The organism is Pseudomonas fluorescens (genome assembly GCF_902497625.1).
Classification (GTDB): Bacteria; Pseudomonadota; Gammaproteobacteria; order Pseudomonadales; family Pseudomonadaceae; genus Aquipseudomonas; species Aquipseudomonas fluorescens_BQ.
Genome location: NZ_CABVGX010000005.1, coordinates 114,601 through 166,778, shown reverse-complemented (window position 1 = coordinate 166,778; position 52,178 = coordinate 114,601). Strand labels below are relative to the sequence as shown.

The window sequence follows — 52,178 nt, the reverse complement described above, 5'->3', positions numbered from 1 at the left end:
GGCCAGCGCCGTGCGTGCACCTTGGCAGCGCTCGCGCAAAAGCTGCTGTTCGCCTTCCCACTCGGCACAGAATCGCTGCGGGTCACTGTCGAAATCCAGTCGACGACGGATGATCCGGCCGCGCTCGGCCGGTGCCGTGTGGCCGCCGAGTGCAACGTTGAGGCCGAAACGGTCGAGCAACTGTGGACGCAATTCGCCCTCTTCCGGGTTCATGGTGCCGATCAGTACGAACTTCGCCGAATGGCGATGGGAAATGCCGTCACGCTCGATGACGTTGGTGCCACTGGCAGCGACGTCGAGCAGCAGATCGACGAGGTGATCCGGCAGCAGATTGACTTCATCGACATAGAGCACGCCGCCGTCGGCCTTGGCCAGAACACCGGGGGAAAACTGCGCGCGGCCTTCGCTGAGGGCTGCGTCGAGGTCAAGGGTGCCGACCAGCCGCTCTTCGGTCGCGCCGAGGGGCAAGGTGACAAACTGGCCGCTGGCGAGCAAGTCGGCGAGGCCTCTGGCCAGGGTTGATTTGGCCATGCCGCGTGGACCTTCAATCAGCACGCCACCGATTTTTGGATCGATGGCGGTGAGGCAAAGGGCGAGCTTCAGGTCGTCAGCGCCGACCACGGCAGAGAGCGGGAAATGCGGGTTGTCAGTCATCTTTGGTTCTCAGTCATGGTCGGTGATCTTAAAGACAACGTCGCCTCTGTGGGAGCGGGCTTGCTCGCGAAAGCGGCGTGTCAGTCGACATCATCGGTGAATGTCAAACCGTATTCGCGAGCAAGCCCGCTCCCACAGGGGCAGGCATCAGCTGTCTTCTTCAATATCCAAAAGCAAATTCTCCAGCGCTTGCTGGTATTCGCCTGGCTCTTTCCACATCCCGCGTTGCTGCGCCTCCAGCATCCGCTCGGTCATGTCGCGCAGGGCGTGGGGATTGTGTTCACGCACGAACTCGCGAGTCGACGGATCCAGCAGGTAGGCATCCGCCAGCAACGCATACTGATGATCGTCAATCAACTGCGTGGTCGCGTCGAAGGCGAACAGATTGTCGACGGTCGCTGCCAGTTCGAATGCGCCTTTATAGCCGTGACGTTTCACCCCGTCGATCCACTTCGGATTGGCCGCCCGCGAGCGAATCACTCGGTTCAGCTCTTCTTTCAGCGTGCGGATTTTCGGCAGATCCGGCTGGCTGTGATCACCGTGGTAACTGGCGGCTGCCTCACCGCTGAGGCTTTCTACCGCTGCGAGCATGCCGCCCTGAAACTGGTAGTAGTCGTTCGAATCGAGCAAGTCATGCTCCCGGTTGTCCTGGTTCTGCAGCACTGCTTGCACCTGGCTCAGGCGCTGAGCGAACTGTTCGCGCGCGGCAGTGCCTTCGTCTGCACCGCCATAGGCATAACCGCCCCAGTTCAGGTACACCTCGGCGAGGTCCTCGCGGCTTTGCCACAGACGACCGTCGATGGCACCCTGCACTCCCGCGCCGTAGGCGCCGGGTTTGGTCCCAAAAATACGCCAGCCCGCCTGACGTCTCGCAGCCTCTTCATCCAATCCCGACTGCAGCAACGCTGCACGCTCGGCGCGGACTTTGGCGGCCAACGGGTTTAGGTCATCCGGTTCATCCAGCCCGGCGACCGCTTGCACAGCCGCATCGAACAACCGAATCAGATTGGCAAAGGCATCGCGGAAGAATCCGGACACGCGCAGGGTCACGTCGACCCGAGGCCGGTCAAGCAGGCTCAACGGCAGGATTTCAAAATCGTCGACCCGCTGACTGCCCGTCGCCCACACCGGCCGCACGCCCATCAGCGCCATGGCTTGGGCAATGTCGTCACCACCGGTGCGCATGGTGGCCGTGCCCCACACCGACAAACCAAGCTGACGCAGGTGATCGCCGTGGTCCTGCAGGTGCCGTTCGAGGATCAGGTTGGCGGACTGAAAACCGATGCGCCACGCGGTGGTGGTCGGCAGATTGCGCACGTCCACCGAATAGAAATTGCGCCCGGTCGGCAGCACGTCCAGGCGCCCGCGACTCGGCGCACCGCTCGGCCCGGCCGGGACAAAATGGCCGCTGAGGGCGTCAAGCAGACCGCGCATTTCAGCAGGGCCGCAGGCGTCGAGGCGAGGTGCGACTGCATCGCGGAGGTGGTCGAGGATGGCTACTACCTCAACCCACCTCGGTTTCTGTAGGAGTGAGCCTGCTCGCGATGGCGGTGGGTCAGTCATAACCATTTCGGCTGTCATACCGCTATCGCGAGCAGGCTCACTCCTACAGGGGGCGGGGTTGGCTTCAGGCTGAATCAGGGTATGCACTATGAGTTGAGCGGCGAACAGTTCCAGTCGCTCGCGGGTATCTCCGGCGGTGCGCCAGGCTTCATCAGTAAGCGACTGAAGCTCGACAGGACGCGGTCCGGTCCACGGCTCGGCCAACCCACAATCCAGCGGATCAAACCCCAGCTCAAACGCCTTGGCCAGCGCGCGCAATAAACTCGACTGCGCGCCACGCCCGTCGCCACGGGGAATTCGCAGCAACGCCAGCAACGTATCAATGCGCAGACGCCCACTCGGTGACTCGCCGAAAATGTGCAAGCCATCGCGGATTTGCGACTCTTTTAAATCGCATAAATAAGTATCCAGACGCGGCAGCCAGATCGCCGCATCGGCATTACTGTCGAGCTTCTCGTCCAGTTGCAGTTCGCGATCGATGTGCGTGTCGCGCACCAGTTGCAGAATGTCGCGCTGCAACTCGCGGGCACGGCGCGGATCGAGCAGTTGCGCCTCGTAATATTCGTCTGCCAACAGTTCGAGGTTGCGCAGCGGACCGTAGGATTCGGCGCGGGTCAGCGGCGGCATCAGGTGATCGATGATCACCGCTTGCGTACGACGCTTGGCCTGCGCACCCTCGCCCGGATCGTTGACGATAAATGGATAAATGTTCGGCATCGGCCCTAGCAACGCGTCCGGCCAGCAGTTTTCGGAAAGCCCGACGCCTTTGCCCGGCAGCCATTCGAGGTTGCCGTGCTTGCCGACGTGGATCACCGCGTGGGCGCCATAGGTGTTTCGCAGCCAGAAATAGAACGCCAGATAACCGTGCGGCGGCACCAGGTCAGGGTCGTGATACACCGCGCTCGGATCGACTTGATAACCCCGCGCCGGCTGGATCCCGACGAAGCTCAGACCAAAGCGCAAACCGGCAATCATCATTCGTCCGCCACGGCACATCGGATCGTTGTCCGGCGGGCCCCAGCGTTCCAGCACGGCTTGGCGATTGACCTGCGGCAAGGCGTCGAACATCTGCTGGTAGTCATCCAGCGCAAGGCTTTGGTGACAGGGACGCTGATCAAGGGTGTCGAGGTCGTTGCTGACGCCGCCAAGCAATTGCTGGATCAACGCGGTGCCGCTGTCCGGCAGCTCTGCCGGCAGCGGATAACCTTGCTGATGCAACGCCCGCAGGATATTCAGCGCCGCCGCCGGGGTGTCAAGACCGACGCCATTGCCGATGCGCCCGTCGCGAGTCGGGTAATTGGCAAGGATCAAGGCGATGCGTTTTTCAGCGTTGGGCACACGCGCCAGATCAACCCAGCGCCGCGCCAGTTCGGCGACAAAATCCATGCGTTCTGGCTGGGCCCGATAGCACACCACGTCCGACTGACTGCGTTCGCTGCGCCACGCCAGATCCTTGAAACTGATCGGGCGGCTGATGATGCGCCCGTCCAGCTCCGGCAGCGCAATGTGCATCGCCAGGTCACGGGGGCCAAGACCCTGCTCGCTGGCGCGCCAACCGGGTTCGTTATCCTGCGCACAGATGGCCTGAATCACCGGAATGTTGCGCCGGAACGGGCGCAAGTGCGGCGCTTCAGGGCTGGATTGGGCAAAACCGGTGGTATTGAGAATGACACTCGCGTCGACCTCGTCGAGCCAGTCCTCGACCATCGTCAGGCAACCAGGCTCTTTCAGACTGGCGACAGCGATCGGCAGCGGATTCAGGCCGGCCGCTTGCAGGCGCTGACAAAAGACATCGATGAACGCCGTGTTGGCGGCCTGCAAGTGCGAACGATAGAACAGCACCGCCGCCACCGCTTGACCAGGTCTCCATGCGGCTTGCCAGTCACTCAGCTGCGCGGGGCTTTTGTGCGGATGGTAGATCGCGGTGCGCGGCAGGGTTTGCGGCTCGGCCCAGGCGTAATCGCGATCGAGCCAACGGCTCGCCAGGCAATGAAAGAAGTCCAGAGCATTGTTCATTCCACCCTGACGCAGAAACTGCCAGAGGCGATCGCGATCTTGCGCGCTCACGGTGCTGAGGTCGCTGAGTTCCGGGTCCGGGCGGTCATCACCCGGCACCAGAATCAGCTGCACGCCGCGCGCAGCCAGCCCGACCAGGCGCTCGACGCCATAGCGCCAGTAACCGAGGCCGCCGTGCAGGGAAATCAGAATGACCTTGGCGTGGCGCAATACATCGTCGACGTACAAATCCACCGACGCATGATTCTGCACCTGCATCGGATTGGCCAGGCGCACGCTCGGGTAATCATCGGGCAATTGCTGCGCCGCTTCCGCTAGCAACGCGAGGCTGGAATCACCGCTGCACAGGATCACCAGTTCGGCGGGCGTCTGGCCAAGGTCGGCAATGTTGTCGTCCGAGACGAAGCCGCCGGGCTGGGTCCTGAGCAAGTGCATGGCTTAAGCGCTGAGCGCGGCGCGCAGGTGCGCTTCAAGCAACGCAGCGTCGAGCTCCTGACCGATCAGCACCAGACGCGTGGTGCGCGCTTCATCGGTGCCCCACTTGCGGTCGAAATGCTTGTCGAACCGCGTGCCCACGCCCTGGATCAGCAGGCGCATCGGTTTGTCCGGAATCGCCGCGAAGCCTTTCACGCGCAGGATGCCGTGCTTGACCACCAGTTGCGTCAACGCATCCAGCAGCAGGCTTTCGTCAGCTTGCGGCAGTTCTATCGAGATGGAATCGAAGGCGTCATGGTCGTGATCGTCTTCACCTTCATGGTGATGATCGTGATGGCTGTGGCGGCTATCGATGTGTTCTTCGGAACCGGCGCCGAGGCCAATCAGCACGTCCAGTGGCACGCGGCCACTGCTGGCTTCAATGACTTTGACGGCGGGCGGCAGTTCTTCGGCGACCTCCAGGCGAACGCGGGCCAGGTCTTCGGCGCTGATCAGATCGGCCTTGTTGAGGATCACCAGGTCGGCGCTGGCCAGTTGATCAGCGAACAACTCATGCAGGGGCGATTCGTGGTCCAGGTTCGGATCGAGTTTGCGTTGGGCATCGACCTGGTCCGGGAAGGCAGCGAAAGTGCCGGCGGCGACGGCCGGGCTGTCGACCACGGTGATCACCGCGTCAACCGTGCAGGCGCTGCGGATTTCCGGCCACTGGAAGGCTTGCACCAAGGGCTTGGGCAGGGCCAGGCCCGAGGTTTCGATGAGGATGTGGTCGAGGTCGCCGCGGCGGGCGACCAGCTCACGCATGACCGGGAAGAACTCTTCCTGAACCGTGCAGCACAGGCAGCCATTAGCCAGTTCATAGACGCGGCCGCTGGCTTCTTCTTCGGTGCATCCGATCGAACACTGCTTGAGGATTTCGCCATCGATGCCCAGCTCGCCAAACTCGTTGACGATCACCGCGATGCGGCGGCCTTGAGCGTTGTCGAGCATGTGCCGCAGCAAAGTGGTTTTGCCCGACCCGAGGAAACCGGTGACGATGGTGACGGGAAGTTTGGCCAGTGTTTTCATCGGATGCCCTATCGCAAGGTGGCGGGCATACGGGACGACAATCGCTGCGACAGACGCGCGCGGAAGAGTTCGCCACCGGATCACCCCGCCCGGTTGTAGTGAGAATCTGTGTCGAGGCAGGTCTCCTGGCTGACGGTGTGCCGGCCGTTGGGCCAGGCATTCGCTGCGCCTTCCCGCGGATCCGTTGGACAGGATCTGCAGTGGCGTGGCAGCAAACAGCACCGTTCACAGTTGCGGGGGCAGCCGCGGCATTGACCGCGTTCCCTTCTTAGCTTCGGCAAATGCCGAAGAACCTCGAAGGCGCAAGGCTACGCATCGCGTGGGAGCGGGTCAATGTCCGCGAGTCGTCGCCGACGATTGTGGTCAGGGGACTTGCTTTTATTAAAGGGCTTGCCTGTGATGAGGATTTTCCTGTGGCGAGGGGGCTTGCCCCCGTTCGGCGGCGAAGCCGTCGTCAGACCTGCTTGCGCGGTATGTCTGGAAGAATGATGGGGTCGCTTCGCAACCCAACGGGGCAAGCCCCCTCGCCACAGGCAAATCTCCTTACCACAGGCAAGCCCCCTCGGCACAAAGATGAGAACCCATGCTAATTGACGCCAAACCCCCGCCCATGCTCTCCTACACGCTTCGTTACGGGTGCCCTTCACAGGGTGAAACGGGAAACCGGTGAATCATGTGCTTTACTCCAAGCCATGTCAGTCCGGTGCTGCCCCCGCAACGGTAAGCGAGCGAAGCGTCAGATCCACTGTGCCCGTTAATCGGCATGGGAAGGAGACGCTTGCAGGTTTCGGCTGACGCCAAACCCCTCACGAGCCCGGAGACCGGCCCGCAACACACAGCGATCGTTTCGTTCGCTGAATGACAAACCCGCGGTGGGCGGGCGCTGTTCGAGCCTCTGCGCGTCTGAATCGCAGGGTTTTTCATGCGCTCAATTCACCCGCTGACAGACCAGAGGGAAGCGCCATGTCGACCATCAGCAGCACCGGCAGCACTGCCGATAAAAGCACCACCACCCTGACCCAGCGCCTGACGGCGGCCGTTTGCGCATCAATCCTTGGGATGTCGCTGGTCTTTTTTGCCGGTTTCTCGCACATCGAAGCGGTGCACAATGCCGCCCACGATACTCGACACAGCGCCGCCTTCCCGTGCCATTGAGACCCGCCGAAATGATCAAGCGTATTGCGCAAACCGCAGGGTTTTCCGGGCTACTCGCGGCTCTGTTGCTGACACTGCTGCAAAGTTTCTGGGTATCGCCGCTGATTACCCAGGCGGAAACCTACGAAAAATCCGAACCGGCTGCCGTGGAAATGCACGAACATGCTGCCGGTGCTGCTGCACACAGCCACGATGGCGAAGCGTGGGAGCCGGAAGATGGCTGGCAGCGCGTCTTGGCGACCACCGGTGGCAACCTGGTCGTCGCTGTCGGCTTCGCGTTGATGCTGACGGGTCTCTATACCCTGCGAGCACCGACCAGGACGGCTCAGGGTCTGCTCTGGGGTCTGGCCGGCTATGCGACCTTCGTACTCGCCCCAACGCTGGGCCTGCCACCCGAGTTGCCAGGCACAGCGGCCGCCGATCTGGCCCAACGACAGATCTGGTGGATTGGCACGGCGGCGTCTACCGCTGTCGGGATTGCGCTGATCGTGTTCAGCCGTCATTGGCTGATGAAGGTCCTGGGTGTAGCGATTCTGGCGGTACCCCATGTGATCGGCGCGCCACAACCGGATGTGCATTCGATGCTGGCGCCGGAATCCCTGGAGTCGCAGTTCAAAATCGCTTCGCAGCTAACCAATGTCGCGTTCTGGCTGGCCCTCGGCCTGATCAGCGCCTGGTTGTTCCGCCGCAAAAACGCCGACCAATACGACGTATGACGAGCACCGGCGCATCGCCGACCCTGGTGGTCGGCCTGGGCTGCCAGCGCGGCTGCCCCGTCAGCACATTGCGCGCGTTGCTCGATCAGGCGCTCCAGGCGCATCAGATTCAGTTGCACCAGATCAAGGCCTTGGCCAGCATTGATCTTAAACGCGAAGAGGCCGGCCTGATCGAACTGGCCAAGCAACTGGCGTTACCGCTGCTGTATTTCAGCAGTGAACAGTTGGCCGGCTATCAACCGCAGCTCAGCCACCGTTCCGATATCGCATTTGAACGCACCGGCTGCTACGGCGTGGCCGAAAGCGCGGCACTGGCACTGGCCGAACACTTAGCCCAGGCGCCCGCGAAATTGCTGATTGCACGGCAGAAATATGCGCAGGCTACCCTCGCACTGGCCTGCGCCGCCTGAATTTCCGGATAATCCACTCTTCGATCATGAGCAATCTTCATCTGAAGACATGCCCTGCCCTACTTCACAGGAACCGACGATGACCGTCTACTTCATTGGCGCAGGTCCCGGCGACCCGGAATTGATCACCGTCAAAGGCCAGCGGCTGATCCGTCACTGCCCCGTCATCATCTACGCCGGCTCATTGGTACCGGCTGCGGTGCTGGAGGGCCATCAAGCAGAACAGGTGGTTAACAGCGCTGAACTGCACCTGGAGCAGATCATCGAGCTGATCAGGAATGCCCACGCTCAGGGCCATGACGTGGCCCGGGTGCATTCCGGTGATCCTGGTCTTTACGGTGCGATAGGCGAGCAGATTCGCTATTTGCGTGAACTCGGCATCCCTTTCGAGATAGTCCCCGGCGTGACTGCTACCGCTGCGTGCGCCGCGCTACTGGGCGCGGAGCTGACCCTGCCGGACGTTTCCCAGAGCGTGATTCTGACACGGTACGCGGACACGACGGCGATGCCGGCCGGGGAAGAACTGGGCAGTCTCGCCCAGCACGGGGCGACGATGGCGATCCATCTGGGGGTTAATCATCTTGATAAGATTTTGCTGGAATTGCTGCCACATTACGGCGCGGACTGCCCCATCGCAGTGATCCACCGGGCGACCTGGCCGGATCAGGATTGGGTAGTGGGCACGCTGGCGGATATTGCCCGGAAGGTCGCAGCCAAAGGGTTTCGCCGCACAGCGTTGATTCTGGTGGGCCGGGTATTGGGCAGTGATCAGTTCAGCGAGTCGTCCCTTTACCGGGCCGGGCATGCGCATCTATATCGCCCATGAGCCAGCCACACTATTGCGCTCAGGAGATTATCTGTGGTGCAGAAATCTATCTGTGGTGAAGGCATCTATCTCTGGTGCAGAGATCTATCTGTGGTGCAGGCATCCATCTGTGGTGCAGGCATCCATCTCTGGTGCAGAGATCTATCTGTGGTAAAGGCATCCATCTGTGGTGCAGGGATCTATCTGTGGTGAGGGGGCTTGCCCCCGTTCGGCGGCGAAGCCGTCGCAAAACCTGCTTGCGGGCTACGCCTGAAGCAATGATGGGGCCGCTTCGCAGCCCAACGGGGGCAAGCCCCCTCGCCACTGAATAGCCATGTGCCACACGCTAACCTTTTCACTAAATAGAAGCCCTTTCACTCTGACCAAGCCTGCTCCCCCTATACAAGCCCTTCACCATCAACCATAAAAAAACGGCGCTCACGGGGCGCCGTTTTTTATGTTTGCAGCGAACACCTTACTCAGTAGTAGGCGTTTTCTTTCTGCGTGTGGTCTGTCACGTCACGCACACCCTTCAACTCCGGGATGCGCTCGAGCAAGGTGCGCTCGATGCCTTCGCGAAGGGTCACGTCAGCCTGACCGCAGCCCTGGCAGCCGCCGCCGAATTTCAGCACGGCGATGCCGTCGTCAACCACATCAATCAGGCTGACCTGACCGCCGTGGCTGGCCAGCCCCGGATTGATCTCGGTTTGCAGGTAGTAGTTGATGCGCTCGTTGACCGGGCTGTCAGCGTTGACCATCGGCACTTTAGCGTTAGGCGCCTTGATGGTCAGCTGGCCACCCATGCGGTCGGTGGCATAGTCGACAACCGCGTCGTCCAGGAAAGTTTCGCTGAACGAATCGATATAAGCAGTGAAGCTTTTCAGCCCCAGCGCCGTGTCTTCGGGTTTTTCTTCGCCCGGCTTGCAATAAGCAATGCAGGTTTCGGCGTACTGGGTGCCAGGCTGGGTAATGAAGACGCGGATGCCGATGCCCGGGGTGTTCTGCTTGGAGAGCAGATCAGCCAGGTAATCGTGGGCGGCGTCAGTGATGGTAATAGCGGTCATGGAAACTCCTCGCAGGCTTGGGCGCAGTTTACGCCAATCAGCGCGCCGGACAAAGTCCTAGTATTTTTGTCGGGAAAGCGCCAGCTTGCCTTCCCCGGAGGATTTGTCGTCAATTCTGGCTTTAAGCCACCGGTAACTGCTTTTTTCCACCCAGATATAGCTTGCCCACGACCCCAGACCAATCGTCGCGACGCACACGGCGAACATCGCATACGGATTCAGGCCGTAACGCTGTGCGATAAACCCGCCGGCGGACAGCACCAGCACGTGCATCAGGTACACCGAGTAGGAACAATCGCCGAGCAGCTTGAACAAGCGGCTGTGTTCAAAAAATCTCTCCAGCGACATGCAGGCCATGACCAGCACCGCGCTTGGCAATCCCCAGGAGACCAATCGCGGCTCTGGCGGCAGATGATAAATCGCCACCAGCGCGCCGGTCACGCCCAGCAAGGGCAGCCATAAACCGGATTTGATCCAGCCACGCCGGTAAATCATGCCGATGGCGATGCCCAGCAGGAACTCATAAACGATGTCTGAGCGGTAGAACTGGCTGATCCAGCCATACCCGGTCCACGCCTGACACACGGCAAACAGCAGCGCCGCCACTATCAACAGACGCACTTGCAGGCGAAACAACAATGCCCAGGCGAACAGCACGTAGAACAGGATTTCGTAGTTGAGGGTCCAGCCGACATTGAGTGTCGGGTAAATCCCATAGCCGCCAGGGTTGGCGGTAGGAATGAACAACAGCGATTGCAGGAAATGCGACCAGTCGAGGGTCTGGTCAGGCACCATCGGTTGCGCGAATACCACCAGCAAAGCCATCAGCGCCGTGTACAGCCAATACGCCGGCACGATGCGGAACAGGCGGTACAGCAGAAAACGGCCGGGCGGCAGTGCCTTGCCTTCCGTCGAGAGGAATATCACCAGACCGCTGATGACGAAGAAAATATCCACACCCACTGCGCCCTTGTCGATAAAAAGCTGACCGATCGGACCACGAGCCTTGAAGTCGAAAAAAATCTGCATGAAATGGTGGCAGACCACCGTCCAGGCCGCGAGGGCGCGCAATGCCTGTACTGAAATCAACATGGTTGTGTTCCCGTTTACAAAACTCAAGCAATCCCATTCTGTAGGAGCCCGCTGGCTGGCGATGCGTGTCAATCAACACCGCGTGGCTGACCCACCATCACCAACCAGCCGGCTCCTGCACAAGATTGGGGTATCCATGAGAGTGGGACACCGAGACACTGTCAAAGGTCGATTCAAAGATTCTGGTAGCGATTCATGTCCAGCACGCCCTCTTCTACCGGGTCGGTCTCGTGCAAGTACCGGCTCATGTCGTGGAAGTAATACCAGAATTGCGGATGACTGCGACGCACGCCCCAGCGGTCGACGATTTTCTCAAACTGACTGGTGTCCATAGCGTTTTCCAACGCCTTCACGAACGCTGGCACCTGCTCGGCGGGAACGTTGAACATGAAGTTGGGATAGCTGGTGAGCACCCCGGGGAAAATGGTCACTGTGTCCAGCCCTGGCTGATAGCGCAGAGATTCACCCAGCAGAAACGCCACGTTGCTGTGAGCCCGATTGCGCAGCAGGCTGTACACCTCACGCGTGCCGCTTTGCGTTTCGATGCGCAACAGCGTCGCTTCGGGGAGCTGATCGATTACCTTCAGACCCGCCGCCGGGCGTGAGGTCAGGCGACTCAGAGCCTGTTCGGCACTTTGCAGTGCCGGATCGATGTTCGGCCGTGAGCAATAGGCGCCGCTGCAGCGGTTGATCGGGTCCGGCTTGGCGTTGAGCTCGCCGTAGCGGCCAAGCAACTGCATGGCAAAATCGCGCTTAGGGTTTTTGTCGTCGAGTTTCAACGCGGTCGGCTTATCGTCGTCGATGGCTTCGTAGTCCAGCCACATCTTGAATTTACCGCCGTTCTGGTACCAGTCATCCAGATAATCCTCACGCGAGTCGGCGGGCATCAGGCGCAGAAAGTTCTGCTCGGCGCCATTGCGGATCAAATCGAAATACAGCCGGGTTTGCGCCTGATGCGAGACATTGCCGAACACGTCGAAATTGACCGCCAGTTGATAATACGTGCGCTCCAACAACGGATAATCGAACAGCCACATTGTCTGCGGGACATCACCGATCAATCCCTTGGTCACCGAAGCACTGTCGTAATGGCGAAAGATCGACAGCAGCGCATTGTCGTTGCCGGCCCACAACGTCGACCAGCCGGGTGCCGGTAGATCGGCGTAGCTGTCGCGGCGCAAGACTTCGTACTCATTACGCTTGTCGCGGTAGGCGTGCCACAGACTCAGCACGCTGCCGACATCGTCGTTCTGCCCCGGCATCGCCAGCAAGGACGTGACCTGGCCCCGGTAATTGGGGTCGGTGATGTACAAGTCATGTTCCGGCGCCTGAAACAGGGCCCAGAAGTGATCGCGGATCACATCCGTAGCGATCTCGCCCCGGCACACTGGACCGCGAATGAAGGTGCGCACGAAATACTCGGCATTATCGAGCATGAACTGGTAACGCGCGCTGGCCGGGATTGCCTCGAACGTGCTGAACGGATTGGCCCGGGTTTGCGGCCCGTAGCCGGGCAAAGCGTTGACCTGCCAGTTACCGCTGTAAAACAGGCTTTTGACCCGCGCCATCTTCGCTGCACTCAGCGGATAAGTGATGTGGGTCTTGTGCACAATCACGCCCTGCACCGGCCACAAGCGATAGTAGACCTGCGTGCCGGGATCGTCATTCGGACGGCGGGTGGTGATCAGATCGATCGGCTGACCGGTCGGGGTGCGAGATCGCACCCATTGAAAATAATGCCCGGGCTCACCGTCCTGAAAATAGTGGTGGGCCAGAAACCAGTGTTCGAACAGCCAGCGACCGACCAGGCTTTGCCGCGCGCCCGACGCATTCAGCAGGTTCTCCCACTGCAACACTTGCAACGCCTCACGGGCGGACGGTACCAGGCCTTGCTCATCGATCGGCGCGCCGGACGCCAGCCAGCGCTGCAACGTCAAGTATTGCTGATCGGTCAAACCGGTCACGGCCAACGGCATGCCTTCTCTTGGATGTGCAGTGGCGTAACCGTCGAACTCGCCCGGCATGGCGCACTGATTGTTGCGGCTGAGACCGAGCCTGATGCCTTCCGGCAATTTGGCGTTGGGTTGCAGCGGCGTTTTGTGACCCAGCTCCAACATGCGTGCCATCAGCGCAGCCTGACTGCCTTGGGCATCGAGCACCGAATAAAAGCCTTTTTGCTGCCACGCGCGTTTGCCGAAGGCGTCGTAAAACAAGCGGCTCGGGGGTGCTGCGCGGCTGCGCTCGCCATCGTATACCGGATTTTTTGTTGCACCGCGCGCGACCCCTTCGCCACTTCCCAGATTCAGCTGGCAAGCGGAGTCATAGCAGGCATGGCAGGCGACGCACTTTTGCGTAAATATCGGCTGGATGTCACGGGTGTAGGAAATGTCAGGGGAAACCGCTGGATCCTGCGCGCCGGCGCTCCAGCTGATAACCAGCAATAAAATGCTGATAACGCGCAATGCCATGTCCCGGAACCTGGTTTAAGGAAAGGAGGCAAGTCTAACGATTTTGGCGCCCGCCTCAACATGAGCGATATTCATGCAAAAACCGAACATGCTCTAAAACCGCACAGGTTTGTTATGATCCCGTCCCTTCGTCATGGTCTTTCCGAGTAGTCCCAATGTCCGATCGCAGTGTTCGCCTTCAAGCTCTCAAGCAAGCCCTCAAAGAGCGCATTCTGATTCTCGACGGCGGCATGGGCACGATGATCCAGAGTTACAAGCTTGAGGAACAGGATTACCGAGGCAAACGCTTCGCTGACTGGCCCAGCGACGTCAAGGGCAACAACGACCTGCTAGTGCTGACCCGCCCGGACGTGATTGGCTCCATCGAAAAAGCCTACCTGGATGCCGGCGCCGACATTCTCGAAACCAACACCTTCAACGCGACCCAGGTCTCGCTGGCCGATTACGGCATGCAAGGCCTGGCGTACGAGTTAAACGTAGAAGGCGCGCGCCTGGCTCGCAAGGTGGCCGACGCCAAGACCCTGGAAACCCCGGACAAGCCGCGCTTCGTGGCCGGGGTGATCGGGCCGACCAGCCGCACCTGCTCGCTGTCGCCGGACGTCAACAACCCCGGCTATCGCAACGTCACCTTCGATGAACTGGTGGAAAACTACACCGAGGCCACCAAAGGCCTGATCGAAGGCGGCGCCGACCTGATTCTGATCGAAACCATTTTCGACACCTTGAACGCCAAAGCGGCGATCTTCGCTGTACAGGGTGTGTTCGAAGCGCTTGGCATCGAACTGCCGATCATGATTTCCGGAACCATCACCGACGCGTCCGGCCGCACATTGTCGGGCCAGACCACCGAAGCCTTCTGGAACTCGGTGGCCCACGCCAAACCGATTTCGGTCGGCCTCAACTGCGCCCTCGGCGCCAGCGAATTGCGCCCCTACCTGGAAGAGCTGTCGAACAAGGCCGGCACCCACGTTTCCGCGCACCCCAACGCAGGCCTGCCCAACGAATTTGGCGAGTACGACGAGCTGCCGTCGGAAACCGCCAAAGTTATCGAAGAATTCGCCCAGAGCGGCTTCCTTAATATCGTCGGCGGATGCTGCGGCACCACCCCGGGCCACATCGAAGCCATCGCCAAAGCCGTGGCCGGTTATGCACCGCGTGAAATCCCGGACATTCCCAAGGCCTGCCGCCTCTCCGGTCTGGAACCGTTCACCATCGATCGCAGCTCGTTGTTCGTCAACGTCGGCGAGCGAACCAACATCACCGGTTCCGCGAAATTTGCCCGGCTGATCCGTGAAGACAACTACACCGAAGCCCTTGAAGTCGCCCTGCAGCAGGTAGAGGCCGGCGCGCAGATCATCGACATCAACATGGACGAGGGCATGCTCGATTCGAAGAAGGCCATGGTGACCTTCCTCAATCTGATTGCCGGCGAACCGGACATCTCCCGCGTGCCGATCATGATCGACTCCTCGAAGTGGGAAGTCATCGAAGCGGGCCTCAAGTGCATTCAGGGCAAGGGTATCGTCAACTCGATCAGCATGAAAGAAGGCGTCGAGCAGTTCATTTATCACGCCAAATTGTGCAAACGCTACGGCGCCGCCGTGGTGGTGATGGCGTTCGACGAAGCCGGCCAGGCCGACACCGAGGCGCGCAAGAAAGAGATCTGCAAACGCTCCTACGACATTCTGGTCAACGAGGTCGGCTTCCCGCCGGAAGACATCATCTTCGACCCGAACATCTTTGCCGTCGCCACCGGCATCGAAGAGCACAACAATTACGCCGTCGACTTCATCAATGCCTGCGCCTACATCCGCGACGAACTGCCTTACGCGCTGACTTCCGGCGGTGTGTCCAACGTGTCGTTCTCGTTCCGCGGCAACAATCCGGTGCGTGAGGCGATTCACTCGGTGTTCCTGCTGTACGCGATCCGCAACGGCCTGACCATGGGCATCGTCAACGCCGGTCAGCTGGAGATCTACGACCAGATCCCGGCCGAACTACGCGATGCGGTCGAGGACGTAATTCTCAACCGCACCCCGGAAGGCACCGACGCCCTCCTCGCCATTGCCGACAAGTACAAAGGCGACGGCAGCGTCAAGGAAGCCGAGACTGAAGAGTGGCGCAACTGGGAGGTCAACAAGCGTCTGGAGCATGCGCTGGTCAAGGGCATCACCACGCACATCGTCGAAGACACCGAAGAATCGCGCCTGTCGTTCGCCCGCCCGATCGAGGTAATCGAAGGACCGCTGATGTCCGGCATGAACATCGTCGGCGACCTGTTCGGCGCGGGCAAAATGTTCCTGCCACAAGTGGTCAAATCCGCCCGGGTGATGAAGCAGGCAGTGGCGCACCTGATTCCGTTCATCGAGCTGGAAAAAGGCGACAAGCCCGAAGCCAAGGGCAAGATCCTCATGGCCACGGTGAAAGGCGATGTGCATGACATCGGCAAAAACATCGTCGGCGTGGTGCTGGGCTGCAACGGCTACGACATCGTCGACCTCGGCGTGATGGTGCCGGCGGAGAAGATCCTGCAGGTGGCCAAGGAGCAAAAGTGCGACATCATCGGCCTGTCGGGTTTGATCACGCCGTCGCTGGATGAAATGGTTCACGTGGCCCGCGAGATGCAACGTCAGGATTTCCACCTGCCACTGATGATCGGAGGCGCGACCACTTCCAAGGCGCACACGGCGGTGAAGATCGAGCCCAAGTACAGCAACGACGCAGTGATCTACGTCACCGACGCCTCTCGCGCCGTAGGCGTGGCGACGCAACTGCTGTCGAAGGAATTGAAAGCCGGATTCGTCGAGAAAACTCGCCTGGAGTACATCGACGTACGCGAACGCACTGCCAATCGCAGCGCCCGTACTGAGCGATTGAGCTATCCGGCCGCCATCGCCAAGAAGCCGCAGTTCGACTGGAGCAGCTACACCCCGGTCAAACCGACGTTTACCGGCGCCAAAGTGCTCGACAACATTGATTTGAAAGTCCTCGCCGAATACATCGACTGGACACCGTTCTTCATTTCCTGGGACCTGGCCGGCAAATTCCCGCGCATCCTGCAGGACGAAGTGGTCGGTGAAGCCGCCACCGCGTTGTACGCCGATGCCCAGGAAATGCTCGCCAAGCTGATCGACGAGAAGCTGATCAGTGCCCGTGCCGTGTTCGGCTTCTGGCCAGCCAACCAGGTGCGCGAGGATGACATCGAAGTCTACGGCGATGACGGCAAGCCGATTGCCAAGCTGCATCACTTGCGCCAGCAGATCATCAAGACCGACGGCAAGCCGAACTTCTCCCTCGCCGACTTCGTCGCGCCAAAGGACAGCGAAATCACCGACTACGTGGGCGGATTCATCACCACGGCCGGGATCGGCGCCGAAGAAGTGGCCAAGGCTTATCAAGACGCGGGCGATGATTACAACTCGATCATGGTCAAGGCGCTGGCCGACCGCCTGGCCGAGGCCTGCGCCGAATGGTTGCACCAACAGGTCCGTAAGGAGCACTGGGGTTACGCCAAGGACGAGGCGCTCGACAACGAGGCGCTGATCAAAGAGCAATACACCGGCATCCGCCCTGCCCCGGGCTACCCGGCCTGCCCGGATCACACCGAGAAAGGCACCCTGTTCGCCTTGCTCGACCCCGAAGCCAGCGAAATGCAAGCCGGCCGCAGCGGCGTGTTCCTCACCGAACATTACGCAATGTTCCCGGCGGCAGCGGTCAGCGGCTGGTACTTCGCTCACCCGCAGGCGCAATACTTTGCGGTGGGCAAGATCGACAAGGATCAGGTACAGAGCTATACGTCGCGTAAAGGCCAGGAATTGAGCGTGACCGAGCGCTGGCTGGCGCCGAATCTGGGCTACGACAACTAGCATGCGCGGATGACGGGAACGCATCAGCGCGTTCCTGTCATCTTTTTCAGCCAACCTGCGACAGTGCCAAGGCCTGCAGGATCAGGGCAGTCTTGAAGGCCCCGGTTGCGGCGAACCCGGTGCAGTTTGGCCGGTCTCGCTGGCGGTCTCCTGCAGGTAGCGGATTTCCCTGCGAGTCAGCTCAACCAGTTGCTGGCTGCGCCGGTTTTTGATGACCTCGGCGAGCCCATCAAGCTGGGTCCGGTATTCTTCATCGGTCATCTCGCCGCTTTCCAGACGATCTTCAATCTCGTTGAAGCGCTGCAGCCGCTCGTCATCCAGCGCCGTGTTGATCGCACTGAATTCTTCGGGATACCGCTCCGCCAGATACGTCGTCCAGTATTCCCGTGACACCATGTCCACCAGCAGTGCGTCGGATCGCTCCGCTTCAAGGATCGAAGCCTGTATTCGCGCGGCTTGCGCTCCGCTGATGGGGTTTGCGAAAGCCATGTGTGCAGGCTGTCCGGGCAAGTCCAGTCCGTCGCCCCATCCACTCGTCAGTCCTATTCGATATTGCAAGCGAACTTCGGCTCTGTCGCCCTGAACGGCAGCGGCTTCGGCAAGGGTTTCGACTCTGTCCAGGCGGAACAACTGTCGGGACAACTGGAGCAGGGCCCGGCCTTTGAGCAGAGGTTGGCCCAACGACACATTGCGCAACGCATGATAGACAAAGACACGGCCTTCTATCTCACTGAAGGTCAAAATGCGGCCGTCGATGCACGTGCCATGCGTTTCGGCGTTATGAAACAGTAACTCGCGCAACTCGGTATTTTCGGCGGCAGCGTCCATCACGCCCCAGAGCCGGCGCGTCAGGTCCGCGCGAGCGAATCTGAATTCGTGAGTGTCGCGTAACATAGCAATCAAATGAAAAAAACGCTCGTGCTGGTCTTCGCTTGCCAGGCGCCCCCAGATCTCACGCCTCGCGGCCATGAGTTCAGACCCGGTGTTGGCGAGCCAAGGCTCCAATGCAGCATCTGCGGTATTGGGCTGTTGAGGATCAAGCGCCTCAACAGGTAAAACAGCAGCGCCATGGTCATCTTGATCGCTGTCGTTTTCAGACTCCTCATCAGAGGATTCTGCGCTTTCCGTATCGTCCCACTCTCCATCGGCCTCAGCACTTCTCCTGACCAGTTCCTCTCGCGAAATGCCCATGACCGCGCCTTCACCGTTTGCGTCGCTGTAGCGCACAAGATCTGAAAGCGTTGCGCCCGATAGCTCGGAATTGTCAGACACATCCACGCCGGCGGCTAATTGTTCGTGATGACCATTGAGCAGTTCCTCTGGTAATCGCGTGAGCGTGTTGCCGCTGAGGTCCAACCTGCGCAGGTGTTGCAGGTTCAGCGCCCCCTCTGGCCACTCGGTGAGCGCGTTGTTGGCCAGATTGAGCTCCTCCAACATGAGAAAACCAGTGCTGTTAAACGAATCCAGCAGGTTGTGGCTCAGATCAATCCGCCTCAATATCCCCCCTCGTATTGGCAATTCAGCATTCGCGTCAAGACTGGACAACCGGTTGGCCGCCAATTCCAGCTCGCCAAGCACACGCATCTCTCTGACGGCTTCGGGCAGGGTTGTCAGCGCATTGCTGTCCAGACAAAGCCTGAGAACATTGGGGAAGGCACTCAAAAAGCCATTGGAACCTTGCGCGGTCAGTCCGACGCCGGTCAGATCAAGCGCTGTGACGCCAGGGAACTGCGTCCCTAACACCGGCAGGTCGCCGGTTTGCAGGCCATTGAGATTCAGTGCCTGGCCGATGACACCCGGGCGTTCAATGACTGCCTCTTGCCACAGCCCACGGATGCGCGAGGCTGCCAAGGCGCGTGTTTGCGCCGACACCAGCGAACGTTCCGTGCGCAGTTCAGCAATGGACAGCCAGTCATTCAATTGTCGTGTGAGTACTTCACAGCTTTGATGCCACTGGCTTATTTGCGCATCGATTTGCCTATCACTCAGCCCGTTGCCGCGCATCTGCTCAACTCTCTCCAAGGCCTGGCCCTCGGTCAATGTCGGGCCAAGCCGTTGCAAACGATCAGCCAGGCTCACGCCCTCAGTCGCGGAATCTGGCAGCGGCAACAAGTGGTTGGCAATAGTCCAGGCTGTCTCTGCGGGGGGGAAATCGCTGGAAGTCATCTCCCGGGACAGTCGCTCCAGTGCGCCGTCCGGCAAACCTCTTGAGCCCTCGATCCGCTGACGGGTCCGTGTCACAAGTTGCTGAGCCTGTTCGTCGAGCGGATTGCGGGTCAGATCGGTTTTGAGGAAGGTATCGTCATGAACGAATACGTCCGGCGACAGCGACGTCAGCTCATTATCGCGCAAGTCCAGCCACGTCAATTGGGGCAGGTACTCCGCACCCGCTGGCCACGCCTGCAGTTTGGTTGCGCTCAGGTTCAGTGCTTTAAGCTCAGTGAGTGCCCTGACGTCCAGGTTGCTCAGAGGATTGTGGTTCACATCCAGGTATTCAAGCTTGGTCAAGGCGTTGAACTGCGCCTGCACATGCGGTGTGACGGCAATGTTGTTGTCGTGCAAATCAAGTCGAGTCAATTCCGGGAGGCTGTTCGCCGCCATCGGCAGCTCGGTCAGACCACTGCCACCGATTTCGAGTGTCTGCGTTTTGCTGAACGCCTTGATGAAGCCTTGCAGCTGCTCCACCGGAACATCGAGTGCGTTCATGCGCACCGTTTCGACGTGGGAAAAACTACCGGCCGGCAACGACGGAAGCTGCCTGACGGTAGTAGCAAATTGCGTCGGGGTCGAGCCCACTCGCATGTCGAGCTCCAGCAGTGACGCCTCAGGCGCCGCGCCATACCGTTGCCGGACGAGCCCTCGCCAATTGCGCTCAAGGCTTCGGAAGACTTTCGCACCCGCGCCGAAAAAGAACTCCATCAACGGTATCTCCTGCCGTAAGCCGGCCGTTGCAGAAGGCCTGTAGAACCCGCGAAACAGGCCGGCATGTTCGGCGCTCAGGGCCCGGACCGCAGCAAGTTTTGTCTCTGCCGAGTCCCAGGTATCGAGGATCCTGCTAAGCAAATGGTCCCCGCGAATGGGCTGACCGAGGAGGAAGTTGAGCTCACCACGACAATAACCGCTGACCATTTCATTCACATCAACCAGATGCCCCAGCGGCCCGGAATAATTCTGCACAAACTGATATGAACGTTCGAAGGTCTCATAGGGGACTTTCGACCAGTCCAGCGACAGACCCGCCCAGAGCTTTTCGTGGCCGGTGTAAAAGGTCTCAGGGATCGCAGCAATGGAAGTCCTCGATAAATCGAGCCGCTCCAGCTGCGGCATATTCTCGACATAGGCGGGCCATGTCGTCAGGAATGGCGAATCAATCGTCAGCGACTTCAAGCGGTTCAGCGGCGTTAAATCCAGCGTGCCGAGGATGCCCGTGTTGGCTCCCGAGCTGCCGATGCGCAAAGTCTCCAGCGAGGTGAGCGAATTGAGTTTCGTCAAGAAATCTGCGGCCAGCGAGTCACTTCTCCCAAAAAAAGCGAGACGTTCGAGGTTACGCATTTCCACCACTGACTGGGGCAATGACAGAGGCGGGCAATCGGCGGCTGGACGCATGCTGAAGAGGCTTTCCCTGCTATCCAGCGAAAGGTCGCGGACATTGGAAAAGCGCGAGAGCAATGCATCGATAGCGTCATCCGCTGTGGCGCGCCACTTCAATCGCAGTTCCCGCACATGGGAAAAGTCGGCAGTCAGTTGTGGCCAAGGTTCGTTGCATTCGAGAGACAGCCGGGCAGCGGCGGGCATTTGCGTAGCTAAAGGCGCGTTACGCCAACTGGCTTTGAGTGCCTGCGCGGCTTGGCTCTTTTGCCAATAAGCTGCCTGTTGAGGCGTACCTGTCCAGGCATCGAGTGTTGCAGTCAGCGACTCCCATTCACGCAAACGCGCCTGCAGAACATGGAAAATCTGTTTGTCAGTCTTGCCCTGTAGCGTGCGGATAAACGCGTCCGCCTGTTCGGGCGCCGGGTAGAGCGCTTCGACCCGCGCCATCATCGGCCCATCCAGCGCCCGCCCCCGGCCGCTGGCGTAATAACCCACCAACGTGTTGTTTACCCGCACGGGCGGCTTGAAGCTTTTAGCCTGCGACTCCAGGGCAGTCGATGCTTCGTTGCGATGGCTGTCGGCATAATCAATGATTTTTCGCTGCAGCTCACTGCTCTGGCTGACGTGGGGCACCTCGATGGCAGCACGCACCCCGTCGGGCAAGGCATGCATGACTGAGGCGTAAAAATTATCGCCATGCCTGGGAATGCTATTGAGGGTTTCTCCTCGCTCATTGAATGCCTGATAGTGGGGTCCGTCTTTCACCAGGTACTTGATCAGGGGCGCGGTTTCACTGCCAATGCTGTCGAGCAGCGTACCCGAAGGGCTTCCCGTACGAACTTCGAGGCGGATTGAGCCCGGCCAGCCCTGAAGATTTTGCAACGCATGCAGTGCCAGCCGACGACTGTCGGCGCTGGCAATATTTTCGCTGCGCAAGCCTGCGAATGCCCTGGTTTGGCGTTCTTGCCGCGCATACCAGCGTGCCTCCTCGAGCATTCTCAACGGTGCGCGTCGCGTGGTGTCGAGCCGGGCAAGTTCATCGGCACTGCCATGGGCGAGCACTTCTTGCGCGGCGGCTCTACCCAGTCCCGGACACTCGCGCTGCAGGGTGATCATTCGGGTATCGGGCGGCTCGGTGCCTAGATAGAGGCTGTCGAAAATCGCCGTCTGGCGGGTTTGAGCGTAGTCGGCGAACTGCTTGTCCAGCTCCTCGGGAGTCGTTTCCAGGACCCGAGCCCCTTCCCCGCCAAGCAATCCAGTGATTTCTGACTCGTCCAGCGCCGCTACGATGCGCTCGCTCAGGTAGCCATTGAGCACGTCCGAACGGCTGACCTTGATGGGTGGCCGGTATTGCTCGGCGCGCGGCAGGCCTTGCGCGCCATATTTGATCGGTTTGCCGGACAGATCAGCCTGTTCGAACACTTCCAGCACCCGCCCACTCGGCCATCGCGGCATCTCCGTCAGCAGCTTCAAGGCATGGAAATAGCGATCGTCCAGCGGTCTCAAATGCTGCAACTGTTCGATCACCTGCCCCGCTTCCAGATCAGCCTTGAACATGTTCATGGCGTCTGTCAGTTCGGGAGGGGGCGCCGCATGATCCAGGTGCATTTTGCGCAACGTGTTATCACTGACTCCGCTGACGTCAGCAACCCTGACCAGCATCTCGTCCGAGAACATGTCGCCCGCATGCCCCATGCGTCGCAAGAGAGTCAGGCGGTCCCATTGCATAGGGCGTTCGAGCGAGTGACGCCATGCGCCGAGTCCGTTTCCTTCGAGTACAGGTTGATACGCGTCGGGATCGGGATGCGTGATCCGCCATTTGTTGAGTGAAGCGTCGAAGGTTTGCTCGACCACCGTATCACCCAGGCGGATGTAGGTTTTACCGTCCACCTTGTATTGCCCCAACGCATTCGGGCCTGCATCGGGGCTGAGCACAATGTCGCGCTTGTAGGCGCTGAGATCCGGCTTCCAGAGCCGGGTTTTGCCATTAGGCATCGTGACCGGGTCAAGACTTTCTATGACCGGTTCCGCCTTGGCGGCGACGAATTTGCCCACTCCTGCGCCAATACCGGCCATGACGGCAACCGTGGCCAGGTTTTCAGCAACATCGATCAGGTGCGCCCTGGCCGCTTTTTTGTCCCCTTCCCCCCATTCAACGGCGCCTTCAAGCGTTTCGTAGAGCAGTTGTCCGGCCATTGCGACCATCATTACTTCGCCCAGCACGGGAACAAACATCGACACCATGTTCAAACCCAAAAGGCCAACCTGCAGAAGATGAGCAAGTTTCGCCTCGCGCGCGTTGACGTCGACATCATCGGAGGGCACTGCGTGGCTGCGTGCATCAGCCAGCACTTTGGCGCAATTGTGTTTATAGAGGTAGTCCCATAGGTCCTGGTTTTCGGACCAGCCCGGGCCGCCCTTCTGGTTGAAAGTCGATGCACCAATGTACGGATCGGCCACTGGCTCCAGTTTTACCCTGCGCTCTGGCGGGAATTCCTTGATACGGAAAACCAATCCTGCATTGCCGACCTGTGTCGGGATTATCCAGGGCGAGCTGGATGGTTCGGCGGGGGAGTCGGCAGCCTTCTGTACGAACTGACCGAAGTAATAGGGACGATGGTCGTACGCCAGGAACTGGCTGAGAAAGCGCTGATATTCAGTGGGTGCAGCTTGATCGGGCGCAGCGGCGTCCCTGGCGGTCAACAGCCGTTTGAACTCTTCTTTCATCTGCGACCAGGTGTAACGTTTTAAGGGATGTTCGGGGTCATGGGGGATGTAGAGAATAAGCTCTTCGGCGTATCGATATTTCTCAGAAATCACAAAGGCCACGCAGCCAGTCATTCGCTGCTTCATCAGACTCATGTCGCGAAACCAGACCTGCTTGTCGCCCATCCACGGATGGACCTCGCCATTGATGACTGACAGGATCATGGTGTGGTCCTCAGGCAAAATGTCCTTGGTTAACAACGCCTGATCCGCCGCGGCTTTCATGGTGGCTTTCTGTGTAGCAATGAAATGCTGGCGAAGCGTGCTTGCAGCGGCAAGTTCAGGTGGGTGAAAGAACGACTGCAGGTAAGCCTGGTACCTGGCGCCTATATCGAGCTTGCGGCACAGGCTCAGAAACTGGCTGACCGAAAGGTTGATGTGCGCCGCCGTGTAGGTATCTGCAACCGTAGTTTCCAGGAGGAAACCTGAGGTCTTGTGGTAGGCATCGGGTTTGCACTCCCATGCTTCGAAGTTATGCAAAGCCGCCTGCAGCATGGTCAGTGTCAGAAACTCGAACGACGCGATCTCGATCTCTAAAATGCTGATTGCAAGAGGTCGCCTCAGGGTCAAATACGTAGTTTTGACGTCCACCTCTACACCGAACTGGTCCTTCAAGGCTTTTACAAGCAGCGGTTCGGCGAAGGCATCGACATCCTTGAAGGATGCCATCGTTTTATCCAGCTGTGCCTGCGCAGTCACACCGGCCTTAATGCTGGCATTCAGCGTTTTGCGTTGCTGGGCTGATGCGTTCTGGTACCACTGCGGCATCACCGTAGAGGCCTTCTTCAGAGCTGCCCTTCTCTGTGGTGAGGCATCGATCAACCACTGGGGAATGGCTGTTTCGAGAAATTCGCCATGGATACTTTCAGAGATCTCAGGTTTTTTTTCTTTTACGTTTGAGGGGTGCGCAGACATGACTTGCTCCTTGTTTATGGAGCCCAAGCACACCATCTCGAACCCGCTCATCTGCGGTACATATGTATCGTAAAAGGGCGATTTTTTAATGAGGACTAATAAGACTGCCCGGGGCAATCAGTTCCAGGATGTTGTCTATGCTCTTTAGACGCCTATCATTGAACGGAGGATTTTATGGATGATCCGGTCGACAACAAGCCGCCAACGTTATGGCAGATGCTGCATAGCGTGATGGCCGCAGCTCTCGGAGTGCAAAGCGGGAAGAACCGGGCGCGTGATTTCACTCACGGCAAGCCGAGTCATTTTGTGGTGCTGGGGATTTTGTTTACTGGCGTGTTTGCGCTGACACTGTTCGGCATTGCCAAGCTGGTGTTGCACCTTGCCGGGGTCTAGATCCGGCGACGGCCCCAGGGTCGTCGCCCGGACTGTGTCGATTATTGGTGACTGACCCAAAATACTGCGGTGCCTACCACCAGGATGATCAGAAACAGGATCGCCCAGGCGTCTACCGTGCTGTCAGGTTTCGAAGCTTTGGTCGGGTTGCTCATTGCATCGCCTCTTGTCGGTTTTATCGGTGATTGCATAAAGACTCGATCACAGTTAAGACGATGATTGCCCACACCACAAATGCGGGTTTGGCAGGAATGAGTTCCGTTAGTCGATCTGGTTCTTTACATATACTCAAACATCACTTTTGCGCATAACTCCAAACTGGTATCTTGCCCCGGCTCCGTAGGGAGTGCGCGGCCGTGCGCGCAGAATTGCCGAGGCAGTATCGGAAACTTCAGCAAGCGAAAAACGCCACTGGATCCGACCGGCCCAAGCCTGAGAACAGGACTTATATGTACGTATACGACGAGTACGATCAGCGGATCATCGAGGACCGCGTCAAGCAGTTCCGTGATCAGACCCGACGCTATCTGGCAGGCGAGCTGAGCGAAGAAGAATTCCGCCCTCTGCGTTTGCAAAACGGGCTTTATATCCAGCGTTTCGCGCCGATGTTGCGCGTGGCAGTGCCCTATGGCCAACTGACTTCGCGGCAGACGCGAATGATGGCCAAGGTCGCCCGCGACTACGATAAGGGCTACGCCCACATCAGTACCCGGCAGAACGTACAGTTCAACTGGCCAGCGCTGGAAGACATTCCGGACATCCTGGCTGAACTGGCGACTGTGCAGATGCACGCCATCCAGACCAGCGGCAACTGCCTGCGCAACGTCACCACTGACCAGTTTGCCGGTGTCGCGGCAGATGAGCTGATCGACCCGCGGCCCTGGTGCGAGATCGTTCGTCAGTGGACCACGTTCCACCCGGAATTCGCCTACCTGCCGCGCAAATTCAAGATTGCCATCAACGGTTCGACCTCCGACCGTGCGGCCATCGAAGTCCATGACATCGGCCTCGAGCCAGTGCACAACGCCGCCGGCGAGTTGGGTTTCCGAGTGCTGGTCGGTGGCGGTCTGGGCCGTACGCCGGTGGTGGGCGCGTTCATCAATGAATTCCTGCCTTGGCAAGACCTGTTGACTTACCTCGACGCCATCCTGCGTGTCTACAACCGCTATGGCCGTCGCGACAACAAGTACAAGGCGCGGATCAAGATTCTGGTCAAAGCCCTCACGCCTGAAGTATTCGCGCAAAAAGTCGATGCGGAAATGGAGCACCTGCGCGGTGGCCAGACCACCTTGACCGAAGCCGAAGTGCATCGCGTCGCCAAGCACTTCGTCGACCCGGAGTACAAGGCACTGGACAACCAGACCGCACAGCTGGCCGAGCTCGATCAGCAACATCCGGGCTTCGCACGCTGGCGCAGCCGCAACACCCTCGCGCACAAGAAGCCGGGTTATGTGGCCGTTACCCTGTCGCTGAAGCCGACCGGCGTTGCTCCCGGCGACATCACCGACAAGCAACTGGACGCCGTGGCAGACCTGGCCGACCGTTATTCGTTCGGCCAGCTGCGCACGTCTCACGAGCAGAACATCATTCTGGCCGACGTCGAGCAGAGCCAGTTGTTCGCGATGTGGGGCGAGCTGCGTGAGCAAGGATTCGCCACGCCGAACATTGGTTTGCTGACAGACATCATCTGCTGCCCGGGGGGCGATTTCTGCTCGCTGGCCAACGCCAAATCGATCCCGATCGCCGAATCCATCCAGCGTCGTTTCGACAATCTGGATTACCTGTTCGACATCGGCGAACTGGACTTGAACATTTCCGGTTGCATGAACGCCTGCGGTCACCACCACGTCGGCCATATCGGCATTCTCGGTGTCGACAAAAAAGGCGAAGAGTTCTACCAGGTTTCCCTCGGCGGCAGTGCCAGTCGTGACGCCAGCCTGGGCAAGATCCTCGGCCCGTCCTTTGCCCAGGAAGCCATGCCTGATGTGATCGAGAAGCTGATCAACGTGTACGTCGAACAACGTACCGAAGATGAGCGTTTCATCGACACTTATCAGCGTATTGGCATCGACCTCTTCAAGGAGCGCGTCTATGCAGCGAATCATTAAGAACAACGAAGTCGTCGACGAAACCTGGCACCTGCTGCCGAAAGATTTCAACATCGACGAAATCACCAACTGCGACGATTACATCGTTCCGCTGAAGCTGTGGCGCGAACATAGCCGCATGCTCAAGGCCCGTGATGGCGGCCTGGGTGTGTGGCTGGACGCTGACGAAGAAGCGGAAGAGATCGGTGACGAGGTCAATGAGTTCAAGGTTATCGCTTTGAATTTCCCGGCGTTCACTGACGGCCGCAACTACTCCAATGCGCGCCTGCTGCGCGACCGTTACGGTTTCACGGGTGAGCTGCGGGCGATCGGCGATGTGCTGCGCGATCAGTTGTTCTATCTGCGTCGCTGTGGCTTCGATGCGTTTGCCATTCGTCCCGATAAAGATCCATACGAAGCGCTTGAAGGCCTCAAGGACTTCTCGGTGACCTATCAGGCTGCCACGGACGAACCGTTGCCACTGTTCCGTCGCCGTTAATCACTGCCCAAAAAAAGCCCTGAACCGGACATCCGGTTCAGGGCTTTTTCATATCTGGCTGGAAGCACTTACCAGAAGCGCTGCTGCGTCAAGCGGCTCCACCAGGTCAGCAGCACGCGATCAACTGAACCGCTGGCCGCCATGCCGATACGCTCTTGCAAGCTTTTGCGTTCGGCATAGTGCAAGTGATACAGCTCGGCAGTCTTAGCTCGCTCGGCCAGGTATTCGTCACTGGTCTTGAGTTCATCCACCAACTGCCGGTTCAACGCCGCAATGCCCAGCCAGATCTCACCGGTGGCGACTTCATCAATGGCCAGTTGCGGGCGATAACGTGCGACGAAGTTCTTGAACAGTTCGTGGGTGACGTCCAGGTCTTCCTGGAACTTCTCACGCCCCTTCTCGGTGTTTTCGCCAAATACGGTCAACGTGCGCTTGTACTCGCCGGCGGTCAGCACTTCGAAGTCGATGTCGTGCTTCTTGAGCAGGCGATTGACGTTCGGCAGCTGCGCCACCACGCCGATCGAGCCAAGAATCGCAAATGGAGCACTGATGATCTTCTCGCCGATGCACGCCATCATGTAGCCGCCGCTGGCCGCGACCTTGTCGATGCACACGGTTAGCGGGACGCCAGCGTCACGAATGCGCGCCAGTTGCGACGATGCCAGACCATAGCTGTGCACCATGCCGCCGCCGCTTTCCAGACGCAGAACGACTTCGTCCTTCGGCGTGGCCAGCGTCAGCAGTGCGGTGATTTCGTGACGCAGGCTTTCAGTGGCCGAAGCCTTGATGTCACCGTCAAAATCCAGGACGAACACTCGCGTCTTGGCTTTGGCGTCGGGCTTCTTCTTGTGTTTTTTCTCGGATTTGACTTCGGATTTGCGCAGCGCCTTCAACTGGTCCTTGTCGAGCAAGGTCTGCTCCAGGCGCTCGCGCAACCCTTTGTAGAAATCATTGAGCTTGCTGACCTGCAACTGGCCACTGGATTTGCGCCGGCCTTTGCTGCGCAACGCGGCAAAACTGGCCAGCACCACCAGAATGGCAATCACCAATGTCACCGTCTTCGCAAGGAAGATGGCGTACTCGGACAAAAACTCCACAGGGACTCCTTCACTACAATGCGCAATACACACTGCGCGGGATGACGTCAGCATACCCATGCGCCGCGTCCCCGACCAGCCGGGAAACCTCTGGCAACAAGGCTGTAACGAGCATTTCAAACAAGCGTATGTTTTTTCATTGACAGCTCACCGCCATCCTCATAACCTCGCCAAACCTTCAACGTACCGGGATGACGCGGACGTGGGCAGCATCTATCTGATTCGACATGGCCAGGCCTCCTTTGGTGCAGACGACTATGACGTTCTGTCGCCGACCGGTATTCGCCAGGCAGAAATCCTTGGCCAGCACCTCGCAGGCATTGGCGTCAGCCTGGATCGTTGCGTGGCCGGCGACCTGCGTCGTCAGCAACACACAGCTGCCAGCGCCCTGGAACAATATGCCGCCGTCGGCCTGCCGGTGCCGCCCCTCGAAACCGATCCCGCCTTCAACGAATTCGATGCCGACGCGGTGATCCGCGCGCTGCTGCCGGCCATGCTGGACGATGAACCTGAAGCCCTGGACATCTTGCGCAACGCCGCGCAGAACCGCGCCGAGTTCCAGCGGATCTTCGCCTTGATCATCGAACGCTGGCTCGCCGGTACGTATGACACCCCCGGCCTTGAAAGCTGGCTGGGGTTTGTCGAGCGGGTTCAGGGCGGCCTTCACCGTATCCTCGAGCAGGCCGACAATACGCAGAAGATCGCTGTGTTCACGTCCGGCGGCACTATCACTGCCCTGCTCCACCTCATCACGCAAATGCCTGCCAAACAGGCTTTTGGGCTGAACTGGCAAATCGTCAACACCTCGCTCAACCAACTGAAATTTCGGGGTCGCGAGGTGTCCCTGGCTTCCTTCAACAGTTTTGCGCACCTGCAACTGCTGAAGGCCCCGGACCTCATCACGTTTCGCTGAGGCCGGACTACTGTGACCCTGGCTGTATCACCCAGCTGTATTCCCAAAGAAAAGGATCGAACCATGACCTCCGTAGCTGACGCTGTACAAGCAATGAAAGCCAAGTTCAACCCAGCGGCCGCTGCCGGTCTGGACCTGGTGTTCGGTTTCCGCATCGACGACACCAAAAACTTCTCGCTGATCGTCAAGGACAGCACCTGCGAGCTGCAGGAAGGCGAGAATCCGGACGCACAGGTCACTCTGGTGATGGACGGCGAAACCCTGGAAGGCATCGTCAGCGGCGAAACCGATGGCATGCAAGCGTTCATGGGCGGCAAATTGCGCGCTGAAGGCGACATGATGCTGGCAATGAAATTGTCCGAGCTGTTCCCGGCGTAAGCCCCTCGCGCCCTCTACCGGGCGCAGGTCTGGCTACAAACGAATCCCGCCCCTTGAGGCGGGATTCGTCGTTTCAAGGTTGCGAAAAAGGCCCACTGCGATTTTGCGGTCTATATTTCCTTTGGCCGCAGGCGTCTGTCATCGGCATTCCATCCCTCATATTGGAACGACTCAACGGAGTGCATTGCCATGAGCGCACCTGACGATCACGATGGATTCAACCGCCGCCGTGTCCTGCAAGGTCTTTCGGCAGGCGCCGTCGGTGCCTGGATCAGCCCGCTGTTCGCTGGGAGTAAAACCATGCCCGATGTCCCCGCCGATCTCATTCTCTACAACGGTCGCCTGCACACTGTTGATCGCAAGAAACCCCAGGCCAGTGCCGTGGCGATCAAGGACGGACGCTTCGTTGTGGTCGGCAGCGACGCTCAGGCCATGGCGCTGCAAGGGCCCGGCACGCAAATCGTCGATCTGCATGGCCGCACGGTGATTCCCGGCCTCAACGACTCGCACTTGCACCTGATCCGGGGCGGCCTGAACTACAACCTGGAACTGCGCTGGGAGGGCGTACCGTCACTGGTCGACGCGTTGCGCATGCTCAGGGATCAGGCCGATCGCACGCCGACGCCGCAATGGGTGCGGGTGGTCGGGGGCTGGAACGAATTCCAGTTCGCCGAGAAACGCCTGCCAACGCTGGACGAACTGAATAAAGCCGCACCGGATACACCGGTCTTCGTTCTTCACCTCTACGACCGCGCCCTGCTCAACCGCGCGGCGCTGAAAGTCGTCGGTTATACCCGCGACACGCCGAACCCGCCAGGCGGCGAGATTCAGCGCGACGCCAACGGCGACCCGACCGGCATGCTGATCGCCCGGCCCAATGCAATGATCCTGTACTCAACACTGGCCAAGGGGCCCAAACTGCCGCTGGAGTACCAGGTCAACTCGACTCGCCAGTTCATGCGCGAACTCAATCGGCTCGGCGTCACCAGCGCCATTGATGCCGGCGGCGGTTACCAGAATTATCCGGACGATTATCAGGTCATCCAGCAACTGGCCCGGGATCAGCAACTCACGGTGCGCATCGCCTACAACCTGTTCACACAAAAACCCAAGGAAGAGTTGACCGATTTCAAGAACTGGACCAGCACTTCGCAGTACGGCCAGGGCGACGACTTTCTGCGGCACAACGGCGCTGGTGAGATGCTGGTGTTCTCGGCGGCAGATTTCGAAGATTTTCTCGAACCCCGGCCCGACCTGCCGCCCACCATGGAACAGGATCTGGAGCCGGTGGTGCGCCACCTTGTCGAGCAGCGTTGGCCGTTCCGTTTGCACGCAACGTACAACGAATCCATCAGCCGCATGCTCGATGTGTTCGAGAAGGTCAATTGCGACATCCCGTTTAACGGATTGCCCTGGTTTTTCGATCACGCAGAAACGATTACACCGCAGAACATCGAGCGCGTGAAGGCTCTGGGCGGCGGAATTGCTATCCAGGACCGAATGGCGTTTCAGGGCGAATATTTCGTCGACCGTTATGGCGCCAAGGCCGCAGAACAGACGCCGCCGATTGCGCGCATGCTCGCCGAAGGTGTGCCCGTCGGCGCCGGCACTGACGCTACCCGGGTGTCCAGTTACAACCCGTGGACGTCGCTGTATTGGCTGGTCAGCGGCCGCACGGTCGGTGGGCTTGAGTTGTACCCGCAAGGGTTGAGCCGCGACACGGCACTGGAGCTGTTTACCCATGGCAGCGCCTGGTTTTCCTCCGAACAAGGCCAGAAAGGCCAGCTCAAGGTCGGTCAACTGGCGGACCTGATTGCGCTCTCAGCCGACTATTTCCACATCGAAGACGAGGCGGTGAAATGGATCGAGTCGGTACTGACCATCGTCGATGGCAAAATCGTTTACGGCACGGCCGAATTCGAAAAACTCGGGCCACCAGCGATTCCAGTCGTGCCTGAATGGTCGCCCGTGACCAAGGTGCCAGGGCACTGGAAAAATCTCACGCCGCTGACCGCACAAGTGCATCAATGCGTCGGTGCCTGTGCAGTGCATGCGCACAGCCATGAACGGGCGCGATCGTCGTCAGCTCCGGTGAGTGATTTCCGCGCGTTCTGGGGCGCATTCGGCTGTTCCTGTTTCGCATTCTGACAAGTCCATGCAGCAGCTGGCGCAGCCTGCGTCAGATTGCGACCTGATTGCGGCCCGATCGCGGTAGAACCTGACGCAGGCTGCGCCAGCTGCTACACGGTACGTATGCGATTACAATGGCGCACCTCTCGCACCGGCTGCCCCATGGACATCGACCTCGCCCGCACTTTTCTGGAAATCGTTCGCCACGGCAGCCTCGCCGCGGCCGCCGAGAAACTCCATGTCACCCAGACCGCGATCACCGCAAGGGTGCAAAAACTCGAGAGTCAGCTCGGTAGCACGCTGTTTGTGCGCAACCGTGCCGGCGCGCGCCTGACCCCGAATGGCGAAGCGTTTGTGGTGTATGCCAATCAGCTGGTGGAAACCTGGGAAGCGGCACGCCGGGATTTGCCGTTGCCAGAGGGTTATCACGATGTGCTGCACATCGGTGGCGAGGTGAGTTTGTGCAATCCGCTGATGCTCAGTTGGGCCGGTGAGTTGCGCGAGAAAATTCCCGGGCATGCCCTGCGGATGGAAATTCGTGATGGCGAAAACCTGCTGCGCCAACTGGAACTGGGCGTGCTCGATGCAGCGCTGGTGTATCAGCCGGAATATTGGCCACGCCTGCAAGTCGAGCAGGTACTGGAAGAAAAGCTGATCCTGGTGCGTCTCGCCGGCAAACCTGATCCCTACGTCTATATCGATTGGGGTCCGGACTTCCGGCGTCAGCACGATGCTGCACTGCCGGACAAAGCCAAAGCCTCACTGAGCTTCAATCTCGGTCCTCTGGCCCTGCAGTACATCCTGGAGAACGGCGGTAGCGGCTATTTTCGCACGCGGGTGGTTCAGAGCTATCTTGAAAGCGGCGCGCTGGAGCTTGTGCCGAAAGCTCCGGAATTCGGTTACCCCACCTATCTCGTCTACTCCCGCGATCGTGACTCGGCAACCTTGCAGCGAGCCTTTCACCTGCTACGCGAGGTGATCAAGTCCGACGATGACTGGTCGCAGCGCTGGAACCCGCTGACCTGATCTCGATTTGCACCGGATCATGGCGTTTGTGTCACTCAGGTAAAGTCCGCGCCACTTGCTGGATCGGCTAATCTGCTGGGACTTCTGACGAGAACGCCCATGACCCGCATGCAGCATCAGATCGAAATCGAAGGCAAGCCGGTTGACGTGCTCGCCTATGCCAGTACCGTGACCCGCTGGCCTGAGTGGCACCCTTCGTCTCTAAAGATTGACGGTCCCGCCGGAGCCCTGCATGCCGGCGCGCGGTTTGAGGAAGACATTCGCGCGGGTGGCCGCGACGGGCATTTGCGCTGGAGGGTTGATGAGTACTTGCCCGGCCGACGCTGGAGTGCTCGCGCCGCAGGCGACAACGGGTTGTCACTCAAGTTGATTTACGAATGTGCAGCCGAGGGCAATGGCACCCGTTTCATTCGCACGCTGGAGTATCAGTTCAGCGGTCTGGCGCTGCGTTTTGCCAATCTGCTGTTGCTCAAGGGGCGCATCGATCTCGAATCGGCTGCGTCGATGGAGGCGTTGCGGGTGATGGCTCATCGATACCTGGCAGCAAAGGGAGCTCTGACGTGAGCCGGCCCTTCAGGTTTCGCCATGGCGTGTTGGCAATCCTGGTAGCGGGTGGCGCGTTTCTCCTGCTGATGCCCACCAAAGTACAACCGGTGGCGTGGTCACCCGCGCCGGCGCCCTCGCTCACCAGCGGGCCCTATGCCGACAATGAGCATTTGAAAAACATCGAGTCCGTAGGCGCCGCCAGCATCGACGGCCCGGAAGCCCTGCTGCTGGAAGAGAACGTCCTGATCACCGGCTTGCATGACGGCCGCGTGTTGCGCAGCAGCCTCGACGGCGACACCACTACCGTACTCGCCGATACGGGAGGGAGGCCTCTGGGCCTGGCTCGTCACCCCAGCGGTTTGCTGGTGATAGCCGACGCAATCAAGGGCCTGCTGTCACTGGACTCTCAGGGTCAGGTGGTTGCCTTGAGCACGGAGGCCAACGGCGTGCCGTTCGGCTTCACCGACGATGTAGTGATCGACGACTCCGGGCACTTTGCGTATTTCAGCGATGCGTCCAGCCGTTTTGGTTACGGCGATGACGGCGAGGCGATTATCGAACACGGCGGCGATGGTCGTTTGTTGCGCTACGACTTCCAGACCGGCAAGACCGAGCTGCTGTTGGATAAACTGGAATTTGCCAACGGCGTGGCCTTCGGTCCGGACGAAGCTTTTGTGCTGGTCAACGAAACCGGCGCCTATCGCATCACTCGCTATTGGCTGACCGGCCCACAGGCGGGCACTCACGATGTGTTTATCGATAACCTGCCGGGGTTGCCGGACAACCTCTCATTCAACGGCAAGGACCGCTTCTGGGTGGCGCTGTACTCGCCGCGCAATGCCCTGCTCGATGCCACTGCGCAGCATCCGTTGCTGCGCAAGATCATTGTGCGCGCGCTGACTGTATTGCCCGTACCCGTGGAGAAACGCGCGTTTGTCCTGGGGCTCGATGTTGAAGGCAAGGTGATTGCCAATCTGCAGGACGGCAGTGACGGAAATTACTCGCCGATCACCACGGTGCGAGAGTACGGCGACTGGCTGTATTTCGGCTCGCTGAAAGCTTCACACATGGCAAGACTGCCGCTGAGTACAGCGCTGCAAAAGCCTTTCAACGCATTGAACTGAATCGCCAGCCCCTGTAGCAGGTGGCGCAGCCTGCGTCCGGCTCTGCCGCGATCGGGGCGCGATCGGGGCGAATCGGACGCAGGCTGCGCCAGCTGCTACAGGATCGGGCTCAAGTTTCGGGTTAGCGAGGGTTGATCACGTCGTCACGATCGGCGTTATCGGTCTCTTCACGAATCCTGTCTCGATCGATGTCAGTGCCATCGTCCTGGTCCATCGGGATCGCGCCTTCGTTGTTCGGCAGTTCATCGATACCCGGTTCATCCTCGGGATTAATCGTTGTGCGCCCAGGGCTCAACGGTTCCGGATGGGTTGGGATCGGGTCAAATGCACCCTGCTCTTCGCTGGGGAATTTTGGATCAGTCATAAGGCACCTCGTCTTGGGTCGTTGATTCGGACTCAGATCATTCGAGGTGCCGGGAATGGACACCGTTCAAATTATTCGCGCCCCGACGGGCAGTGGCGAATACGGCGTCAGGAGTGGGTCTCAAGTTGTTTAACGATCTTGTCCTTGACCAGCAAGCGCGCTTCCTTGAGCTTCCTCACCTCATCATCGCTGGATTTAGCCTCCTCTGCCTTTACCACTTCGGCGTCGGCCTGCGAATATTTTTCGATCAGGGAATTCAGTAACCGATCCTTACTGCTTATCTTCTGGACCTCGTCCCTGGACACTTTCAAATCCTGATAAAGATCGTGGATCACTGGCATGGAGCACCTCCTCTGGTTGATCGGGGTAAACGCGATGAATTGCGTTCACCAGCCTCAGAATGGTTTCGTTATAGGGTTCTGTCGACTGCCAATCAGACCAGCGGTGCCGTTCGTCGTCCCTGAACAACGCCGATAAAACCTTTATCGCAGCGTAGCGCTCCATTGATTAACGATCATTTGGATCGCTTATAAAAACCTGTGTGGAGATTGACCAATGGACCGATTCAACCTGCGTCACCTCGCTATCGCTGTAGCACTGAGCACCAGCATGGGCACCGCGTTCGCCGCTATGGACAATGACTTTGTCGACAACGCAGCAGCTGGCGGAATCGCAGAAATCGAGACCAGCCGTCTTGCACTGGAGAAAAGTGCGTCGGCTGATATCAAGGAATTCGCCACCATGATGATTACCGATCATTCCAAGGCGAATGACGAGTTGGCGGCCATTGCCAAGAAAAATGACATTGAAGTTCCGGATACCACCACGTTGGTGAAACAGGCCAAGGAGAAACTGCTGGAGCTGCGTGATGAGTCGTTCGATGCTGCCTACGCCAATAATCAGGTGAAGGCGCACGAAGAAACCATCGCGTTGTTCAAGAAAGAAGCAAATACCGTGACGGACGATAAAACCAAAGGTGCGACCGAGCTGAAGGCGTTTGCCCAGAAAATGCTGCCAGATTTGGAAAAGCACCTGGACCACGCGAAAAAACTGCAGGCTGCTCACCCGAGCAAGTAATTGCATCCAGAAAAAAGGCCGCATCCCTGGATGCGGCCTTTTTATTTGAGCAGGTTTTGACTAGCCGCCGTCGGTGTCGATATCGGCATCGGTCTCCTCACCAGCCGCCGGGCGATCCGGAGTTGGCTTAAAGCCCGGGCTGAATTCGTTGTCGTTATCATCGTGTACATTCTTCTGATCCACTGCTGGATCAGCACTCTGCGGCTCTTCCGTCCGGGTCTGCCCACCGGGCTGACCCGAGGATTGCGGGTCAATGGCCGGGTCGTTGCGCTCACTTGACGATTCTTGGGGATCCCGCGTTTGCGGTGTCGGTTGGTCGTTCATGGTCACCTCATTCGTTACTGCCCGATCACGGCTGAAACAATCGGCCTTGATGTTTCGAAGCCGGGATGCCCTCAGGGTTCCATCGATTCCCTGATCACCGTCAAATGAGCGCAGCTATTATTGTGCGCGTTAGAGTATTTCCTCCCCGAAATAAATTATCCTGCGCACCAACAACTATTTGATACCGCAAATGTCACTGATGGGAGCCGGTTGCTGTTTAAAAACCGGCACATACTTTCCAAGGAGTCAACGCACATGGCAGCACTGCATACCACCACACTCGACGCGCTGAAGAACAGCCAGGCGCAACTGCTCGCCGAATGGTCGCGGGGCCTTGAGACCAGTGGTGCCACGCGCAACCTTAAAGAGCATGACCTGAAGCAGCAGACTGCAGAGTTTCTGCAACTGATTATCTCCGGTCTGGAAAAAGGCAACGGCCAAAATGTCGCGGCGCCAGGCTGGGATGAAATTCGTCAATACCTGGAAAAACTGTCCCACAGTCGCGCCCTGCTCGGTCAGGATTCGCAGCAGACCGCCAGCTTCATCTTCGCCCTGAAAGGCCCGTTGTTTGCACTGCTGCAAAACCACTATCAGGACAATCCTGCACTGCTGGCCGAGCAACTCTGGGAAGTGTCCGAACTGCTCGATGCACTGGGCATGCACACCATCCGCACCTTCCAGAAATCCCGGGAAGCCGTGATCAAGCGTCAGCAGGAAGAGCTGCTGGAACTGTCGACCCCTGTGGTCAAGCTGTGGGACGGCGTGCTGGCCCTGCCAATGATCGGCACCCTCGACTCGCAACGTACTCAAGTGGTCATGGAATCGCTGTTGCAGCGGATCGTCGACACCGGCTCCGAGATCGCCATTATCGATATCACCGGCGTGCCCACAGTGGATACCCTGGTTGCCCAGCACTTGCTGAAAACCGTCACCGCCATTCGCCTGATGGGTGCCGATTGCATCATCAGCGGTGTGCGTCCGCAGATCGCGCAAACCATTGTGCACCTGGGTCTGGACCTGCAAGGCGTGGTGACCAAGGCCAATCTGGCTGACGCGTTGAAACTGGCCCTGACCCGGCTGGGACTCTCCGTCAACAAGGCGGGCTGAGTCGATGGATCGAATTCCGATATTACAGATGGGTCACTATCTGCTGGTGACCATTCAGGTCGACATGCATGACCAGTTGGCCCTGACGTTGCAGGATGACCTGTCCGAACGTATCAGCCGTACCTCGGCTCGCGGCGTGCTGATCGATATCTCCGCGCTGGACATGGTCGACTCCTTCATCGGCCGCATGATCGGCACTATTTCCGGTCTGTCGAAAATCATGGACGCAGAAACCGTATTAGTCGGAATGCAGCCCGCTGTTGCCATTACGCTGGTCGAGTTGGGCATGACATTGCCGGGCGTCAGCACGGCATTGAATGTCGAGCGCGGCATGAAACTGCTGCAAGACCGGGTGCAGGCCCTATGAACGTGCGCAGCGACGGCACTCATCCCATCGGTATTGAACAGGACGTTGTGATCGCTCGTCAGCTGGCCCGCAAGCTCGCGCAGGAATGCGGGATGCGCCTGATTGACCTGACCAAATTTGTCACAGCGGTCAGCGAGCTGGCGCGTAACACCATGGTGTACGGCGGTGGCGGCGACATGGACTGGCAGATTCTCGAGGAAGGCGGACGCACCGGTTTGCGCATGGTTTTTCGCGATGAAGGCCCCGGCATCCCGGATCTGAAACTGGCGATGACCGACGGCTGGACTTCCGGCGGCGGTCTCGGCCTCGGCTTGACGGGCGCCAGACGGCTGGTCGAAGAGTTCGAACTCGAAACCGAACCAGGCAAAGGCACTCGCATAACGATCACCCGATGGACATGAGTATCGGCGGTACGCTGACGCAGGTGTTGCCCATCGAGGACAGCAGCCAGGTCGGCCACGCACGACGCACCGCGCAAAAACTCGCCGAAGAACACGGCTTCGATGCGATCGACGCAGGGCGCGTTGCCCTGGTAGCCACCGAGCTGGCGAGCAATATTCTCAAACATGCCGTGCGTGGCGAATTGCACTTGCGCGTACTGCCACGGCCGTCGGGCGACGGCATTGAGATGCTCGCCGTAGATCGCGGCAAAGGCTTTGATGTGCACGCGTGCCTGACCGACGGATTCTCCACCCGTGGCACCCAAGGCATTGGCCTTGGCGCCGTGGCGCGGCAGGCGCAAGTGTTCGATGTCTATGCCGATTCGCGCGGGACTGTACTGCTGACACGGTTCTATCCGCGGCAGGACAAGACTGCGGATCGACGCATGGGAGTGAGCCAGCATTCGTTGCATGACGACCCTGCATGCGGTGATGTGTGGCACGTGGCTTTCGATGGAGCGCGCATCAGTGCGCTGGTCATCGATGGTCTGGGGCATGGCGAAGAGGCCGAACGTGCGGCCCGTGCCGGCGAGGAAGTTTTCGCCCTGGCGCCATTCACGTCGGCCACGCTATTGCTTGAAGACATCCATCACGCCATGATTGGCACCCGTGGTGGCGCACTGGCCATCACGCAATTCGATGGCGACAACGATGCGTTGCGATTCGTCGGCATCGGCAACATTGGCGCTTGTCTGATTGCCCCGGACAAGTCCCGCGGCATGGCCTCACATCCAGGCATCGTCGGCGGGCAGTACCGCAAAGCGCAACCTTTTGACTACGCTAATGTGAATGGACAGCTATTGATCATGTACAGCGACGGCCTTCAATCCCGTTGGAACCTGCAGGACTATCCGGGCCTGGTGCACCGCCATCCCGCGCTAATCGCCACACTGCTGCATCGCGACTTCTGTCGCGGCCGGGACGACGTCACCGTGCTCGTCATTGCACTGGAGGCCGGTCATGCCTGAGGTTCCTGTGACTCAGCCGGACGAGCAGGCGGCGCTGATCGCCAGATTGCAGAGCGAGGCCACGGCCCTGCGAGAAGAGCTCGATGAGACCAACCAGGGCGTGTTGGCCCTGTATGCCGAACTCGACAATCAGGCCGAGGAGTTGCGCCAGGCCTCGGACCTGAAAAGTCGCTTTCTGTCGTACATGAGCCACGAATTTCGCACGCCGCTGGGGTCGATTCTGAGCATCGCCAGTCTGCTGACCGACGAGCTGGACGGTCCCTTGAGCGTCGAGCAGCACAAGCAGGTCGCCTTCGTCAGTACCGCCGCACGCGAGCTCAGCGATATGGTCGACGACCTGCTGGACCTGGCGAAGATCGAAGCCGGTCGCATCAGTATTTCACCGGCGTGGTTCGACATGTTCGATCTGTTCGCCGCGCTGCGCGGCATGTTCCGGCCAATCGTCGATGCGAGCGCTGTAGACCTTATCTTCGAAGAGCCGATCGGCTTGCCGCGTCTCTATACCGACGACAAGAAGCTGGGACAGATCTTGCGCAATTTCATTTCCAACTCGTTGAAGTTCACCACGCGCGGTGAAGTACGGGTCAGCACGCGGCTTGAAGGCGAGCGCCATGTACGTTTTGCGGTCAGCGATACCGGAATTGGTATCGCTCCCGAGCTGCATGGTGCATTGTTCGAGGACTTTTCGCAGGTCGACTCGCCTTTGCAGAAGCGTCTTCGCGGTACGGGGCTAGGCTTGTCCTTGTGCAAACGTTTTGCCGCGCTGCTCGGAGGCGAAGTCGGGGTCGAGAGCACTCCGGGGGTTGGCTCGACCTTCTTTGTGATCATCCCGCTGGCCATCGCAACGGAATCCGCCGATGAAACGTGATATCCGCCTGTTGATCGTCGATGACAACGTCGCCACGCGTTATGCGCTGCGCCGACGTCTGGAGCGCCACGATTACACGGTTCTGGAAGCCGGCACCGGTGGCGAAGGCCTCGCGCTGATCGACAGCGAAGCGCTCGACGCATTGATCCTCGATGTCAATCTGCCGGACATGAGCGGCTTCGACATTGTGCGCAAACTGCGCTCGGAGACGGCCACCGCTCTGCTCCCGGTCATTCATGTGTCGGCCGCATCTATCCAGACCGGCGACATCATCACCGGCCTGAACGCCGGGGCCGACGCTTACCTGATTCATCCCGTCGACCCGGACGTGCTGCTCGCGACCTTACGCACGCTGCTGCGGGTTCGCGATACGGAAAACGCATTGCGCGAAAGTGAGGCGCGGTTTCGCGAGATATTTGTCAACGTGTCGGCGCCTATTGCCGTGCTCGACGCCCACTTCAAGGTGCACGAATGCAACCATGCGTTTGCTCAGCTCATTCACGACAACCGTGACCCGCAGGTCTTGCGCGAATGTTTTGCCGAACAACAGGACGCGATCCTCGATGAGCTGCGTCTGCGCTTGACGGCCGGCGAGCGCTGGAAAGGCACGCTGAACATGCACGTGGACGGCGAACTGCGCGAAACCGAATGGCAGATCTCGCCCTACCACACGCCTGAGTTGAGTCTGGTATTTGTCGAAGATGTCACCGAGCATCGTCGCCGTGAGCGCACGCACCTGGCCCGGCTAGATGATGCGACGTCGCAACTTGAACATGAGATCGCCGAGCGGGTCCGCACCGAAGCGCAATTGCTGCAAGTGCAGAAAATGGACGCGCTGGGCAAATTGACCGGCGGCATCGCTCACGATTTCAATAATCTGTTGACCGGCATTATCACCAGTCTGGAATTGATCCAGAAACGTATTGCCGACTCGCGCACTGACAAAGTTCAGTTTTACGCGGATGCGGCGCTGAATTCCGCCATGAGCGCTGCATCGCTAACCCATCGTCTGCTGGCATTCGCCCGCCAGCAACCGCTCAATACGCGCCCGGTGGATATCAACGAGCACATTCGCTCGCTGGAAGAGTTGCTGGTACGCACAATTGGCGAACACATCGCGCTCAAGCTCGAATTGACGTCCAAGGCAGCCATCGCGCTGGTCGATCCGATCCAGCTCGAAAGTGCAGTGCTTAACCTTGTAATCAACGCCCGCGATGCGCTGCCGCAAGGCGGCAATATCTGGGTCACCACCTATGCCGCGTACTCCCACGGCGACCTCAAGCTGGCGGACGGCGCCTATGTTGCCTTGTCGGTCCGCGATGACGGCACGGGTATCGAACACAGCGTTATCGATAAAGTGTTCGATCCGTTCTTCACCACCAAGCCGCTGGGCCAGGGCACCGGGTTGGGGCTGTCGAGCATTTACGGGTTCGCCCGACAGTCCGGTGGTGATGCAAACATTCGCAGCGTTGCCCGACGGGGTACGGAAGTGACCATCATGCTCCCGGCCACTGGCGATCCGACCCCGGTTGAGGAAACGCCTGGGGTGGTCGATCCACAGGGCTCGGGCGAGCATGTGCTAATCGTCGAAGACATGGCGTCGGTGCGCATGTTCGTCACAGAAGTGTTGCTGGATGCCGGTTACCGTTGTACGCAGGTTGGCGATATCGATAGCGCGCTCGACCGTCTGCAAAATGACGCCAGTATCGATCTGATGCTGACCGACGTCGGCCTGCCTCGCATGAATGGACGTGAACTGGCGGATATCGCTCGCGGCTGGCGTGAGAGCCTGCCCATTCTGTTCATGACAGGTTATGCGGAAAACGCCGTCAATCGCCAGGTGTTCCTGGGCGACGGCATGGACATGCTGATCAAGCCTTTTCAGATCAGCGAATTGCTGGACAAAGTCCGCCGCTCCCTCGACGGCGCTGCATAGCCCGAACCGCCAGGAGGCTGGCTTCTGCAAGGTTGTGTGTTGGTCGGTATTCGTGTGGTCACACAAATCCCCTAAGAGCACGCTTTGGTCCTAGGGGAGCTATGTCAGTCCAGTTATTGTGTGAGCAATTACTGTCCCAATGTCCTTGCCAGAAACGGGGCGGTGCGGCTTTTTCTGGTTTTGGCGACTTTCTGCGGTGTACCTGCAACGACAATCCGGCCACCTTGATCTCCCGCCCCAGGTCCGATATCGATCACCCAATCACTTTGCGCCACCACGCGCATTTCGTGTTCAACGACGATCACCGTATGCCCTGCCGTCACCAGCGTATTCAACTGTTCGAGCAGGCGATCGACATCACGCGGGTGCAATCCGGTGGTCGGTTCATCCAGCACATACAGGGTTGCTCCACGTTGACTGCGTTGCAGCTCGGTCGCCAGTTTGATGCGCTGGGCTTCGCCGCCGGACAACTCGGTCGCCGGCTGGCCCAGACGCAAATAGCCCAGGCCGATGTCACGCAGCACTTCCAGAGACCGGCGAATGCCCGCTTGCCCGGCGAACACCTCTACGGCTTCATCTACAGTGAGTTGCAAGACCTGGGCGATATTCAATCCTTGCCAGCTGATCGCCAGGGTTTGCGGGTTGTAGCGCGCACCGTGACACGTCGGGCACGGTGCATAGACGCTGGGCATGAACAGCAATTCGACGCTGACAAAGCCCTCGCCTTCGCAGGTCGGGCAGCGCCCCTTGGCAACGTTAAACGAAAATTGCCCCGCGTCGTACCCTTCGGCGTGGGCCTCAGGCGTGGCGGCGTACAACTTGCGCACGCTGTCGAACAGGCCGGTGTAGGTCGCCAGATTCGAGCGCGGCGTGCGACCGATGGGTTTCTGGTCCACCTGAACCAGGCGCGTGATCGACTCCAGCCCGGCCGTCACCTGACCTGCGCTGACTTGCGGTGCCTCGTCTTCAAGGCTCGGTTCCTCCGTCTCGCTGTCGCGGCTGGCACGTCCGAGGTGCGCCCCGACAAGCTCCAGTAATGCCTGGCTGACCAGACTCGACTTGCCGGAACCCGACACACCCGTCACCGAAGTGAAACAGCCCAAAGGAAACTCGGCACTGAGATTATTCAGATTATTGCGGCTGATGCCCTCCAGTCGCAGCCAACCGGTGGGCTTGCGGGCTGCGCGCGGGGACGTGACTTGATCGGCGAACAGGTAAGCACGGGTCTGTGAGTCTGCCACCTGCGCCAATCCTGCCGGCGGCCCGCTATACAGAATACGCCCACCGTGCTCACCGGCCGCTGGCCCGACGTCGATCAGCCAATCGGCGCGGCGCATGGTTTCCACGTCATGTTCGACGACAAACAAGGTATTGCCCGCAGCCTTCAAGCGTAGCAGCGCTTCGAACAGCGCCTCACCGTCCGCCGGATGCAGACCGGCCGACGGTTCATCCAGTACATAAATCACTCCGAACAACTGCGAACCCAATTGGGTTGCCAGGCGCAACCGCTGCAACTCGCCGGAAGACAGGGTCGGGGTGCTGCGCTCCAGCGCAAGATAACCAAGACCCAGATCGGTCAGCGTGCTGACCCGCTCCAGCAAATCCTCAGCGATGCGTTGCGCCGCCAAGCGTTTTTCCACCGACAGATTGGGCGTGTGACGCACGTCAGGGGCGTTGGCGTGGGCACTGGCGCCGTGAGCCACGCGTTCCTCACGCGCCTCGCGGGTCTGATCATGGGTCAATACCTCGCCGGCCTCTTCAGCTTGCTCAAGATAACTTTTTGCGGCGACCGGTCTGAGTACCTCGGCCACTTGCAACAAGGGCATCTGCGACAACTCACCGATGTCCAGGCCAGCGAACTTCACCGACAGCGCTTCGCGCTTGAGCCGTTTGCCATCGCACAGCGGACATGGGCTGCCGAGCATGAACTGGGAAACGCGCTTTTTCATCAGCGCACTCTGAGAATGGCTGAAGGTGTGCAATATGTAACGCCGTGCTCCGGTGAACGTGCCCTGGTAACTTGGCTCCATCTTGCGTTTAAGGGCGACTTTGGTTTCTTCCGGCGTGAGCCCGGCATACACCGGCACTGTTGGAGTTTCTTCAGTGAACAGAATCCAGTCGCGCTGTTTTTTCGGCAGTTCGCGCCAGGGCTTATCGACGTCGTAACCCAGGGTCACAAGGATGTCGCGCAGGTTCTGCCCTTGCCACGCCGTAGGCCACGAAGCGACGGCGCGCTGGCGAATGGTCAGGCCTGGGTCGGGGACCATCAACGCTTCGGTGACTTCATAAACCCGGCCCAGACCGTGACATTGCGGGCAGGCACCTTGCGGCGTATTCGGGGAAAAATCCTCGGCGTATAGCATCGGCTGGCCCGGCGGGTAACTGCCAGCGCGCGAATACAGCATGCGAATCAGGCTGGACAAGGTGGTCACGCTGCCCACCGAAGACCGCGTGCTGGGAGTACCTCGCTGCTGCTGCAATGCAACGGCAGGCGGCAAACCTTCAATGGAATCAACGTCGGGCACGCCGACCTGATCGATCAGGCGGCGCGCATATGGCGCGACGGACTCGAAATAACGCCGCTGCGCTTCGGCATAGAGGGTAGAGAAAGCCAGTGAAGACTTACCCGAACCGGAGACACCGGTGAACACCACCAGGGCATCGCGGGGAATGTCGACATCGACGTTCTTGAGGTTGTGTTCCCGAGCGCCACGCACTCTGACCATGCCGGATGGAGGATTCGAGGTGCGTTTGGAAGTCATGGGTGGGCCTTGAGTAAAAGGTTCATGAATTACCCGGGACTTTGCTTGCAGGAGCCTACCTGTAGGGCAGCCGGTGAAAACTCAGCCGCCCAGCACATCGCGGATCATGCTCAGCAGTGCCTCGGGGCCATACGGTTTGCTCAGCAGCCAGGTGTCGGGGCTGAGCTGATGATCGCGCGAGATAATGTCGCGGGTGTGGCCCGAGGTGAACAGTACCGCAACGGGCGGTGTTTGCACCTTGGCCCACGCGGCCAGTTCAGAACATTTGATCAGGCCCGGCATGACCACATCGGTAAAAATCAAATCCACCGACACGCCTTCCAGCAGCAGTTGCATCGCAGCATCACCATTCACAGCGGTCAGGATCTGATAGCCCTCCTCCAGTAGCAGTTCTACCGCCGAGGTGCGCACCGCCTCGTTGTCTTCGACTACCAGAATGGTCTCGTGCCCACCGCATCGCGGTGAATCCTCGAGCTGTGTCGGGTCGGGAACCGGGCGCAGGCTTCGCGGAAAATACAACTGCACCTGAGTGCCCAGCCCCACCTCGCTGGACATTTCGATGTGGCCACCGCTTTGCTTGACGAAACCAAACACCATACTCAACCCCAGCCCCGTGCCTTGACCATCAGCCTTGGTGGTAAAAAACGGTTCGAACGCCTGGGCGAGCACTTGAGGCGACATGCCAACACCCGAATCTTTCACCTCTACACGCACGTAATCACCGGCCAGAATGCCTTTGCCTGCGCAAAATTCGTGATCGAGGCAGATATTCTCCGCACCGAGGGTAATCACCCCCTCACCTTTCATTGCGTCCCGGGCGTTGATCGCCAGGTTGAGAATGGCATTTTCCAGTTGATTGCGATCAACGAAAATTCGCCACGGATGTTCGGGTACATTCATGTTGATCAGGATCGTTTCGCCCAGCGCGCGCTGCAGCAGTTCGCCGAGGTCATCGAAGATTTGCCGGGGATTGCACACCGCCGGCGTCAGCGGCTGCCGACGGGCAAAGGCAAGCAGTTGAGAGGACAGTTTCGCGCCGCGCTCGACCGCTGCAATCGATGCACTGACCCGACGCTGCACATTGGCGTTGTCCGGCTCATGCCGCGCGAGCAGATGCAGATTACCGGCAATGACTTGCAGCAGATTATTGAAATCGTGAGCCACTCCGCCGGTGAGTCCGCCGATGGCTTCAAGCTTTTGCGACTGACGCAGTTGTTCCTCCGCGTCCAGTCGCGCTTTCACTTCGTCGGCAACCCGCTGCTCCAGGTTACGCGTGAACCGCAGCAACGACTCTTCGGCAGTTTTACGCTCATGAATATCGATCAACACACCAGGAAAGCGGAATGGTATGCCCTGCTCATTGAACTCGCAGCAGCCGCTGGCCAGAACCCACAGGTAGGTGCCATCCGGTCGCAGCACACGGTATTCGGCGTTGAAAGGCGCGCCACTGGCGATGGATTGATCGACATGTTCCTGGACCCAGCGACGGTCATCCGGATGGATTTGCGCCTGTGCGATCTCGGGGGACAGATCAGCCAGGTTGCCGGTGGCAGGGAATGAAAAGGTCCGGGCAAAACGTTCGTCGCCGGAAAGGGTATTGCCCTGGATGTCCCAGACAAACGATCCCAGCAATGCACCGGCATTAAGTGCCAGCCGCACCCGTTCATTATCTGCCCGATAAGCATCTTCAGCTTCGCGCCGGCGCTTTTCGGAGATCACATACTCGGTAGTCTCGACCACCATCGCCAGAACTCCCGCAGGAATCCCTTCGTCATCGGCAACAGGGCTGTAATAGAGATCCATCCAGACGTCTTCGGGAATGCCGTCGCGCAGCAACACCAGCTCTTTGTTGCGAAAAGACAGCGTTCCGCCTGCCAGACAGGTATCAACGACATGGCGATTGAATTCGGCGACTTCCGGCCAGCCCAGTTCTACCGGAGAACCGAGTAGATACGGATGACGGCCTCCGGCAAACTCCGAGTAGGCGTCGTTGTAGATCATGTAACCGGCACGCCCCCAGAGCATCACCATGGGCAAAGGCGAAGCGAGCAACATTTGCACTGCGCAGCAAAGACTTTTCGGCCAGAGATTGATATCGCCAAGCTCGGTCAGGCTCCAGTCGAACGCGCAGATGCGTTCGGCCATTTCACCATTCCAGCCCGCACACCCGTGGTTGTTGGATAGAAACTGCATTGACTGGCTCAGTGTCCTGTTAGTGGCTGTCAGGCGCGATATTAACCTTATGCCATCGACGCCCGTCCGTTTGTTTCGAGCATTGAGGTTGCCAATGGTTTCATAGAGTTATAGCTGAGCACCAGGTGGCAGGTTTGGCAACCGGGATGCCGCCCGTACCAGGCGCTCAACCACAGGGCATTAATGGAAATCCCGGCTACGCACGCTGATGCCATCGAGCAGCGGCGTCAGGTCGCTCAAGCGCCCGGCAATCAAATGCCGGACATTGCCCTCGCTTTCCCAGCGGCCATCGACCTTGAGCAATTGCGAGCCAACCAGCACCTTTCGGTGGCGCTCGGCGAGATCGCGCCAAACGATGACGTTGACGTTGCCGAATTCGTCTTCAAGGGTAACGAACGTCACGCCACTAGCTGTCCCCGGTCGCTGTCGACCGGTCACCAGCCCGGCAATGCTTACCGGTCGGCCATGTTCGACTTCCAGCAGCTCTTTGGAGCTGCGGCAACGCCTGGCTTGCAATTCATTGCGCAACAACGCCAGCGGATGGGGGCCGAGCGTGGTGCCGACACTGTTGTAATCAGCCAGCAAGTCCTCCGCCACCGTGGGTTTGGGCAAGTAGACAGCGGGCTCTTCCTGACTTGGCAGACCGCTGAACAAGCCGAGCTGCTGCTGCACGCCAGCTACTTCCCAGCGAGCCTGATGCCGATCACCGGCCAGCCCGCGCAACGCACCGGCATCGGCGAGCTGCGCCTGGGCGCGAGCATCCAGTCGCGCCCGTTCGCCGAGGTCGGCAATGTTAATGAACGCCCCTTGCGACCTGGCGGCTTCAATGCGTCGGGCATCGTCCTCGCGAAAGCCTTTGATCATTCGCAACCCCATGCGAATGGCCGGTTGCGCCCCCATGATTTTCTCGAGGCTGCAATCCCAGTCACTGGCTCGCACATCTACCGCACGGATCTGCAAATGATGCCGACGCGCGTCCTGCAGAATCTGGTCCGGGCTGTAAAAACCCATCGGCCAGCTGTTGATCAGCGCGCAAGCGAAAGCCGCCGGTTCGTGACATTTCAGCCAGCAACTGGCGTAGGTGAGCAAGGCAAAACTGGCGGCGTGGGATTCAGGAAACCCGTAGCTGCCAAAGCCTTTGATCTGTTCGAAAATCAAAGCGGCAAACTCCGGCGTATAACCGTTTTTCTTCATCCCTGCGGCCAGGCGCAGCTTGTGCGGCTCTAGCCCGCCGTGGCGTTTCCAGGCTGCCATCGAGCGACGAAGCTGATCGGCCTCGCCAGGGCTGTAATCGGCCGCGACAATTGCAATCTGCATCACCTGCTCTTGAAACAACGGTACGCCAAGGGTGCGCTTGAGTACTTTTTCCAGTTGCGGGGAAGGATAGGTTTCGGCTTCCTGACCATTTCTACGGCGCAGATAAGGATGAACCATCCCGCCCTGGATCGGCCCTGGCCGAACGATGGCCACTTCGATAACCAGATCATAAAAGGTCTTGGGTTTGAGCCGCGGCAACATCGACATCTGCGCCCGCGACTCGATCTGGAACACTCCGACTGTGTCGGCCCGGGTGATCATTTCATAAGTTGCGGCGTCCTCGGCCGGAATTGTCGCCAGGCTAAGGTCAAGGTCACGGTGCCGGCGCAGCAGGTCGAAACATCGGCGAATCGCGCTGAGCATGCCGAGGGCGAGAATATCGACCTTGAGCAAGCCCACGGCATCCAGATCGTCCTTATCCCATTGGATGATGGTGCGATCTGCCATCGCCGCGTTCTCCACCGGTACCAGTGTGTCCAGAGGCTGTTCAGAAATCACGAAACCGCCGGGGTGCTGAGAAAGGTGCCGAGGAAAGCCGATCAGTTGCCCGGTCAGGCTTAGAACCCGGCGTAACACCGGGCTTTCGGGATCGAAACCAGCTTCGCGCAAGCGCTCTACCGGAGGCGTTTCATCGCTCCAGTGACCACAGCAATCGGCCAGAGCGTTGATCTGGTCGGGCGGCAGACCCAAGGCTTTGGCGACATCCCGCACGGCGCCCGCCGCGTGGTAGGTGCTGACCACCGCTGTCAGCGCTGCGCGGGTTCGGCCATAGCGCTGGAATACGTACTGCAGGACTTCCTCGCGACGCTCGTGTTCAAAATCGACATCGATGTCAGGCGGCTCGTTGCGCTCTTTGGAGAGAAAGCGCTCAAACAACAGCGTGGTGCGGTCAGGATCTATTTCAGTGATGCCCAGGGCGAAACACACCGCCGAGTTGGCAGCCGAACCCCGGCCCTGGCAGAGAATGTGCTGTTCACGGGCAAAACGCACAATGTCATGTACCGTCAGGAAGTAGCTTTCGTAGCCCAGTTCGGCGATCAGCTCCAGCTCCTTGTCGATCTGGCTCAGCACCTCGGTTTTTGCTCCATTGGGCCAGCGCCACTGCATTCCCTGTTCAGTGAGAATCCTCAGCCAGGACGTGGCGGTCTGGCCTTCTGGCACCAGTTCGCGTGGGTAGTGATAACGCAACTGGCCGAGATCGAACGTGCACCGCCGGGCGATGATCATTGTCTCGTCGAGCAAGGCTTGCGGATAGATCGATTGCAACCCGTCGAGGCCACGCAAATGCCGCTCCCCATTGGGATGCAGGCGCATCCCGGCCTCGGCCACCGGCAAGTGATGACGAATTGCGGTCATGGTGTCCTGCAGGGCGCGCCGTCCCCGACAGTGCATGTGCACGTCGCCAGTGGCCACGGCCGGGATTTGCAATTGCTTGGCCAGCATCAGTAACCCGTTTAGCCGCTGTAGATCGTCCTGACCGCGATGCAGTTGGACCGCCAGCCAGAGACGTTCGGCGAACACCTGCCTTAGCCACTGGCCCTGCTCGACAGCATCGAGTGCATCCGGCACCCATAACGCCAGCAGCCCCGCCATTGATTGATTGAAATCATCACGCAGCAGCTGATACTGGCCCTTCTGCGTACGTCGCCGCGCCTGGGTGATCAGTCGGCACAGGCTCTGATAACCCTGAAGATCCTCCACCAGCAACACCAGTTTCGGGCCATTTTCGATCCTCACCTCGCTGCCAATGATCAGCGGCAATTCTACGGATTTGGCCGCTTGCCAGGCGCGGACGATGCCGGCCAGGGTGCATTCGTCGGTGATCGCCAGAGCTTGATAGCCCTGCTTTTTGGCCCCTTGAAAGAGTTCCAGCGCGCTGGAAGCCCCCCGTTGGAAACTGAAGTTCGACAGACAATGCAACTCGGCATATTCGAGATTCATGCGAACCAGCCCTGCAACCACAACGGGCCATTCTCACCTACTGCACGATAAGCCCACCCCTGTTGACCAGTACGGGTTTCGATCAGGTAGTAATCGCGACGTATATCGCCGCCATCCCACCAGCCTGACTCGATCCGCTCAGGGCCCATGAGAATGCGCGTGGAAGGTTCGTGAAGGGCCTGGGGTTCGGTCAATAACCATCCCGGACGCTGAACACCCGGCAGCCTTTCATTGCGCTGATTGTCGACCCGCGCCTGCCAAGCGCACTCCGGGCGATGGTCGGCCTGAAAGCGTAAACCTTGCACCGCCTCATCACCCAATCGAGCACGCAAGCGTTCGCGCAGTTGTTCCCATGGCAAGGATTGTTGCGGGCGATCATCGAACAGCTCCTGATGTTGCGGAACGAAGGTCGGCAGATCCTCGGCACGCAGGCGAAAACCGCGTACCGGAGCAGCGACTTGAACCTGTTCGAGTCGCCCTCGAGCCAGCTCGAAGAGAATGGCCGGATCGCGCTCGGCGCTGAGCAGGCCGACTTTGATCACAGTGTCCGCCAGCCCGGCATGTTCAAGGTGCAGATCAAAGCGCTGCACACCGCTGTCGCGGCCACAGAGAAACGCCGCTAAATCACCGGTCAGGCGGCGCAAGGGAAACAGCAAAGCCTGATGTGATTGCACATCGAAATTGAGTTCGATGCGCACGTCAAAACGATCTGGCGGTAAATAGAATGAAAGCGCGAGTCGTCGTGCTCCGAGCAACGTGTCCAGGTGTTTGAGCACATGCACTTCAAAACGCCGGGCCAGACTTTGTCGGGGTAATACCTGTACCTGATTCAGCGTGCGCAAGCCCATACGTGTCAGTGCGGTGGCTACGCTTGCCTCCAGGCCGATGCGGTCAACGGGCAATTGCCCGACATACTGGTGCAAAGCGCTATTGTCGGGTACCACCAGACCGTCATAAACGTTGGCAAGGATCCGCGCCGCTGCCGGGTTGGGCGCCGCAACGATCCGGTGACGAAAGCCCAGCTCGCCGAGCTCGTTGCGCAATCGCGCTTCGAATTGCAACCAGTCACCAAACAGGCCCAGGCTCGATTCGATTTCAAACACCACCGCTCGCGGGTAGTGCACGCTGACTTGGGAACTGAAGCGATAGGCCCAGGCGGCCAGAAACTGCTGCCAGTGTTCGATCTCGGCACTGTCATATTCAGCCGTGACAAAACCTTTGCTCAGCGCTTGCGCAGCGGTCATCGACTGGCCTGGACGCAAGCCCAGCGCGCGAGCCGGTGCATTGACTGCCTGCAGCACCCGACGCTGCGCCGGGCCGGTCAATAACGCCAGGGGCTGCTCTGGATCGGGACGCTGACGCAGCACCGCGTCCAGCGCCAATTGCGGAAAAAGAATACACACCCAACGCATGGCAACCTCAATGCCCCACGGGGAAGGCAATGGGTGCTGACCGGGCCAACCCGCCACGACACTTGAGCACTCGCAATTGCGCGGGCCTGGCATCAATGGCAATGCGCAATGCGGCGGGAGAAGGATTCAGCGCCTCTTGCAGCGAGCGATAGGCAAACGCCAGGGTCGACCCGCTTTCCGCCGCCACTTGCAAACGACGCAGGGCACGGTCATCGGCTTTTTGCGGCCAGCACAGCACCGCGCCGCAACTGCCCGAGCGCAGGCATTGTTCCGCCGCCCACAGGGCATCGCGATCGCTGGCCTGGATAATAGACAACTGCCGCAAATC

Annotated in this window: 36 protein-coding genes, 1 pseudogene and 2 riboswitches (1 of these 39 running past the window's edge); of the genes and pseudogenes, 21 read left to right on the top strand and 16 right to left on the bottom strand. The window is 59.4% G+C overall.

The features are described 5' to 3' along the window. The 3 genes from F8N12_RS05290 to cobW all read right to left on the bottom strand — a co-directional run. Nucleotides 1-654 (bottom strand): ATP-binding protein (locus tag F8N12_RS05290; protein ID WP_150579502.1); only part of this gene is annotated, 654 nt, incomplete at its 3' end. Between the two features lie 147 nt (nt 655-801). Further along, entirely contained in the window at nt 802-4,668 is a 3,867-nt protein-coding gene (cobN, locus tag F8N12_RS05285) for a cobaltochelatase subunit CobN (protein ID WP_150579501.1), read from the bottom strand. 3 nt (nt 4,669-4,671) lie between these two features. Then, nucleotides 4,672-5,733 (bottom strand): cobalamin biosynthesis protein CobW, encoded by a 1,062-nt coding sequence (cobW, locus tag F8N12_RS05280; protein ID WP_150579500.1) that lies wholly within the window; start codon nt 5,731-5,733, stop codon nt 4,672-4,674. A 97-nt stretch (nt 5,734-5,830) separates the two neighbouring features. Further along, nucleotides 5,831-6,045: riboswitch (cobalamin riboswitch) on the bottom strand. Between the two features lie 305 nt (nt 6,046-6,350). Then, a riboswitch (cobalamin riboswitch) is annotated at nt 6,351-6,578 on the top strand. 118 nt (nt 6,579-6,696) lie between these two features. Between cobW and F8N12_RS05275 the strand changes: the two genes are divergently transcribed. The 4 genes from F8N12_RS05275 to cobM all read left to right on the top strand — a co-directional run bounded on the left by F8N12_RS05275 (nt 6,697) and on the right by cobM (nt 8,840). After that, nucleotides 6,697-6,888: a CbtB domain-containing protein gene (locus tag F8N12_RS05275; protein WP_150579499.1), complete on the top strand. Its 192-nt coding sequence runs from the start codon at nt 6,697-6,699 to the stop codon at nt 6,886-6,888. Between the two features lie 11 nt (nt 6,889-6,899). Further along, complete coding sequence (locus tag F8N12_RS05270; RefSeq protein WP_150579498.1) at nt 6,900-7,604, top strand: CbtA family protein; 705 nt, start codon at nt 6,900-6,902, stop codon at nt 7,602-7,604. Continuing rightward, nucleotides 7,601-8,014 carry a cobalamin biosynthesis protein gene (locus F8N12_RS05265; protein WP_150579497.1) on the top strand — a complete coding sequence of 138 codons (414 nt, stop codon included), beginning with the start codon at nt 7,601-7,603 and terminating at the stop codon, nt 8,012-8,014. The genes F8N12_RS05270 and F8N12_RS05265 overlap by 4 nt, the downstream gene beginning before the upstream one ends. Before the next feature lie 79 nt (nt 8,015-8,093). Next, the gene (gene cobM / locus F8N12_RS05260; RefSeq protein ID WP_150579496.1) at nt 8,094-8,840 is read left to right on the top strand and encodes a precorrin-4 C(11)-methyltransferase; all 747 of its coding nucleotides are present in this window, start codon (nt 8,094-8,096) and stop codon (nt 8,838-8,840) included. A 458-nt stretch (nt 8,841-9,298) separates the two neighbouring features. Here cobM and nfuA read toward each other — a convergent pair whose 3' ends face one another. The 3 genes from nfuA to F8N12_RS05245 form a co-directional block, all read right to left on the bottom strand. Continuing rightward, nucleotides 9,299-9,883: a Fe-S biogenesis protein NfuA gene (nfuA, locus tag F8N12_RS05255; RefSeq protein ID WP_150579495.1), complete on the bottom strand. Its 585-nt coding sequence runs from the start codon at nt 9,881-9,883 to the stop codon at nt 9,299-9,301. A gap of 57 nt (nt 9,884-9,940) precedes the next feature. Continuing rightward, a complete protein-coding gene (locus F8N12_RS05250) occupies nt 9,941-10,975 on the bottom strand; it encodes an acyltransferase family protein (protein WP_150579494.1) in 1,035 nt (344 codons plus the stop codon). Between the two features lie 173 nt (nt 10,976-11,148). Further along, nucleotides 11,149-13,443, bottom strand: coding sequence for a fatty acid cis/trans isomerase (locus F8N12_RS05245; RefSeq protein ID WP_150579493.1), 2,295 nt, complete (start codon nt 13,441-13,443; stop codon nt 11,149-11,151). A gap of 155 nt (nt 13,444-13,598) precedes the next feature. Between F8N12_RS05245 and metH the strand changes: the two genes are divergently transcribed. After that, nucleotides 13,599-17,309: a methionine synthase gene (metH, locus tag F8N12_RS05240; RefSeq protein WP_150579492.1), complete on the top strand. Its 3,711-nt coding sequence runs from the start codon at nt 13,599-13,601 to the stop codon at nt 17,307-17,309. 81 nt (nt 17,310-17,390) lie between these two features. Here metH and F8N12_RS05235 read toward each other — a convergent pair whose 3' ends face one another. After that, complete coding sequence (locus tag F8N12_RS05235) at nt 17,391-24,581, bottom strand: NEL-type E3 ubiquitin ligase domain-containing protein (RefSeq protein WP_150579491.1); 7,191 nt, start codon at nt 24,579-24,581, stop codon at nt 17,391-17,393. A 174-nt stretch (nt 24,582-24,755) separates the two neighbouring features. On the opposite strand from F8N12_RS05235, the gene F8N12_RS05230 reads away from it, so the two are divergent. From F8N12_RS05230 to F8N12_RS05220, 3 genes are all read left to right on the top strand, one after another. Continuing rightward, a complete protein-coding gene (locus tag F8N12_RS05230) occupies nt 24,756-24,974 on the top strand; it encodes a DUF2970 domain-containing protein (RefSeq protein WP_150579490.1) in 219 nt (72 codons plus the stop codon). A 449-nt stretch (nt 24,975-25,423) separates the two neighbouring features. After that, nucleotides 25,424-27,082: a nitrite/sulfite reductase gene (locus F8N12_RS05225; RefSeq protein WP_150579489.1), complete on the top strand. Its 1,659-nt coding sequence runs from the start codon at nt 25,424-25,426 to the stop codon at nt 27,080-27,082. After that, a complete protein-coding gene (locus tag F8N12_RS05220; protein ID WP_150579488.1) occupies nt 27,066-27,560 on the top strand; it encodes a DUF934 domain-containing protein in 495 nt (164 codons plus the stop codon). Before F8N12_RS05225 ends, F8N12_RS05220 begins: the two co-directional genes overlap by 17 nt. A gap of 68 nt (nt 27,561-27,628) precedes the next feature. Here F8N12_RS05220 and sohB read toward each other — a convergent pair whose 3' ends face one another. Next, nucleotides 27,629-28,657 (bottom strand): protease SohB, encoded by a 1,029-nt coding sequence (gene sohB / locus F8N12_RS05215; RefSeq protein ID WP_150579487.1) that lies wholly within the window; start codon nt 28,655-28,657, stop codon nt 27,629-27,631. A gap of 202 nt (nt 28,658-28,859) precedes the next feature. Between sohB and F8N12_RS05210 the strand changes: the two genes are divergently transcribed. The 6 genes and pseudogenes from F8N12_RS05210 to F8N12_RS05185 all read left to right on the top strand — a co-directional run bounded on the left by F8N12_RS05210 (nt 28,860) and on the right by F8N12_RS05185 (nt 34,774). Next, the gene (locus tag F8N12_RS05210) at nt 28,860-29,570 is read left to right on the top strand and encodes a histidine phosphatase family protein (RefSeq protein WP_150579508.1); all 711 of its coding nucleotides are present in this window, start codon (nt 28,860-28,862) and stop codon (nt 29,568-29,570) included. Nucleotides 29,571-29,633: 63 nt separating this feature from the next. Continuing rightward, on the top strand, nt 29,634-29,948 hold the full coding sequence (locus F8N12_RS05205) for an SCP2 sterol-binding domain-containing protein (RefSeq protein WP_008154977.1): 315 nt from the start codon (nt 29,634-29,636) through the stop codon (nt 29,946-29,948). 300 nt (nt 29,949-30,248) lie between these two features. Continuing rightward, nucleotides 30,249-32,096: an amidohydrolase gene (locus F8N12_RS05200; RefSeq protein WP_191623114.1), complete on the top strand. Its 1,848-nt coding sequence runs from the start codon at nt 30,249-30,251 to the stop codon at nt 32,094-32,096. Nucleotides 32,097-32,240: 144 nt separating this feature from the next. Further along, on the top strand, nt 32,241-33,104 hold the full coding sequence (locus F8N12_RS05195) for a LysR family transcriptional regulator (RefSeq protein ID WP_150579485.1): 864 nt from the start codon (nt 32,241-32,243) through the stop codon (nt 33,102-33,104). Nucleotides 33,105-33,191: 87 nt separating this feature from the next. Continuing rightward, nucleotides 33,192-33,668 (top strand): annotated as a pseudogene (locus F8N12_RS05190) (SRPBCC family protein); the annotation flags it as partial. Then, nucleotides 33,665-34,774, top strand: coding sequence for an SMP-30/gluconolactonase/LRE family protein (locus tag F8N12_RS05185; RefSeq protein ID WP_150579484.1), 1,110 nt, complete (start codon nt 33,665-33,667; stop codon nt 34,772-34,774). The pseudogene F8N12_RS05190 and the gene F8N12_RS05185, both read left to right, overlap by 4 nt. A gap of 121 nt (nt 34,775-34,895) precedes the next feature. Here F8N12_RS05185 and F8N12_RS05180 read toward each other — a convergent pair whose 3' ends face one another. Next, nucleotides 34,896-35,138, bottom strand: a complete 243-nt coding sequence (locus F8N12_RS05180; RefSeq protein WP_150579483.1) for a hypothetical protein — start codon at nt 35,136-35,138, stop codon at nt 34,896-34,898. Between the two features lie 107 nt (nt 35,139-35,245). Continuing rightward, the gene (locus tag F8N12_RS05175) at nt 35,246-35,479 is read right to left on the bottom strand and encodes a DUF465 domain-containing protein (RefSeq protein ID WP_150579482.1); all 234 of its coding nucleotides are present in this window, start codon (nt 35,477-35,479) and stop codon (nt 35,246-35,248) included. Between the two features lie 214 nt (nt 35,480-35,693). On the opposite strand from F8N12_RS05175, the gene F8N12_RS05170 reads away from it, so the two are divergent. Then, the gene (locus tag F8N12_RS05170) at nt 35,694-36,215 is read left to right on the top strand and encodes a DUF4142 domain-containing protein (protein WP_150579481.1); all 522 of its coding nucleotides are present in this window, start codon (nt 35,694-35,696) and stop codon (nt 36,213-36,215) included. Nucleotides 36,216-36,275: 60 nt separating this feature from the next. On the opposite strand, the gene F8N12_RS05165 is transcribed toward F8N12_RS05170, so the two are convergent. After that, nucleotides 36,276-36,539, bottom strand: a complete 264-nt coding sequence (locus tag F8N12_RS05165) for a hypothetical protein (protein WP_150579480.1) — start codon at nt 36,537-36,539, stop codon at nt 36,276-36,278. Nucleotides 36,540-36,794: 255 nt separating this feature from the next. Between F8N12_RS05165 and F8N12_RS05160 the strand changes: the two genes are divergently transcribed. The 6 genes from F8N12_RS05160 to F8N12_RS05135 are packed head-to-tail and all read left to right on the top strand — an operon-like array spanning nt 36,795 to nt 42,225. Continuing rightward, nucleotides 36,795-37,646, top strand: a complete 852-nt coding sequence (locus tag F8N12_RS05160) for an STAS domain-containing protein (RefSeq protein WP_150579479.1) — start codon at nt 36,795-36,797, stop codon at nt 37,644-37,646. A 4-nt stretch (nt 37,647-37,650) separates the two neighbouring features. Continuing rightward, entirely contained in the window at nt 37,651-38,013 is a 363-nt protein-coding gene (locus tag F8N12_RS05155; RefSeq protein ID WP_150579478.1) for an STAS domain-containing protein, read from the top strand. Then, nucleotides 38,010-38,414, top strand: a complete 405-nt coding sequence (locus F8N12_RS05150; protein WP_150579477.1) for an anti-sigma regulatory factor — start codon at nt 38,010-38,012, stop codon at nt 38,412-38,414. The genes F8N12_RS05155 and F8N12_RS05150 overlap by 4 nt, the downstream gene beginning before the upstream one ends. Beyond that, nucleotides 38,411-39,421, top strand: coding sequence for an ATP-binding protein (locus F8N12_RS05145; RefSeq protein WP_150579507.1), 1,011 nt, complete (start codon nt 38,411-38,413; stop codon nt 39,419-39,421). Before F8N12_RS05150 ends, F8N12_RS05145 begins: the two co-directional genes overlap by 4 nt. Continuing rightward, on the top strand, nt 39,414-40,289 hold the full coding sequence (locus F8N12_RS05140) for a sensor histidine kinase (protein ID WP_150579476.1): 876 nt from the start codon (nt 39,414-39,416) through the stop codon (nt 40,287-40,289). The genes F8N12_RS05145 and F8N12_RS05140 overlap by 8 nt, the downstream gene beginning before the upstream one ends. Then, nucleotides 40,279-42,225, top strand: coding sequence for a response regulator (locus tag F8N12_RS05135; RefSeq protein WP_150579475.1), 1,947 nt, complete (start codon nt 40,279-40,281; stop codon nt 42,223-42,225). The genes F8N12_RS05140 and F8N12_RS05135 overlap by 11 nt, the downstream gene beginning before the upstream one ends. Before the next feature lie 128 nt (nt 42,226-42,353). Here the strand turns inward: F8N12_RS05135 and F8N12_RS05130 are convergent, their stop codons facing one another. The 5 genes from F8N12_RS05130 to imuA all read right to left on the bottom strand — a co-directional run. Next, complete coding sequence (locus F8N12_RS05130; RefSeq protein ID WP_150579474.1) at nt 42,354-44,987, bottom strand: excinuclease ABC subunit UvrA; 2,634 nt, start codon at nt 44,985-44,987, stop codon at nt 42,354-42,356. Nucleotides 44,988-45,068: 81 nt separating this feature from the next. Then, a complete protein-coding gene (locus F8N12_RS05125) occupies nt 45,069-47,180 on the bottom strand; it encodes a PAS domain-containing sensor histidine kinase (RefSeq protein ID WP_150579473.1) in 2,112 nt (703 codons plus the stop codon). 180 nt (nt 47,181-47,360) lie between these two features. After that, nucleotides 47,361-50,459: an error-prone DNA polymerase gene (locus F8N12_RS05120; protein ID WP_412072129.1), complete on the bottom strand. Its 3,099-nt coding sequence runs from the start codon at nt 50,457-50,459 to the stop codon at nt 47,361-47,363. Further along, on the bottom strand, nt 50,435-51,850 hold the full coding sequence (locus tag F8N12_RS05115) for a Y-family DNA polymerase (protein WP_150579471.1): 1,416 nt from the start codon (nt 51,848-51,850) through the stop codon (nt 50,435-50,437). Before F8N12_RS05115 ends, F8N12_RS05120 begins: the two co-directional genes overlap by 25 nt. 7 nt (nt 51,851-51,857) lie before the next feature. Next, nucleotides 51,858-52,178, bottom strand: the 3' portion of a protein-coding gene (gene imuA, locus F8N12_RS05110; RefSeq protein WP_150579470.1) for a translesion DNA synthesis-associated protein ImuA. 297 nt of this gene lie beyond the right edge of the window; 321 of the gene's 618 nt are visible here — the last part of the coding sequence; the start codon falls outside the window, past its right edge — the gene reads right to left on this strand; it ends in the stop codon at nt 51,858-51,860.

Bases quoted from the DNA above. Each gene is read 5' to 3' on its own strand.
- F8N12_RS05125 (WP_150579473.1), bottom strand. From the start codon at position 47,180: ATGCAGTTTCTATCCAACAACCACGGGTGTGCGGGCTGGAATGGTGAA.
- F8N12_RS05245 (WP_150579493.1), bottom strand. From the start codon at position 13,443: ATGGCATTGCGCGTTATCAGCATTTTATTGCTGGTTATCAGCTGGAGC.
- cobN (WP_150579501.1), bottom strand. From the start codon at position 4,668: ATGCACTTGCTCAGGACCCAGCCCGGCGGCTTCGTCTCGGACGACAAC.
- F8N12_RS05275 (WP_150579499.1), top strand. From the start codon at position 6,697: ATGTCGACCATCAGCAGCACCGGCAGCACTGCCGATAAAAGCACCACC.
- F8N12_RS05205 (WP_008154977.1), top strand. From the start codon at position 29,634: ATGACCTCCGTAGCTGACGCTGTACAAGCAATGAAAGCCAAGTTCAAC.
- F8N12_RS05135 (WP_150579475.1), top strand. From the start codon at position 40,279: ATGAAACGTGATATCCGCCTGTTGATCGTCGATGACAACGTCGCCACG.
- F8N12_RS05250 (WP_150579494.1), bottom strand. From the start codon at position 10,975: ATGTTGATTTCAGTACAGGCATTGCGCGCCCTCGCGGCCTGGACGGTG.
- F8N12_RS05270 (WP_150579498.1), top strand. From the start codon at position 6,900: ATGATCAAGCGTATTGCGCAAACCGCAGGGTTTTCCGGGCTACTCGCG.
- nfuA (WP_150579495.1), bottom strand. From the start codon at position 9,883: ATGACCGCTATTACCATCACTGACGCCGCCCACGATTACCTGGCTGAT.
- F8N12_RS05115 (WP_150579471.1), bottom strand. From the start codon at position 51,850: ATGCGTTGGGTGTGTATTCTTTTTCCGCAATTGGCGCTGGACGCGGTG.
- F8N12_RS05235 (WP_150579491.1), bottom strand. From the start codon at position 24,581: ATGTCTGCGCACCCCTCAAACGTAAAAGAAAAAAAACCTGAGATCTCT.
- F8N12_RS05160 (WP_150579479.1), top strand. From the start codon at position 36,795: ATGGCAGCACTGCATACCACCACACTCGACGCGCTGAAGAACAGCCAG.
- F8N12_RS05195 (WP_150579485.1), top strand. From the start codon at position 32,241: ATGGACATCGACCTCGCCCGCACTTTTCTGGAAATCGTTCGCCACGGC.
- F8N12_RS05175 (WP_150579482.1), bottom strand. From the start codon at position 35,479: ATGCCAGTGATCCACGATCTTTATCAGGATTTGAAAGTGTCCAGGGAC.
- cobM (WP_150579496.1), top strand. From the start codon at position 8,094: ATGACCGTCTACTTCATTGGCGCAGGTCCCGGCGACCCGGAATTGATC.
- F8N12_RS05165 (WP_150579480.1), bottom strand. From the start codon at position 36,539: ATGAACGACCAACCGACACCGCAAACGCGGGATCCCCAAGAATCGTCA.
- F8N12_RS05230 (WP_150579490.1), top strand. From the start codon at position 24,756: ATGGATGATCCGGTCGACAACAAGCCGCCAACGTTATGGCAGATGCTG.
- F8N12_RS05265 (WP_150579497.1), top strand. From the start codon at position 7,601: ATGACGAGCACCGGCGCATCGCCGACCCTGGTGGTCGGCCTGGGCTGC.
- F8N12_RS05220 (WP_150579488.1), top strand. From the start codon at position 27,066: ATGCAGCGAATCATTAAGAACAACGAAGTCGTCGACGAAACCTGGCAC.
- F8N12_RS05145 (WP_150579507.1), top strand. From the start codon at position 38,411: ATGAGTATCGGCGGTACGCTGACGCAGGTGTTGCCCATCGAGGACAGC.
- F8N12_RS05200 (WP_191623114.1), top strand. From the start codon at position 30,249: ATGCCCGATGTCCCCGCCGATCTCATTCTCTACAACGGTCGCCTGCAC.
- F8N12_RS05130 (WP_150579474.1), bottom strand. From the start codon at position 44,987: ATGACTTCCAAACGCACCTCGAATCCTCCATCCGGCATGGTCAGAGTG.
- metH (WP_150579492.1), top strand. From the start codon at position 13,599: ATGTCCGATCGCAGTGTTCGCCTTCAAGCTCTCAAGCAAGCCCTCAAA.
- cobW (WP_150579500.1), bottom strand. From the start codon at position 5,733: ATGAAAACACTGGCCAAACTTCCCGTCACCATCGTCACCGGTTTCCTC.
- F8N12_RS05155 (WP_150579478.1), top strand. From the start codon at position 37,651: ATGGATCGAATTCCGATATTACAGATGGGTCACTATCTGCTGGTGACC.
- F8N12_RS05225 (WP_150579489.1), top strand. From the start codon at position 25,424: ATGTACGTATACGACGAGTACGATCAGCGGATCATCGAGGACCGCGTC.
- F8N12_RS05180 (WP_150579483.1), bottom strand. From the start codon at position 35,138: ATGACTGATCCAAAATTCCCCAGCGAAGAGCAGGGTGCATTTGACCCG.
- F8N12_RS05150 (WP_150579477.1), top strand. From the start codon at position 38,010: ATGAACGTGCGCAGCGACGGCACTCATCCCATCGGTATTGAACAGGAC.
- F8N12_RS05170 (WP_150579481.1), top strand. From the start codon at position 35,694: ATGGACCGATTCAACCTGCGTCACCTCGCTATCGCTGTAGCACTGAGC.
- F8N12_RS05140 (WP_150579476.1), top strand. From the start codon at position 39,414: ATGCCTGAGGTTCCTGTGACTCAGCCGGACGAGCAGGCGGCGCTGATC.